44 protein-coding genes and 2 pseudogenes (1 of these 46 only partly in view) are annotated in these 57671 nt (G+C 69.0%); 26 read left to right on the plus strand and 20 right to left on the minus strand.

Going from position 1 to position 57671, the window contains the following annotated elements:
- Positions 1 to 240 precede the first annotated feature (240 nt).
- Together ACFY30_RS18530 and ACFY30_RS18535 are read left to right on the plus strand one after the other, a co-directional pair.
- Entirely contained in the window at positions 241 to 978 is a 738-nt protein-coding gene (locus ACFY30_RS18530) for a hypothetical protein (protein ID WP_390846226.1), read from the plus strand.
- 320 nt (positions 979 to 1298) lie between these two features.
- Positions 1299 to 2144, plus strand: a complete 846-nt coding sequence (locus ACFY30_RS18535; protein WP_390846227.1) for an HAD family hydrolase — start codon at positions 1299 to 1301, stop codon at positions 2142 to 2144.
- 176 nt (positions 2145 to 2320) lie between these two features.
- On the opposite strand, the gene ACFY30_RS18540 is transcribed toward ACFY30_RS18535, so the two are convergent.
- The 4 genes from ACFY30_RS18540 to ACFY30_RS18555 form a co-directional block, all read right to left on the minus strand.
- Positions 2321 to 3304, minus strand: coding sequence for an NAD-dependent epimerase/dehydratase family protein (locus tag ACFY30_RS18540; protein WP_390846228.1), 984 nt, complete (start codon positions 3302 to 3304; stop codon positions 2321 to 2323).
- Positions 3305 to 3389: 85 nt separating this feature from the next.
- Positions 3390 to 4829: a class I adenylate-forming enzyme family protein gene (locus ACFY30_RS18545; protein WP_390846229.1), complete on the minus strand. Its 1440-nt coding sequence runs from the start codon at positions 4827 to 4829 to the stop codon at positions 3390 to 3392.
- On the minus strand, positions 4819 to 5355 hold the full coding sequence (locus tag ACFY30_RS18550; protein WP_390846230.1) for an acyl carrier protein: 537 nt from the start codon (positions 5353 to 5355) through the stop codon (positions 4819 to 4821). The genes ACFY30_RS18545 and ACFY30_RS18550 overlap by 11 nt, the downstream gene beginning before the upstream one ends.
- Before the next feature lie 45 nt (positions 5356 to 5400).
- A complete protein-coding gene (locus ACFY30_RS18555) occupies positions 5401 to 5601 on the minus strand; it encodes a phosphopantetheine-binding protein (protein ID WP_390846231.1) in 201 nt (66 codons plus the stop codon).
- A 343-nt stretch (positions 5602 to 5944) separates the two neighbouring features.
- On the opposite strand from ACFY30_RS18555, the gene ACFY30_RS18560 reads away from it, so the two are divergent.
- The 11 genes from ACFY30_RS18560 to ACFY30_RS18610 all read left to right on the plus strand — a co-directional run bounded on the left by ACFY30_RS18560 (position 5945) and on the right by ACFY30_RS18610 (position 18416).
- Entirely contained in the window at positions 5945 to 7477 is a 1533-nt protein-coding gene (locus ACFY30_RS18560; protein WP_390846232.1) for a radical SAM protein, read from the plus strand.
- Positions 7478 to 7507: 30 nt separating this feature from the next.
- Positions 7508 to 8956, plus strand: coding sequence for a hypothetical protein (locus ACFY30_RS18565; RefSeq protein ID WP_390846233.1), 1449 nt, complete (start codon positions 7508 to 7510; stop codon positions 8954 to 8956).
- The gene (locus ACFY30_RS18570) at positions 8953 to 10026 is read left to right on the plus strand and encodes a hypothetical protein (protein ID WP_390846234.1); all 1074 of its coding nucleotides are present in this window, start codon (positions 8953 to 8955) and stop codon (positions 10024 to 10026) included. The genes ACFY30_RS18565 and ACFY30_RS18570 overlap by 4 nt, the downstream gene beginning before the upstream one ends.
- Complete coding sequence (locus ACFY30_RS18575) at positions 9996 to 10913, plus strand: hypothetical protein (protein WP_390846235.1); 918 nt, start codon at positions 9996 to 9998, stop codon at positions 10911 to 10913. Before ACFY30_RS18570 ends, ACFY30_RS18575 begins: the two co-directional genes overlap by 31 nt.
- On the plus strand, positions 10900 to 12357 hold the full coding sequence (locus ACFY30_RS18580; RefSeq protein WP_390846236.1) for a hypothetical protein: 1458 nt from the start codon (positions 10900 to 10902) through the stop codon (positions 12355 to 12357). Before ACFY30_RS18575 ends, ACFY30_RS18580 begins: the two co-directional genes overlap by 14 nt.
- Positions 12354 to 13706, plus strand: a complete 1353-nt coding sequence (locus ACFY30_RS18585; protein WP_390846237.1) for a condensation domain-containing protein — start codon at positions 12354 to 12356, stop codon at positions 13704 to 13706. Before ACFY30_RS18580 ends, ACFY30_RS18585 begins: the two co-directional genes overlap by 4 nt.
- Entirely contained in the window at positions 13639 to 14406 is a 768-nt protein-coding gene (locus ACFY30_RS18590) for a class I SAM-dependent methyltransferase (RefSeq protein WP_390846238.1), read from the plus strand. The genes ACFY30_RS18585 and ACFY30_RS18590 overlap by 68 nt, the downstream gene beginning before the upstream one ends.
- A gap of 15 nt (positions 14407 to 14421) precedes the next feature.
- Positions 14422 to 15774 (plus strand): condensation domain-containing protein, encoded by a 1353-nt coding sequence (locus ACFY30_RS18595; protein WP_390846239.1) that lies wholly within the window; start codon positions 14422 to 14424, stop codon positions 15772 to 15774.
- A 64-nt stretch (positions 15775 to 15838) separates the two neighbouring features.
- Entirely contained in the window at positions 15839 to 16837 is a 999-nt protein-coding gene (locus ACFY30_RS18600) for an ATP-binding cassette domain-containing protein (RefSeq protein ID WP_390846240.1), read from the plus strand.
- A 59-nt stretch (positions 16838 to 16896) separates the two neighbouring features.
- A complete protein-coding gene (locus ACFY30_RS18605) occupies positions 16897 to 17631 on the plus strand; it encodes an ABC transporter permease (protein ID WP_390846241.1) in 735 nt (244 codons plus the stop codon).
- Positions 17628 to 18416 (plus strand): ABC transporter permease, encoded by a 789-nt coding sequence (locus ACFY30_RS18610; RefSeq protein WP_390846242.1) that lies wholly within the window; start codon positions 17628 to 17630, stop codon positions 18414 to 18416. Before ACFY30_RS18605 ends, ACFY30_RS18610 begins: the two co-directional genes overlap by 4 nt.
- Before the next feature lie 27 nt (positions 18417 to 18443).
- On the opposite strand, the gene ACFY30_RS18615 is transcribed toward ACFY30_RS18610, so the two are convergent.
- From ACFY30_RS18615 to ACFY30_RS18625, 3 genes are all read right to left on the minus strand, one after another.
- Positions 18444 to 19550 carry an FAD-dependent oxidoreductase gene (locus ACFY30_RS18615; protein ID WP_390846243.1) on the minus strand — a complete coding sequence of 369 codons (1107 nt, stop codon included), beginning with the start codon at positions 19548 to 19550 and terminating at the stop codon, positions 18444 to 18446.
- A gap of 342 nt (positions 19551 to 19892) precedes the next feature.
- Positions 19893 to 21095 carry a glycogen synthase gene (glgA, locus tag ACFY30_RS18620; protein ID WP_390846244.1) on the minus strand — a complete coding sequence of 401 codons (1203 nt, stop codon included), beginning with the start codon at positions 21093 to 21095 and terminating at the stop codon, positions 19893 to 19895.
- Positions 21092 to 22135, minus strand: coding sequence for a ParB/RepB/Spo0J family partition protein (locus ACFY30_RS18625; RefSeq protein ID WP_390846245.1), 1044 nt, complete (start codon positions 22133 to 22135; stop codon positions 21092 to 21094). The genes glgA and ACFY30_RS18625 overlap by 4 nt, the downstream gene beginning before the upstream one ends.
- Before the next feature lie 1107 nt (positions 22136 to 23242).
- Between ACFY30_RS18625 and ACFY30_RS18630 the strand changes: the two genes are divergently transcribed.
- The 7 genes from ACFY30_RS18630 to ACFY30_RS18660 all read left to right on the plus strand — a co-directional run bounded on the left by ACFY30_RS18630 (position 23243) and on the right by ACFY30_RS18660 (position 33479).
- Positions 23243 to 24664 (plus strand): glycosyltransferase family 2 protein, encoded by a 1422-nt coding sequence (locus ACFY30_RS18630; protein ID WP_390846246.1) that lies wholly within the window; start codon positions 23243 to 23245, stop codon positions 24662 to 24664.
- 90 nt (positions 24665 to 24754) lie between these two features.
- Positions 24755 to 25942: a radical SAM protein gene (locus ACFY30_RS18635; protein ID WP_390846247.1), complete on the plus strand. Its 1188-nt coding sequence runs from the start codon at positions 24755 to 24757 to the stop codon at positions 25940 to 25942.
- A 251-nt stretch (positions 25943 to 26193) separates the two neighbouring features.
- On the plus strand, positions 26194 to 28155 hold the full coding sequence (locus tag ACFY30_RS18640) for a DegT/DnrJ/EryC1/StrS family aminotransferase (RefSeq protein ID WP_390846248.1): 1962 nt from the start codon (positions 26194 to 26196) through the stop codon (positions 28153 to 28155).
- Positions 28152 to 30623: a dTDP-4-amino-4,6-dideoxy-D-glucose ammonia-lyase gene (gene desII, locus ACFY30_RS18645; RefSeq protein WP_390846249.1), complete on the plus strand. Its 2472-nt coding sequence runs from the start codon at positions 28152 to 28154 to the stop codon at positions 30621 to 30623. Before ACFY30_RS18640 ends, desII begins: the two co-directional genes overlap by 4 nt.
- A gap of 62 nt (positions 30624 to 30685) precedes the next feature.
- Positions 30686 to 31516 (plus strand): phytanoyl-CoA dioxygenase family protein, encoded by an 831-nt coding sequence (locus ACFY30_RS18650; RefSeq protein ID WP_390846250.1) that lies wholly within the window; start codon positions 30686 to 30688, stop codon positions 31514 to 31516.
- Positions 31513 to 32580: a thioesterase domain-containing protein gene (locus tag ACFY30_RS18655; protein ID WP_390846251.1), complete on the plus strand. Its 1068-nt coding sequence runs from the start codon at positions 31513 to 31515 to the stop codon at positions 32578 to 32580. Before ACFY30_RS18650 ends, ACFY30_RS18655 begins: the two co-directional genes overlap by 4 nt.
- A gap of 122 nt (positions 32581 to 32702) precedes the next feature.
- Complete coding sequence (locus tag ACFY30_RS18660) at positions 32703 to 33479, plus strand: class I SAM-dependent methyltransferase (protein ID WP_390846252.1); 777 nt, start codon at positions 32703 to 32705, stop codon at positions 33477 to 33479.
- Between the two features lie 140 nt (positions 33480 to 33619).
- Here ACFY30_RS18660 and ACFY30_RS18665 read toward each other — a convergent pair whose 3' ends face one another.
- From ACFY30_RS18665 to ACFY30_RS18675, 3 genes and pseudogenes are all read right to left on the minus strand, one after another.
- Positions 33620 to 34645: a phosphotransferase enzyme family protein gene (locus ACFY30_RS18665; RefSeq protein WP_390846253.1), complete on the minus strand. Its 1026-nt coding sequence runs from the start codon at positions 34643 to 34645 to the stop codon at positions 33620 to 33622.
- Positions 34646 to 34937: 292 nt separating this feature from the next.
- Positions 34938 to 35589: pseudogene (locus tag ACFY30_RS18670) on the minus strand (hypothetical protein); the annotation flags it as partial.
- A 467-nt stretch (positions 35590 to 36056) separates the two neighbouring features.
- Complete coding sequence (locus ACFY30_RS18675) at positions 36057 to 37196, minus strand: PucR family transcriptional regulator (protein WP_390846254.1); 1140 nt, start codon at positions 37194 to 37196, stop codon at positions 36057 to 36059.
- 87 nt (positions 37197 to 37283) lie between these two features.
- On the opposite strand from ACFY30_RS18675, the gene ACFY30_RS18680 reads away from it, so the two are divergent.
- Together ACFY30_RS18680 and ACFY30_RS18685 are read left to right on the plus strand one after the other, a co-directional pair.
- Entirely contained in the window at positions 37284 to 38339 is a 1056-nt protein-coding gene (locus ACFY30_RS18680; RefSeq protein ID WP_390846255.1) for a ferredoxin reductase, read from the plus strand.
- 7 nt (positions 38340 to 38346) lie between these two features.
- Positions 38347 to 39465 (plus strand): fatty acid desaturase family protein, encoded by a 1119-nt coding sequence (locus ACFY30_RS18685; protein WP_390846256.1) that lies wholly within the window; start codon positions 38347 to 38349, stop codon positions 39463 to 39465.
- A 404-nt stretch (positions 39466 to 39869) separates the two neighbouring features.
- Here the strand turns inward: ACFY30_RS18685 and ACFY30_RS18690 are convergent, their stop codons facing one another.
- The 4 genes and pseudogenes from ACFY30_RS18690 to ACFY30_RS18705 all read right to left on the minus strand — a co-directional run bounded on the left by ACFY30_RS18690 (position 39870) and on the right by ACFY30_RS18705 (position 42572).
- Positions 39870 to 40004 carry a hypothetical protein gene (locus tag ACFY30_RS18690; RefSeq protein ID WP_390846257.1) on the minus strand — a complete coding sequence of 45 codons (135 nt, stop codon included), beginning with the start codon at positions 40002 to 40004 and terminating at the stop codon, positions 39870 to 39872.
- Between the two features lie 283 nt (positions 40005 to 40287).
- On the minus strand, positions 40288 to 41214 hold the full coding sequence (locus tag ACFY30_RS18695; RefSeq protein WP_390846503.1) for a diacylglycerol/lipid kinase family protein: 927 nt from the start codon (positions 41212 to 41214) through the stop codon (positions 40288 to 40290).
- A gap of 132 nt (positions 41215 to 41346) precedes the next feature.
- Positions 41347 to 41892, minus strand: a pseudogene (locus tag ACFY30_RS18700) (transposase); the annotation flags it as partial.
- Positions 41893 to 41909: 17 nt separating this feature from the next.
- Positions 41910 to 42572, minus strand: coding sequence for a TetR/AcrR family transcriptional regulator (locus ACFY30_RS18705; protein WP_390846258.1), 663 nt, complete (start codon positions 42570 to 42572; stop codon positions 41910 to 41912).
- Positions 42573 to 42704: 132 nt separating this feature from the next.
- Here ACFY30_RS18705 and ACFY30_RS18710 point away from each other — a divergent pair, with 132 nt between their 5' ends.
- Together ACFY30_RS18710 and ACFY30_RS18715 are read left to right on the plus strand one after the other, a co-directional pair.
- A complete protein-coding gene (locus tag ACFY30_RS18710; RefSeq protein ID WP_390846259.1) occupies positions 42705 to 45926 on the plus strand; it encodes a cytochrome P450 in 3222 nt (1073 codons plus the stop codon).
- Positions 45927 to 46069: 143 nt separating this feature from the next.
- The gene (locus tag ACFY30_RS18715) at positions 46070 to 47116 is read left to right on the plus strand and encodes a zinc-binding dehydrogenase (RefSeq protein ID WP_390846260.1); all 1047 of its coding nucleotides are present in this window, start codon (positions 46070 to 46072) and stop codon (positions 47114 to 47116) included.
- Between the two features lie 455 nt (positions 47117 to 47571).
- Here ACFY30_RS18715 and ACFY30_RS18720 read toward each other — a convergent pair whose 3' ends face one another.
- The 6 genes from ACFY30_RS18720 to ACFY30_RS18745 all read right to left on the minus strand — a co-directional run bounded on the left by ACFY30_RS18720 (position 47572) and on the right by ACFY30_RS18745 (position 56150).
- Positions 47572 to 49245 (minus strand): bifunctional 3-(3-hydroxy-phenyl)propionate/3-hydroxycinnamic acid hydroxylase, encoded by a 1674-nt coding sequence (locus tag ACFY30_RS18720; RefSeq protein WP_390846261.1) that lies wholly within the window; start codon positions 49243 to 49245, stop codon positions 47572 to 47574.
- Positions 49242 to 50393, minus strand: coding sequence for a VOC family protein (locus ACFY30_RS18725; protein WP_390846262.1), 1152 nt, complete (start codon positions 50391 to 50393; stop codon positions 49242 to 49244). Before ACFY30_RS18725 ends, ACFY30_RS18720 begins: the two co-directional genes overlap by 4 nt.
- A gap of 148 nt (positions 50394 to 50541) precedes the next feature.
- Positions 50542 to 52308: an FAD-dependent monooxygenase gene (locus tag ACFY30_RS18730; protein WP_390846263.1), complete on the minus strand. Its 1767-nt coding sequence runs from the start codon at positions 52306 to 52308 to the stop codon at positions 50542 to 50544.
- Between the two features lie 504 nt (positions 52309 to 52812).
- Positions 52813 to 53166 carry a DoxX family protein gene (locus ACFY30_RS18735; protein WP_390846264.1) on the minus strand — a complete coding sequence of 118 codons (354 nt, stop codon included), beginning with the start codon at positions 53164 to 53166 and terminating at the stop codon, positions 52813 to 52815.
- Positions 53163 to 55100: an acyl-CoA synthetase gene (locus tag ACFY30_RS18740; RefSeq protein WP_390846265.1), complete on the minus strand. Its 1938-nt coding sequence runs from the start codon at positions 55098 to 55100 to the stop codon at positions 53163 to 53165. Before ACFY30_RS18740 ends, ACFY30_RS18735 begins: the two co-directional genes overlap by 4 nt.
- 96 nt (positions 55101 to 55196) lie before the next feature.
- On the minus strand, positions 55197 to 56150 hold the full coding sequence (locus tag ACFY30_RS18745) for a fumarylacetoacetate hydrolase family protein (protein ID WP_390846266.1): 954 nt from the start codon (positions 56148 to 56150) through the stop codon (positions 55197 to 55199).
- 154 nt (positions 56151 to 56304) lie between these two features.
- Between ACFY30_RS18745 and ACFY30_RS18750 the strand changes: the two genes are divergently transcribed.
- Positions 56305 to 56976 carry a TetR/AcrR family transcriptional regulator gene (locus ACFY30_RS18750; RefSeq protein ID WP_390846267.1) on the plus strand — a complete coding sequence of 224 codons (672 nt, stop codon included), beginning with the start codon at positions 56305 to 56307 and terminating at the stop codon, positions 56974 to 56976.
- Between the two features lie 510 nt (positions 56977 to 57486).
- Positions 57487 to 57671, plus strand: the beginning of a protein-coding gene (locus tag ACFY30_RS18755; RefSeq protein ID WP_390846268.1) for an SAM-dependent methyltransferase. It continues 643 nt past the right edge of the window; only the first 185 of its 828 coding nucleotides appear in the window; its start codon is at positions 57487 to 57489; its stop codon lies off the right edge, out of view.

Consider the following 57671-nt stretch of genomic DNA (forward strand, 5'->3'; position numbering starts at 1 on the left):
GGCCATTCCGTCAATGTGCCGGCCCGGCCCGGAACACAGGCCGACGCTCCGTGAATTGTTCTTCTTGCCGTGCAGCAAGTCGACACGCGCCGCCCGGTAGCGGCCGGGTGATACAGTGCACGGGTGCGTTGATCTTCAGGGCGGCGGCCATGTGCAGCCGCAGACGGTGCAAGGCGCCTCCTGCCTCAGGGGGCCGCCTCAGCAGGCATACCCGTCGTCACCTCATCGGAGATCCACACCATGACTGCTCAGCAGCTCCTCACCTACGACGCGTTCGTCAAGATCGCCGCAGCTGATCCGGCCGTTGTCGGCCTGGTCCTCAAAGGGTCCCAGGCCCACGACGGCATGGTCACCCGGTACTCGGACCACGACCTGTATGTGGTCCTCGCCGATGACGCCACCACCGATCTGACCCGGTTCGCGGGCCACCGCAGCGCCGACCTCGACCTCGTCATCGTCACGCTCAGGGAGTTCCGTGCGGCCGGGGTGCCCGACTGGGAACGCTACGCCCTCGCCCGTGCCAAGGTCGTGCTCGACCGGCTCGACGGGGGCATCGCCCGCGTCCTCGCAGACTGTGCCCGGCTGGACGCCGACGAGGCGTTCCGTGCATCGGGCGAATGGCTCGACGCCTACGCCAACTCCCTTCTGCGCTCCCTCAAGAACGACCGGGACGGCCGGGCTCTCGCCGCACGCCTCGACGCGGCCGACAGCATGCGGTTCCTGCTCGAGCTGCTCTTCGCACTCGACCGTCGCCCCCGGCCCTACAACAAGTACCTGGAGTGGGAACTTGCCCGGCACCCGCTGCCGGGCTGGGACACCGACGCACTGCTGCACGACGTGGACCGCATCTCGGCCACGGGTGACGTCTCCCCGCAACGGCGTCTGTTCACCGTCGTCGAGGCGGCGGCCCGGGCCGCCGGACTCGGCGAGGTGCTGGACGCGTGGGGTGACGACCTGGCCGTGATGCGACCGCAGTGAGGCATTCCTGCGGCGGCTCACGGCAGTTGCCGGCCAGTACGCTCTGAAGCTCTCTGTCGATCCTGGCGACCGCACAGGAGCCCAGAGCGTCGGCCACACCGGTTCACCGCGACGACGCCCGGTCTTTCGGAGTTGCTATCGATGACATGGCTTCACCTCACGCAGATACCCACCCCTCTCCCCTGCGAGGGCGGTACGGGGCTGAGACCGGGGCGCCACGCACGGTCGATGCGAACAGCCGCTCACAAGGGGCCTGTTCGCCCGGAGCACCCCTCCGGCCGGACAGGAATCCGGACCCCTGTCGGCGAGTGGGCCGTCTGATGCCGATCGCGGGAACCACCGTGGTGGCGACGGATCTGGACGGCACACTCCTGCGCAGCGATCTCACGATCTCCGCACACACACGGAGCATGCTGCGGCATCTGGACGAAACAGGAATACGGCACGTCATCGTCACGGGCCGTACCGCGTCGAACTGCGTTCCCTTCTTCCGGTCCCTGCGCTACCGGGGCCTCGCCGTGTGCGGTCAGGGCGCCCAGGTCTACGACGTGGACCGGGACATCCTGCTCTCACAAGCCGTGCTGGACCGAACGGCGGCGCAGGCGTTCGTGGCCCGGCTGGCCGGGCGGGTCGGACGCCTGCGCCTGGCTGTGGTCACCTCCGGGCTGGGGAGCGAATTCCTCGTCACACCGGGTTTCAGCCGGGGGGACGAACGCGTGTTGCTCCCCTTCCGCCTCGTCGAGGACGACGATCTGTGGAACCTCACCATCGACAAGGTGCTGCTGCGCCATGACGTTCTGACGGACAGCGAACTGGTCGCAGAGGCGGGTGTGTGCTGCGGGCCCGGGCTGAAGGTGACCCACGCCGGCCCCGGGATCGTCGAACTCCTGCCCTCGGGCTTCGACAAGGCCACCGGGCTGTCCCAGGTCTGTGCGGCCCTCGGCGCCGCCCCCCGGGAGGTCGTGGCGTTCGGCGACATGCCCAACGACATACCCATGCTCACCTGGGCCGGCCACGCCGTCGCCATGGCCAATGGGCACGCCGACCTCAAGGCCGTGGCCGATGAGATCGCACCGCCCAACGACCAGGACGGGGTGGCCACGGTACTCGGCCGGCTCCTGCGGGAGAGGGTGCCGGAACCCACCGAGGCGCGGGACATCGGCTGAGCTCCGAACAACCCGGCCGGTGCCGCTCCGCAAGGACGGAGCGGCACCGGCCGGTCGTACGGGCTGGGGGTTCGGCCGATCAACTGCTGCGGTGCCGCACTTGAACAGTCGAAAGCGCGTCCTTTTCCGATTGGCTCGCGCACAGCGGTGACGCCGGGCAACCGGCTCTCGTGGGCTCAGATGGCGACGCGGGCGCGAGAGGGCTGCCGTGACCTGGAGGCGAACCAGTTGACCGTGCGGGTGATCCCTTCGTCGATGTCCACCGAAGGCCGCCAGCCCAGTGCGGAGCGGGCGAGGGAGATGTCCGGCCTGCGCAGGTCCGGGTCGTCGACCGGCCGTTCCACGAACACGATGGGTGCGCTCGACGCGCACTCGGTCCGTATTCGTTCGGCCAGGTCGAGGATCGTCAGCTCGGTGGGGTTGCCTATGTTGATCGGCCCGGGATGTGAGCCGGTCGCCGCCGCCAGGATCCCGGCCACCGTGTCGTCGATGTAGCACATCGATCTCGTCTGCTGGCCCTCCCCGGCGACGGTGATCGGCTCCCCGGCCAGGGCCTGGGTGACGAAGGTCGGCAACGCCCTGCCGTCCTCGTCCCTCATCCGCGGGCCGTAGGTGTTGAACAGGCGGACGATGACCGTGTCGGTGCCGAGCGTGGTGCGGTACGCCGTGCTCAGGGCCTCCGCATAGCGCTTGGCTTCGTCGTAGACACTGCGGGGCCCGATCGGGTTGACGTTCCCCCAGTAGTCCTCGCTCTGCGGATGGACGAGCGGACTGCCGTAGACCTCGGAGGTGGAGGCCAGCAGGAAGCGGGCCCCCGTGCGGTGCGCGAGGTCCAGCGCGTTCAGCGTGCCGTGGGATCCGACGGTGAGCGTCTCGATCGGGTACCGCGCGTAGTCACGCGGCGACGCCGGCGAGGCCAGGTGAAGGACCAGATCGACGGGCCCCTTCACGTCACAGCCCTCGGAGACGTCCTGCCGGATCAGCGTGAACTGCGGATCGTCCAGTAGAGTGCCGAGATTCTCGGGCCTTCCGGTCAGCATGTTGTCGATGCAGACCACGGCGGTGCCCAGGGCGCGGAGGCGGTGGCACAGGTGCGAGCCGATGAACCCGGCTCCGCCGGTGACAACCACTCGCTCGATCACACGATTGTGGCCCTGCATGCGTCGGTCTCCTTCTGGTTCTCGAGTCTGGGGATGGCCGCACGCCGCGGCTGCGGCCGGGATCGGCCACAGGCCCACGACGGCGCTACTGGTACCGATAACGCTCGATCTTTCCGGCGTGAGAGCGTTCGAACTCCGGGACCGTCTCCACGGAGGCCGGAACCTTGTGCGCCTCAAGGCGCTGTGCGCAGAAGGCGCGCAGGTCGGCGCCGCTGGGGGGCTGCGCCGGATCCGCCGGCACGACCAAGGCGGACACGACCTGACCGAGCAGGTCGTGCGCGCGGCCGACCACGAGCGCCTCACGGACGTCGGGGTGGTCGAGGAGCACCCCCTCGACCTCGCGGGCGCTCACGTTGGCACCACCGACGTTGATGACGTCATCCACCCGGTCCGTGAGGTAGAGGTATCCGTCGTCGTCCAGATAGCCCAGGTCCCCGACGCTGTAGAACCCTCCGCCGTGCGCCCTCAGATGGGCTGCCTGTGCCGCCCCCAACCGGCGGGTGGCCGCGGTCCTCATGAAGACCTCCCCCACCGTCCCGCGCGGCAGTTCCGCCCCGTCGGGCCCGACGATCCGGACCTGGGTCATGTGAGGTCGGCCGACGGTTCCGGGCCTGGCAAGCCACTGCGTCCCCGAGGAGATGACCGCGCCGATCATCTGAGTCGACCCGTAGAGCTCGAACAGCCGGTCACCACCGAGGAGGTCGATCCATGCCTTCTTCACGGGCCGCGGGCAGGGAGCAGCGGTGTGCATCAGTCCCGTCAGATGCTCGGCCAGGCGGCTCACCGTCGCCTTGTCGGCGAGCAGCAGCGCCATCTGATGCGGCGTCGCCTGAAGCCACGTCGGCGAGAAGCGTGCGACGGCGTCCTCGACCGCCTCGCGGGTGAACCGTTCCACCACCACGATGTGGTTGTCGGCGTAGAGGCCGGTCATCGCCGAGGTGTACGGGGCAGCGTGGTGCAACGGCCCCATGACGAGCTGGGTGGAGCGCGGCTGCCAGCCCAGGGAGCGCAGCAGACGGCTCTGACTGGCCAGCTGCTGCGACGGCCGCCCCGCCACGGGGATGAACCGGGGCAGGCCCGTACTTCCTCCTGACGGCATGCACCATGCCTGTTCGGGTTCGGGGCCGGGCCGCACCGGCCCGCGGTCCGCCGCTTCGTGCTGCGGGGCGGGACGGCACACATGGGTCGCCGAGCGAGGTTCCGGCTGGCTGGAGAACAGCGTGTCGAGCTCCCGCTCGCTGCTGCCCGGCGGCGCGATGAGAGGGGTCAGGCCGGCACTCCAGGCGGCCAGCACCCACGCGAAGAAGTCGACACCGTTGGGCAGCGCGATCAGCACCTTCCCGGTGGGATGGTCCATCGAGCGCAGCGCATGGCCCGCAGTGTGCACACGCCGAAGGAGTTCGGCGTTGGTCAGGCGGGTCCAGTGACCGTCGGCAGAACGGGCCGACAGGGCCGGCGCGTCGGGCTCGGCCTCGGCCCTCGCGCCGAGCCGTTGGACGACACCGGCCGGCTGCTCACGCGTCACCGCTGCCCGCCTTTCCCTCGAGACGTGCGCTCAGCTCCCGCACGGTGCCGCACTCGAAGAGCTCGTCCACGCCGACCTCGGTCCCCACCCGCTTCTCCGTCTCGGTGAGGATCTCGACGGCGGCCACCGAGTCGCCGCCGAGCTCGATGAAGTCGTCGTCGATGCCGATGCCCTTGATGTCGAGCGCTTGTTCCCACACCTCGATCAGGAGCCGCTCGACCTCCGTTTCGGGAGGGCAAGGCCTGTACAGCGGCCGTCCGGTGAGCAGCTTCTCCACCCGTCCGAGGGCGAGCGATCCGCTCCTGTCCCGTTCCAGCGCGGGAACCACGGCATAGGCATCAGGGACGGTGGCGGTGCCCACCTCGCCGAGGAGCCGGCGAACGTCGAGCGGCGTGAGCCGGTTCGAGGCGACGACCAGCACCAGTTCGCCGTCGCGCTGGGCCCGGACGGCCGCGTAGTCGCCGACGTCGCCGTCCGCGGACAGCGTTTTCTCGAGCGCCGGATGGAGCCGTACTTCGGTGTACATATCGTATTCCTCCGATAACGTCGGCATACGCTCGAACCGGGCTTATCAAGCCTGGATTGCGCGGTACAACGACGCGAGATCGCGAGCGATGAAGATCTGCTCGGCCTCGATCGTCACGCCCCAACGCTCATGGGCCAGTGCGGCGAGCGCCGTCGCCGTGAGCGAATCGCCGCCCAGGGCGAAGAAGTTCGAGTCATGCGTCGGCGTGGCGTTGGGGGGCAGGACCTCTGCACACAGGTCCAGCAATTCCTCTACGGTAAATGATTCGGGCAAAGTGCACTCCTGGGCAATAAGCGATCCATTTGTCCGAGTTGAGGATGGCATCGCGGTCGGGCGTCGAAGTACGGCCGGTCCTCCACCAAGGTTCCGGGTGCTGAGTCTGCGTGAACCCCAAAGGCCATTACAAGATCTGACCGTCCAAGTGCGCAGGTCGAACACAGTGGCTGAAGCAGCCGCACAGGGTCAGACTGGGAGAGGCCTGCTCGCTGTTAAGCCGCGGTCGATTCGGGTGCCCAGTGATCCCTCCGGCCGTTGTGGGCTGTTTGTTCGGCGAGCCGCGTCGCTCACGACGAAAGAGAATTCACCATTGATGAACGAGCTCGACGATTCGCAGAACTTGCTGTCCAAGAAACGCGGAAAGGAAGACGTGCAGATCGAGGCGCCGCGGGCCGCATTCAGCAGACAGGACGCCCTCGCCGGCCTGCGCGATCTCGATCCCGACTACCCCGAGCCGGACGAGTGCAAGATCCTGTCCGCCCCCGAGAACGACCATCTGCTCGAATACGTCACGTCCGACGCCTTCACCCATGTCTTCCCCGGCGATCGGAACCTGGACGGCCCCGAGGAGTTCTTCGCCGACCTCGACGCGGAACTGCGGGCCGCGGGATCCCTGCACCTGTGGCCCTACCTGCCGCTGTGTGCCTACCGCTGCCACTACTGCCAGTTCCCTCTCCTCATCGTGAACCCGGGGACCGAGCGGGCCGCCGGCAGCGCCCGCCGCTGGGTGGACGCGAACATCGCCGAGGCCCGGCTCTGGCTCGAGGCGGTGCCGGCCCTGCGCGAGGTGCCGGTGCGCGAGTTCTGCCTGTTCGGCGGCACCCCCACCGTCTTCCCGCTCAGTGAGATCGAGCGGCTGATGGACTTCTACGCCGACCACTTCGTTTTCGATCCTGCCGTCACTTCGCTACGGGCGGAGGGGAGCCCGGACACGCTCGACGAGGAGATGATCATCGGGCTGCGGCGCCTCGGATTCGACAAACTGACCTACGGCATCCAGACTTTCGACGACGAGCTCCTGGCCCTCGCGAACCGCCGGCACACCGGCCAACAGGCCGAAGACGCGATCCGCTTCGCCCGTAAGCACGGATTCGCACGGGTCGACGCCGACCTCGTGTGGGGCCTGCCCGGCCAGGACGTGGGTGCCTACCTCTCCGACGTGCGCCGCATGATCGACCTGGACTTCTCCACGGTCGTGATGACCAAGCTCCACCTGCGCTCCTTCTCCAGTGTGGACACCGCGATCGGACATGTCTCCGCGGCGGTGTGGGAGAGCGTCGACGTACGCGAGCGGATCGCGGCCTCGGGGCGCAGCTGGCCGACGCTCGGCCGCCAGTACCAGATGCGGGCCGGTGCGGTGCAGGCGCTGGACGCCGCCGGGTACGCCGAACATCCGACGACGTACTTCCCCCGCAAGGAGGTCGGCGCCCCGATCTGGCGCTCGCTCAACCTCGACCAGGACAAGCAGGTGCCCAACCTGGGCATCGGGCTTGGTGGTTACACCTGGAGCAGCCACTCCGAGGGCAACATCACATCCGATCCCCGCGAGTATCTGGATGCCGTCTCCGCCGGCCGGCTTCCGCTGACCGCCATCACCGCTCTGAGCGAACAGGGCCGGGAGACCAGGTCGGTACGCATGGCCATGTCCACGTGCCAGCCGCTGCGCGAGGAGATCCATCAGGAGCGCTTCCCGGGTTCCTCGTTGTTCTCCGAGCGGTGGCTGCCGATCTTCGAGCGGCTGCGCGACCGCGGGCTGGCCGAGATCGACCGGGCAGCAGGCGAGATCCGTCTGACCACTCCTGGCCAGAGCCTCGTGGAAGCGATCATCAACACCGAGATCAAGTAGGCCGTGGATGTCGTCGGAGAAAGGGGTGCAATGCGGCTTGCTGTTGTGTGCTGTGACGGCGTTCCGGTGAGCGGTCTGCTGACCGTGTTGCGCAATGTCGTCGAGCGCGGCATCGCTCTGGGCGCGATCGAGCCGGAGGTCCACGCGGACCTCGGCTACTCGTGGCGGCCGGACAAACCACGTTTCTTCCCCACAGGGCCGGCGACAGCGGGCTACCCCTCCTGGATGCGCGTCCGCGACCAGGCGCCACCGGCACGTCTGCCGGCGGCGGAGCTGGCGAGCCGGTTCCTGTCCATCAGGGACCGGGTCGCCGAGGCCCATCAGCTCGGTGCCGACGAGCGTGAGGTGCTGCGCGGCGACATCGACGAGATCGCGCAGACGTATCGGCCGTACTTCAGCGCGTGGCTCGAGGAGCACCGCATCGACTGGCTCATCGCCGTCAACATGACGCTGAGCGACGCGCCTGGTGTCACCCTGGCACTGCACCAGGCCGCGGAGGCGCGCTGGGGTTCCGGGCGGCCGGGGGGCATCGTCTTCTGGGACCACGACCTGTTCGACAGCTGCTCGGTCCACGAGAACGCCCGCCGTGTGTACCCGCTGAGGCCCAACGAGTTCACTCCCGTCCCGGGACGTCGTGCGGACGAACGCTGGGTGGTCATCACCGAGAAGCTGGCGAGCGAGGCCGCCACCTATACCGCCGGGGTGAAGCCCGATGTGCTCCCCAACCTGCTGCCGCGCATCCCTCTCGGGGCCCTGGAGCCCCGGCACTTGACCTTCATGGCCGAGAACGGCCTGGACAGGAACAGGTCCATCCTGCTGGTGCCGGCCCGCATCTTCCGTCCCAAGGGAATAGAGATCGCCCTGACCCTGCTGGCCGAGATGCGCGAACAGAGTCTCGCCGACCGGGAACCGCCGCCCTGTCTGCTGGTCTTCGGCCAGCTGGACGAGGACCCCGCGTACGCGGCCGAACTCCGCGAGCACGCGCGCCGGTGCGGGGTCGCGGACGACGTGCTGTTCCTGGACGGCGTCCCCGTGACGACGTTCCGGGACGCGCGGGGGCGCTGGCGGCTCGACGAGGTGGACCTGCTCCGCCTGGCGGCGGCCGGCGGCGGCGCCGTGCTGTTCACACCGAGCCGGCCCGATGTGGAATCGGTGGGCCTCGGGCCGGCCCTGGCGGCGCAGGCAGGCATCCCCTGCGCCTACACCGCCTACGACGCGTTCAACGCCGTGTACGGGGACCGGTTCCGCGGCGTACGCGTCGCGACCGATCCGGAAGGGATCGCCGCGGCGGCCACGGTGCTGCGCGCCGCGATGTGTGCGCGGCGTCGAAGCACCGGCATGCACGCCGAGGACATCGCCAATCGGGCCGTCGTGGAAGAGCGGTTTCCCCCTGACGCGTGGGACGGCTTCCTTCTGGAACTCGCCGACGCCCTTGCCCCGCCCGGCCCGCTCACGATCGAAGCTGGAGAACGAGCATGACGACCAACCGCGGGGCTCACCCCGGCCTCCCGGTCCCGATACCCGAGTTCCGGGTCCTGCCGGAAGACCGCGAGGCTCTGCTGCGGCATCTCGCCGCGCTCCGGGAAGACCACGGACGGGCCGACGACCGTACCTACCTCGCGTCCCTGCGCGACCTGAGTCATGTGCTGCCGTCCGAACTGCGCGCGAAGCTGGAGCAGTTGCACACCGGTGACTCCCGCGGCGCGCTGGTGGTCCGCGGGATGTCCTTCGACGAGGCGCCGCCGACCCCGGCGCACTGGAGCGAGCGGGACCTCGACGCCACGACCTTGCAGGACTTCTGGCTGACGTTGCTCGCGGGGCAACTCGGTGAGCTGTTCTGCTGGTCGTCGCTCCAGGACGGCCGCCTCCTCAACGACATCCTGCCGGTCCGCGGCCACGAGCAGGCGCAGACCGGAGCGGGGAGCGTCGCACCACTGGAGTTCCACGTCGAGGACGCGTTCCATGACGACCGGTGCGACGTCCTCGCCCTGCTCGCGATCCGCAACCCCGATCGGGTCCCGACCACGCTGGCCGGTATCGACGAGATCGACACCGACGGTCTGGACCTCGAGGTCCTGGGCGAGCCACGGTTCCTCATCAAGGCCGACCCCGAGCATCTGAAAGGGCTCGGCACGAAGAATGAGATCAGCTGCCTCAGACCGGTGGTGACCAGAGAGGGAACGTTTCTTCGTCTACGCGTGGACCCCGCCTACACCACCACGCTGCCCGGCGACGGACGCGCCGCCCGGGCCTTCTCCGAGGTGTGCGCCCGTCTGGAGGCGAAGATCCGACCGGTCGCTCTGGACGCCGGGGACGTCCTATTCTTCGACAACCAACGCTTCGTCCACGGCCGCGCCCCCTTTCGGCCCCGGTACGACGGCACCGACCGGTGGCTGCGCAAGGCCGTGGTCATGCGCGATCCCGCACGCACCCGTGCGCGCCACGTCGGCTCCGACGGGGTCCGGTTCGCCGTCCCGGCACTGGACGGGCGGACGAACGGCCCCTCGAAGGGAGAACGATGCCTGCAGACATCGACGAGCGAGCGCTGAGCGACTGGTGCCTCGAGCACATGGGCTCCCCCGTCGCGGAACCCATGTTCAGCACGGGGAACCTGTCTGCGGTCCACGGCCTGCGTCTGGCGGACGGCCGCGAAGTGGTGGTGAAGGTCCGCGACGGCGACGCGCGGCTGGAGTCGTGCACCTGGGTGCACGGCCGGATGTGGGAGGCGGGCTTCCCGTGCCCGCAGCCGTTGGCCGGTCCCTCGCCGCTGGGCGGGAAGGTCGCCAGCGCCGAGACCTGCGTACCGGGGGACGAGCCACCCGCACCCGCCGACGCTCCGAAGCTGTTCGCACATCTGCTGAGCGACTTCGTGACCCGCGCGGAGGGGTTCGACCCACAGCCACTGCTGCGGCCCGCCCCTGCCTGGGTCCACTGGTACCACGAGGAAAACGGCGTCTGGCCGGTCCCGGACGACCGGGACGTCGACCTCAACGCCGAGCGGTGCTCGGTCACGGCGTGGGTCGACGAACTCGGTGCGGCCGTGCGCCGACGGCTCGAGGAGGTCCGCGACGCCGCCTGCGTGATCGGGCACGGGGACTGGGACGGCCGCAACGTGAAGTTCCGCGACGGCCGGCCGCTCGCGGTCCACGACTGGGACAGCGTGGTCTACGAGCCCGAAGTGGTGATCATCGGTCAGGCCGCCGCCATGTTCCATGGCGGGCCCACCGGTGCGGGAGCCTCGGTCGAACAGACGGAGGCCTTCATGGAGGAGTACCAGATCGCACGCGGACGCACGCTGAGCGACAACGAACTGCAGCTGTGCTGGGCCGCCGGCCTGTGGGTCCGCGCCTTCAACGCCAAGAAGTTCCACCTGGACAACTTCGATGCGCTGGAGCGCGACGAAGCCGAGACAAGGATGGCGTATGCCGGCATCTGACGTGACGAAGGCCGACGCGGCGACGGAGCACCAGGGCAGGCGCGGGGCCAGGGTCGCCCTCGTCTGCGGCGACGGACTGCCCGTCAGCGGTCTGCTGACGATCTTCCGGAACATCGTCGACCTCGTCCGCGCCGAGTGCGGCGGGATCGAGTTACCGATCACCGCGGACCTCGGGTACTCCTGGCGGCCGGACAAGGCCGTGTTCTACCCGGCCGGCGCGCCCGGGCTCGGCTACCCGCAGTGGCTGGAGGTCACCGACGCGACGCCCGTCCCGGACCGGCCGGGACTGGCCGAGGAGTGGCTCGGCCTGCGCTCGGACATCGAGAGGGCGGACGAACTCACCGCCGAGCAGCGGACCGCCGTCACCGAGCGGATCGAGGAGCTGGCCGCGCCGTACGAGGAGTACTTCCTGTCGTGGCTCGAGAAGGAGCGGATCGACTGGATGGTCGGGGTCAACATGACGCTCTCCGACGCCACCCCGGTGACGCTGGCGCTGCACCGTGCCGCGGCCGCCTACTGGTCGGACGGCCGTCCCGGGGGGTTGATCCTGTGGGACCACGACCTGTTCGGAAGTTACTCGGTGCACGAGGGCGAGACCCGGGTGTACCCGCACGCACCCAACGTCTTCACACCGGTACCGGTGGCGCCGCAGCGGTGGGTCGTGCCGACGCAGCAGCTCCAGGACGAAGGGCGCTCCTACCCCACCGGGCTGGAGCCGACGCTGATCCCGTACGTCCTGCCGCGTCGTCCCCAGGGGCCTTTGCAGACACGCCACGAGGAGTTCCTCGCCCAGCAGGAGATCGAGCCGACCCGCCCCGTGGTCCTGGTGCCGGTGCGCGTGTTCCGGGTCAAGGGCGTGGAGGTCGCGGTGCGGCTCTTCGCGGATCTGGTGCGCGAGTGCGAGCGGCGTGGTGACCCACGCCCGGTGCTCGCCGTCTTCGGCAGCCTCCAGGAGGACCCGGACTACAGCCGGGAGGTACTCACGACGGTGGAGGACGAGGGCATCGGCGACGCCGTCCGCTTCCTCGGCGGCGTCCCGCTGAGCAGCAACCAGGACGAGGCCGGCACATGGCGGCTGGACGAGGTCGACCTGCTGCACGTCGCCAAGGCCACCGCGGGCGGCGTCTTCTACACCCCCAATCGCCCGGATGTCGAGAGTGTGGGCCTGGGCCCGGCCCTTGCGGCGGCGGCCCGCCTGCCCTTCGCCGCCACCGTCTACAACGCGCTCGACGGGGTCTACGGCCCGGGCTGGCGCTATGTGCGGATCGAGGACAAGACCGACCTCGCCAAGGCGGCACGGCAGTTCGCCGACCTGCTCGCCGCGCACCGCGCGGCCGATCCCGGCCTGGAGGAGGATCTGCAGCACAACGTGGCCCAGGCGCATCGTGTGTTCCCCGACGAGCCCTGCCTGCGGTTCGTTCGCGGTCTCGGATCGGCGCTGTGACAGGGCGGTCGACGCCGGCGAAGGGAAGGCCGACCGTCTGGCCGCTCTCCGTCACCCAGCGGGGCCGGATCCTCCGGGACCGCAGCCGCGGTGCGACGCCCTACAACATGCACGTCGCCTGGGACGTGGAAGGACGCGTCGACGCGAGCCGCCTGGAGCGGCGGCTCGCGTCGCTGGCCTCCCGCCATCCCATGCTGCGTGCCCGGATCGTCGCGTCCGCCTTCACCCAGGTCGTGGAGGACTGCGTGCGGGTGCCCCTGCGCGTGGAGACCGGGCTGACCGACGCCGCGGCGGACGCGCGACTGCGGGCACACGAGACCTCGGCGTTCGACCGCTCCCGGGCGCCGCTGTGGGAATGCCTGCTGCTCGAACTGCGATCCGGCCGCCAGCGACTCGCCCTGACCCTGGACCACATGATCTGCGACGGCCACTCCCTGGACCAGCTCATCGGTGAACTGGCCTCCGAGGAGGAGCCCGACGGGCCTCGCGGAGCGAGCTACGGCGACTTCGTGGCGAGAGAGCAGGCCAGGTACGGCCCGGGGACGGACGACATGATGGCCTACTGGCGTGAGCATCTCGCCGGGACCGCACCGGACCGCGGTGTGCCCCTCCCCTTCTGCTCCCGTCAGGACGCCCCGCTGTCCGGCAGGATCGAGCAGCGCAGAGCGGCCCTTTCCCGTGAGGAAGCCGAACGGGTGCGGCAACTCCGGTCACAGCAGGGCGTGACGGCGTTCCTGTACTTCCTGGCGGCGGTGATGGCAGGCCTGTCCAGGCTGTCCGGCCGACCGGACATCACCGTTCGGCTTCCTGTGCACGGCCGGTCCGCCGAATTCGCCTCGACCGTCGGCTGGATCGCCAACCTCGTCCGGTTCCGGCTGCCGAACGCGGCGAACCCCGACTTCCACCAGGTCGTCGAGGATGTCCGGCACACCTGGGTCAAGCAGCTGGCCCACCAGTCCGCCCCCTACGACGTGGTCCGGGACCGGCTCGCCCCGTCGCCGCCCGGCCCGACGCGCCCCGCCGTGGTGACCGTGGCCCTGCTCACCGCGCCGGCTGTGCTCGAAGCACTGGGGGCCCGCCTTCTGCCCCGTCCCCCGACGGGAGCCATCGGCCTCGGCGACGAGGCCGGGCTGTACCTCTCCTTCACCGAGACGGCCGACGGTGCCGTGCTCGGCTGCCGCTACGACCCCGCGCGCTACGCCACCGATGAAGTCGACCTGGTGCTGGGCACCGTCCGACTGCTCCTGACCGGATCGGATCCGCCAAGATGGGAAGCGAGGCATGCGTACACCGGTTTTCCGGAATCCCGACAAGACGGACTGGGGACTGCCCCCCTTCACCGACGCTGACATCTGGCGCGACCTGTGGGACGCCGTCCGGGCCGTGTTCCACCACCTTGTCGTTCAGTCCGCGGAGACGCGCCGACTCCACAAGGACCTGCGCAGGAGCCCGGGCCCGATCCGGGTCTCCGTCGGGTCCGGCCGCACGGTTCCGGACGCCGGCTGGGTGGGTCTGGACTTTCGTAAGGGACCGCGTGTCTACCGCTGCGACCTGCGCAAGCCGCTTCCTTTCGGCGAGGGCACGGTGGACGTCGTGCTCGCCGAGCACATCGTCGAGCACTTCTGGTTCGACGACATCCCCGCCGTCTTCGACGAGTTCTTCAGGATTCTCCGGCCGGGAGGCATCGTGCGGATCGTCTGCCCGGACGCGCTGATCGTCTGCGACCTCCTCCAGGGGAAGGAGAACGAGCGCACAGAGCTGCAGAAACGGATGGACGCCCGGATGCACCGCTGGCGGCCGACAGAGGCGACACCTCTGCGGGTGGCCAACCGTATGGCCTATGAGTTCGGCAACCACAAGTCCCTGCTGACCGAGCAGGCGCTGGTCGACTTCGCGGCCGACGCCGGTTTCGTCGACATCGAGACGATGACCATCGACAAGAGCGTCTACTTCGCGACCCCTCCCGGTACCCACCTCGCGCGCTATCCGGACGGCGTCCTGGAGGCCGTCGTCATCGAAGCAGTACGCCCGCCGTCCGCACCGAATTGACCGGAAGACTGGATCATGACGATGCATCACAGCATTCGATTCTCCGGGCAGCGCACCGGCGACGCTCCGCTCACCTGGGGACAGCGATGGCTCTGGGAGGAGGTCGAGAAGTTCGCCCCGCGTCACGAGCACCTCAACCTGAGCGAGATAGTCGACGTGCCGGATGATGTGAGTCTGCCCGAGGTCCTGACCACCCTGCAGAAACTCCTCGAGCAGCGGGAATCCCTTCGCACCACGTACTCCGTCGACCCGTCGGGGGAACCACGGCAGCATGTGCCGTCCGGTGGCACCCTCGATGTGGTGGAGCGGACCGCACGGGCGGAAGAGGCCCGTTCGACCGCGCACGCCCTTGCCGCGGGACTGCGGAGTGTGCCCTTCTCGCTGGACGACTTCCCGATCCGGGCCGGCGTCGTGACCAGCGAACTCCGCCCGCGCCACCTGGTCATCGTGATCTTTCACCTGGCGACGGACGGCTGGGACCTGCGGAATCTCCTGGCCGAGATCAGACAGTCATGGGCGGCGCCCGGCGAGGAGCGGACCGTCGCGGCGAGAATCCATCCCCTGGACCAGTCCGAACGCGAACGGAGCCCTGAGGGGCAGGCCGTCTCCGAGCGTTCGATCAAGTACTGGAAAAAGCAATTGACCAATGCTCCGGCTGATATTTTCTCCGGACGTTCACCGGTTCCCGAGTCGCCGCGGTTCCAGGAAATATACGCCGAATCCGAAGCCCTGGCCGTCGCGATCCGAGACCTGTCGCTTCATCTGAAGGTCAGCCCGACCGTCATATTCCTGACCCTTTCCTCCATATGTCTGGGAAAATTGTCGGGAGAGCCGAGATCCTTTTTTCTCCTGGGATGTCACAACCGTTTCAGCCCGAGCGACAGAACGGCCACCGGACCACTTTACCAGGACGCTCCTCTGACGGTCGAGCTGACGGGGGCGGATTTTCGGGAAGCAGTACGCCGGACCTGGCGGGCGTCCGTGTCGGCCTATTCCGCTGCGAAATGGAATCCGCCCCTGCTCGGGGCAGCTGTCGAAGACATCGTGCGGGAGCGAGGGCAGGGTGTCGACCTCTCTTGCAATGCCATTGTGATTCTGGAACCCCACGCAGGACTGCCCCCGTCCCCCAGCCCGGCCGGTGCCGAGTTCATCGAAGCTCTTCGTTCCCGGACGCGGAAACTCAAGATGCCCGGCACTGCACAGGACCGAACCGGGCGGAGGTTCTTCCTGAGGGCTCAGAACACTTCACACGCCGTTCTCACGTCGCTGCGCACCGATACGACTGTGCTGTCCAGTGAAGAATCCGCCCGGTTCCTCGAGGACGTGGAGGAACTGGCTGTGCGGGAGTTTCTCACGATCCCGCGTTGAATCCTCTCGTCCCCGAGCAAGCACCAGGGATGCGACATGGACGTCTACATTCGGGAGTCATCAGTTGATCCGCGCAGAGGCACTGACCAAAGAGTTTCGTAAGTATGAGCGGCGCCCCGGGCTTCGCGGAAGCCTGGGAACCCTGTTCAGTAGAAAATATGAGACACATCGGGCCGTCGACAGTATCTCATTCACCGTGGAGGCCGGCGCCAAGATGGCATACCTCGGCGCTAATGGGGCGGGAAAATCCACGACCATCAAGATGTTGGCCGGCATAACCACCCCCACCTCTGGGCGTTGCCTGGTGAACGGAATCGAACCGTACCGCAACCGGCGAGCCAACGCGCAATCGATCGGAGTCGTTTTCGGGCAGCGGACCCAACTGTGGTGGGATCTCTCGGTTCCCGACTCCTTCCGCATCCTGCAACGCATATATGACATCCCCCACGAGGTCTACCGTCGAAATCTGCGATTGTTTCAGGAATATCTCGACATCGACGCACTGGCCAGCACGCAGGTAAGGAAGCTGAGCCTCGGCCAGAGGATGCGGGCCGAGATTGCCGCCAGCCTTCTCCACGACCCCAAAGTCGTTTTCTGGGACGAGCCGACCATCGGCCTTGATGTCATTCTCAAGGATGCGGTGCGGGAACTGATCAATCATTTCAACCGAGAGCTTGGCACCACCGTGCTGCTGACCAGCCATGACATCGGCGACATCACGTCCATATGCGACCAGGTTCTTGTGGTCGACCGAGGAAGAGTCATACATCAGGGAACTCTGCAAGAGCTGATTTCGACCGCAGCGTACCGATCCATTTCTTTCGAATGCGGCTCAGAAGACGTTTCGGCGGCCATCGCCGCCATAGAAGAGGCACTTCCCAAGGCGAGAGCGACCGCGGTCGGCGGCCATCGGATACGGGTCGACTACCCGATCGATCACCTCACCTCGAAAGAGGTGCTCAGCCGCCTCCTGGAGCGCTTCGACATCACCGACTTCTACGCACCCGAGCCCGAGCTCGGAAGCGTGGTGCGGGAGATCTACGGGGCTGGGCAGACCACATGAGGCGCTATCTGTGTTTCTCCTCGGCCAGCCTGCAGACGGTACTCGAATACCGGTCTCTCATGCTGGCGAACCTTGCCACGTCCCTGGTGTCCACCGCACTCGTCGTCTTCCTCTGGCGCGCGGTGATCGCTCAGACTCCAGGCGACGAGATCGCCGGCTTCGGTCAGCAGGGAATCACCACGTATCTGCTTGCCGCACAACTGCTGAGCGTGGTCAACATGAACCAGGCTGATTCAGAGATCAGCAGTGACGTGCTCCGCGGAAGTATCTCGATCTCTCTTGTGCGACCGGTCAGCTATCCCATCGTCAGATTCATGGTCAGCTTGCCGGTGATCCTCGTCAACGCACTGCTAATCGGCGTTCCACTCATCCTTGTATTCGGTCTGCTCTTCGAGATCGAGGTCCCGTCACTCCTGGGAGTCTGCCTGTTCCTGCTGGCGACGATACCCTCGGTGATCATCGGATTCGAAATCAGCTTTCTCACCGGAGTGGCGTCGCTGGTCACCACCAACATATGGGGTGTGCGGGTCGTCGTCACCGCCCTCGTGGGAATATTCTCCGGGAGCCTTGTCCCCATCGACCTGATGCCCCCCATATTGGCAAGAATTTCAAGGGTGTTGCCCTTCGAGAGCATGATCAACACGCCGGTCCAACTGCTGCTCGGACGTTACGAAGGATTGTCCGACGCCGCTCTTGTCATCTTCGGCCAGTGTGCTTGGTCGGCTGCCCTTTTCGTCATATGCACAGTGCTGTGGCGTGGGGCCATGCGGAAGATCGAGGTGCTCGGCGGATGAGACAGATCAAATTGACCTTGTTCCTGTGCGGCGTCAGCCTCCACCGGCTCACGGAATACCGCGTCGACTTCCTACTCGGCGCCTTTGGGTTCATTATTCGGGTCGGCGCACAGATCATCCTGGTCCACGTCGTTTTTGCCCTGGTCCCGAGCGTCTACGGCTGGGGTTATTACCATGCTCTGTTTCTTCTCGGGTTCGCACTTCTTCCGCGGGGGCTGGATCGGCTTTTCACCGACAACCTCTGGATGCTCAGCGGACAGTACGTCCGGACCGGCGAGTTCTATCGCTATCTGATCCGCCCGGTGCGTCCGTTGTTTCTGCTGGTTTCCGATCGGTTCTTCTGGCCGGATGCGTTGGGCGACCTGATCACCGGCGTGACTCTCCTGGCCTATGCGACCGGCCATCTCACACTGGGTGTGCCGCCGGTCGTGGCTGTCGCGCTCACTCCGATCCTGGTGCTCCTCGGCGCCGTGGTGTACTTCTCCGTCAAGCTGGCGTTCGCTTCCCTGGCTTTCTGGACCACCACGAGTTACCCGGTGATGCACGCGGCCAACGAGCTGTCGGAGTTCGCCGGCTTCCCGCTCGATCTGTATCGTCCGACTGTCCGCTGGGTCCTGACCTGGGTTCTTCCGTTCGCGGTCACCTCCTATTTTCCCGTCACGTTCCTGCTGTTCGGTGATCGTGCGCATCTGCTCTGGATACCGACAACGTCCCTGGGTGCGCTGGCCGTCGCGTGCCTGATCTGGCGGGCAGGACTCAGAAGGTACGAGATGACCGGATCCTGACTGCTCCCTGCGCCGGCCCCGCCCCGGTCACAGGGAGACCCACAGGTCCTTCCCCACCACGGCGCGCAGCTCGCGCCTGACCGCTTCGGCGGCGAGGAAAATGGTGTTCACCTTCCCGGCGAACACGGATATCCGACGGCCCGAGCGGCGGACCGACACCACGCGCGCGTCGCTCACGGAACGCATCTTGGCCTTCACCGAGAAGAAGGCATTGACATACCGGAAGCTCTCCCAGAACGGAGGCCAGTACCGGACGACTTCCGTCTCCATGGCCCGGCGTGTGCGGTCGAGGGTGTCGGCGCTCTGCCGAGCGATACACTGCCGGGCCTCCTCATGGGACCGGCATCTGTCCAGGGGAGTATGGGTGACCGACGTGAGCGTGTGCAGGCCGTTCCGGAAGGGATAGATCGAGAAGAACGGACCGTCCACCAGCGTCAGCCCGAAGTCGCGGCGCTCCGACTCGTAGACGAGGGTCACGCACGGCTCGAAGTACAGGTCCGACCACACCCCCTGTCCGCCTGCTGTCCAAGCTCCCCAGGTGCAGTCGATCACGGCATCGAACAGCTCGCCGTTCACCAGGACCCCACCGTCGGTCTCCTCGAACGATTCGACGGGGGTGTCGAGGCGCAGCTGCGAGCGCAGCGATTCGCCGAAATGGGCCTTGGCCCCGTCCGTCAGGAGCAGTTCCTCGGGAACACGGAAAGCGGTGGTCGACGGTTCCAGCCCGTAAGCCGCGGAGTCGACCTTCTGGAACGGCAGCCGCGACGCCTGCATCACCTGCTGGTAGGTCTCCCCGTCGAGCAGGGAGTCGTCACGGGGAACCGCGTAGACGTTGTCGGTCACGGGCCGGCTCAGTGTCGGGTAGACCTGCTTGAACCTCCGGTATCCCTGGCTCGCCTGACGGCGGGTCACGGCCGAGCGGGCATAGTGGAAGCCCAGGTGCAGGCGGTTCTGCGTGTGCCCGGAAGCGCCACCGAAGATCTCGGGCAGCGATTCGAAGAGATGCACGTCGTGGCCGCCCGCCCGCAGCTCCTCGGAGATGTGGCAGCCGTACCAGCCCGCGCCGACGACGGCCACTCTGGCGACAGGGCCATGGCCGCCCGCCGGGGCGTCGAGCGCCTCAAGCCCCGGCATCTGGCACCGTGATCCCGTGGTTCACGCCGGCATACAGCACAGGTGTCATGTCACCGCTGCGTCCGACGAGCGAGTCGACCGGCAGCCCGAGGCCGGGCTGGACCGCCTCCGCGGAGTTGCGTCTTGTGCACCTGCCCGGGGGCCGCGCCGATGCGAGACCCCCGGCCCGGACGGTCCGCCCGCCCGCACCGGAGCTCCGTACGCGCTCATCCCGTGTCCACCGCTCGGGGCCGCGCAGACTGATCACGACGGCAGCCAATGGCATAAAGACCCCCTGTATCCTCGCCCATGCATGCTGCGCTCGATCGCGCCTGCTGCCCGGTCGGACCGTGCGTCAGGCCGTCACACGACGGCCCGGTAAACCTCGGCGACCTGGCGTGCCGCACGATCCCAGGAGAAGTGGGAGAGCACACGCTCCCGGCCCGCCCGGCCCATCCGTTCCGCACTCGCGGTGTCCGTGAGCAGCTCGTTCACCCGGACGGCCAGCTCCTTGGCCAGCGCGGAGGACGCCTCCGTCCCGGCCTCGTCCGTGATCGTGGGCTGCAGCGGCACCAGATGACCGGTCTCGCCCTCCACGACGGCCTCGGGGCTGCCCCCGGTCGCGGTGGCGACCACCGCGGTTCCGCACGCCATGGCCTCGAGAATGACGATGCCCAGCGGCTCGTACAGCGAGGGGCTGACGAAGACCTGTGCGTGGCTGAGGAGTTGGATGAGAGCCCGCCGCGAGAAGGCCCCGCTGACCCAGCGGACGTCCACCGCACCGTCCCGCGTCGCCTTCACCGCCTCGGCGAACTCCGCCCGGTGGGCGGCGGTGTCGGCGGACTGGGCGACCACCACCAGCTGGGTTCCCGGCACGAAGGAGGGAGCCGCCCGCAAGAGGTGCAGCAGGCCCTTCTGCGGGCTGATACGCCCCACGCAGACCACGGTGGGGCGGTCGACGTCGATCCCCTCCGCCTCCAAGGCGTCGGTACCGGGGTCGGGCGCGTACTGCCCGGCGTCGATGCCGTTGTGGACCACGACGATACGCGCGGGGTCCACCTCCGGGTACACCTCGGTGACGTCCCGGCCCACGGCCTGGGACACGGCGATGACTCTGTCGGCACGGGCGAACGCCTCCCGCTCCATGAAGCAGGAGATCTCGTAGCCGCCGTCCAACTGCTGGGCCTTCCAGGGCCGCAGCGGCTCCAGGCTGTGCGCGGTGACCACATGCGGAATGCCGTGCAGCCGCTGGGCCAGCCGGCCGGCGAAGTTGGTGTACCAGGTGTGGCTGTGGACCACGGCGGCGCCCGCGACCGCGTGCGACATCGACGCGTTGACGGCGAGTGCCTGGAGGGAGGGATTGGCTGTTTCGAGAGTGCCCGGCACATCGTGTGCCAGCACCGAGGAGCGGCCGGCCGCCGGGCCGAAGCAGTGCACACGCAGGTCGACCAGGTCCCGCAGACGGTCTGCCAGCGCCCCCACATGCACACCCGCTCCCCCGTACACATGCGGCGGGTACTCGCGGGTCAGCAGGTCCACACGCATAGGTGCCCTCTGTTCGCTCATATCGCTTGTCGTGGCGTGAGGCAGCGGCCGTCGCTCAACTCGACCGCGATGCCCTGCCCTATCTCGGCAAAGCCCAGCAGGAGTTCCGCCACCCGCTCACGGCAGTGCGCCGGCGTGCTGTCCAGGATCCGGTGCCGCTCCCTGGCGGCCACCGCAGACGAGTCGAACAGTCTCAGCACGATTCGGCCCGCTTCGCTGAAGCGCAGTGACGGGTCCTTGCACAGTGCTTCGAAGACGCGTGCCGGATCGGACGGGGGCCGTGGCCGGTTCGGCACCACATCTCCGGACGGCCGTCCGTTCGGCGGGGCCTGACGCATGGCCTCCTTCCGCAACTTGTGGGGTACCGGATCGTGTCCCTGCCGCAGACGGTTCCGGACATCGGCCACCGTCGCCGGCGAGATACCCGCCGCCTTGGCGATCTGACGCAATGACGCATCAGGGTTGGCCTTGATGAGTTCACCCGCCAGTTCGCGCCCCTCCACACGGTTCACCGGCCGTGCCCGGCCGTCGATGCCCACCCGGACCTCGGACGCGCCTGTCGCACCCGCGTGGTGACGGCGGATGTCGGCCACCTTCCTGGTCGACAGTCCGGACACCAGGGCGATCGCGCGGTCCGACCACTCGGGATGGAAGCTGAGGATGCGGCCGGCGGCGGCCAGCCGGTCCGCCCTGGACAGCGGCAAACCATGCCTCGTGTTCGCCGCGACGGACAGCACGAAGGCGTCCTCCCGGTCACCGTCGAAGAACCTGACGGCGATGTCGGTCTGGCCACGCATCTGTGCGGCTCTGAGGCGGTGCACCCCGTCGATCACCCGCATCGTGCTTCGGTGAACCTTGATCGGCGGCAACTCCTGCTCGCTCTCCGCGAGACATTTCACATGGTCGCTGTCCTCCCCGGCGACACGCGGGGAATCAGCGGTGACAAGTGTCGCGATCGGCACTTTCACCACCGGGGCCTGTGCCAATGATCGTTGGCACTCCGCGACGTAGACCAAGACGTCGCCTGCAGAATCCTCGACATCTCCCAGCGAGCTCAACATATCTCCCTGTCGGATATAGTTAAGATCACGTCCACAATCACTTCAATACAGACATCCACTCCCGGCGCATAAGGGGTGGGCTCGTTGAGGCGTTGGCCGATGCCCCGTTGATGCGTCCTAGCCGCGCCAACGCCACGTCGCCGACTTCCGCACAAGGCAGATGAGATTCACTTCCGCTCGGCGTCGTGATGTTGCTACACGCCGCGCCGGACTGTCAACGATCAAAGGGCGACCGTTGATCATCCCTTCTCCAAGGGCGCCCACAATCGTGAAATGACGGCGGATTTTTGAGTGTGTGTGCCGACGGGTGAGGTGCCGGTTCCGATGTCTTCCCGGTGTGCGCCCTGATGTCGGGTCAAGTTCCGTACAGCGCACGGGGTGTCGGCCGTGACAATCGCAGCCGTTGACGTCGGCACGACGGCGCGCGTGGCGCCTCTCGCTCGGGCGGGCGGAGCGCAGCTGCCGGACGGCTCGAAGGGCGGCGGAGTGGTCCGTTGCCCACCACTCGGCCCGGCACGTCGGGGATGGTCCGGTGGGTGTTTTCTCGCTGCGCACAGGCGGCGACGAAGGGCGGCCGGCCAGGGCCAGGACGCCGTTCCCGGGATCGGGTATCGCCGAAGAAACGCTGGGGAGACGCCATGCCCGAGGTGTTCAAGCAGGTACTGCCAGTGATCGAGTTGGCCACCTTTCGCTTGCCAACGTCACCGTGATCCAGGAGTATCTAGGCCACTTGATCGACCACTGTCAGGCGCCCAGGCCCCCTCGCGACCTCGGCCGGGTGCCGTGCAACAGCTTCGAGCTGTCCGGGCGCGATGGCGGCGGTGTGAGTCGCCACCGCGTTGGACGTTCGTCCCTGCTAGCGGTGTGTGGCCGGCCCCGAACAGGGCCGTGAGAACAAGGACGGCCCCACAAGGAAGCCGTCGTCGGCAACCGGAAGACCCCGGGCTGAGGAACCCGGGCAACGTGGTGCCTCCTGTCAGGGGGACCGCGGTGCCCTCGAATCCGGGGAACCCCGGTCGGCGTCGCCTCCTTTCCCCGCATCCACAGCTTCCACTCCGGTAATCAATCAATGACATACATTGCCCGCTGGAATTCGGAGAGGTCTCGTTGAACGCGCCGGATGTCTCAGTCGTCATTCCTGCATACGATCGTCCGGAGGAGCTCCGCAGGACGCTCATCAGCCTTACGCGCCAGACTCTTCCGGTGCAGCGGTTCGAAGTGATTGTGATCGACGACGGCTCACCGTCCGATGTCTTCGAAAAGTCATGGGAGGTGATCGAGGGGATGGAGAACCTGACCCTCATCAGGAACTCCCCGGGCCGTGGGGTTTCGGTTGCGCGCAACGTCGGGGCCCGGCAGGCCAAGGGGGAACTGCTGGTGTTCCTCGATGTCGACTGCATGGCTCATCCGGCGCTCCTGGAGGAGCATCTGAAGGCGCAGCGGGAACGCCCTTCGGCCGTGTGCGGATTCACCCACGGGCGGGAACTCACCCCGTCCGCGTGGTCGCTCCTGCTCGGTGACGAGTGGGACATGGAAGAACCCGAGGAGGCCTTCCGGAGGGCCCGCGCCGAGCCGAGATTGCACGACCCGCTCACCGAACTCCTGCACCAGCCCTCGGACAACGACTGGGCGTTCTTCTGGACTCACAATGTGAGTGTCCCGCGTGCTTCCTTCGAGGAGGTGGGCGGCTTCTGCGAGGACTTCGAGCTCAAGGGCGTCGAGGACATGGAGATCGGCCTCAGGCTCCAGCTGGCCGGCGTGCCGACCGTCTTCGTTCCCCAGGCCCGTGCTCTGCACCAGCCACATGAACGGGACCGGAACGCGGACATGTTCCGGGACCGACGCAACGACCTCCGGCTCCTCGTCCGTCACCCGCGCCTCGAGGTCGAGGCCGTGTGCAGTTTCGACATCGTGAATGCCCAGGCGCTCCACACCGAGCTGGTGGCCTTCTCCCGGCGGCTGCCGCCGTCGGCCGTCGACTGCGCGCATCTGGACGAACTGCCCGGCGTGCGGGCCGAGGTCGAGAAGGCGGAACGGGTCCTCCTCCTGGGGTCCTCCCAGGGCTGGCCGGCCGGGCTGCGTCCGCCGAGCGCGGAGATCAATCCCCTGCCCGGCGCCCAGGACCGGACCACGGCTCAGCTTCTGGGCACCCGGCTGCCTTTCGTGGAGCCCGCCTTCGACCTCGTACTGATCACGGACTACTGGCGAGCGCTTCCCGAGCGGACCCTGTGCCGGGTGCTGTCCGAGGCGTTGCGCTGTGGTGGTCGACTGCTCCTGCTGAGCGGAGTGAGCACGTCCCCCCTGCCGGCGCCGGACCCGGCGCTGGCACAGGCGCTGGAGCGCAACGACCGCCCGTTCTGGGAGTTCACCGTCGGGCTGTCGCGCGAGTTCCACCAGTTCCAGTTCACCCCGATCGAGCGCGGGGCGGTCGCGGGGGCGGACGGCAGGGTCGTCAGAGCGCTGACGGCGCAGGCTCGACCCTGGTCCCGCTCCTCGCTCACCGATGTGTTCACCAGTCCTTCGGTCTGACCCGAGTGCGGGCGCACCCCCCGTTCACGGGACGGCCGCCTCCTGAGAAAGGTTGATCGCCCCATGGATGTCCCCACGTCACACAGTGGATTGACCGGCGACAGGCGCGACCGCAACCGGCAGTTGAACACGGAGGAGTTCGAGCGCGGTGCGACGGTACTGAAGAGCCGTCCGCGCGTCCTGTTCGTCGAGCTCACGGAGAATTGCAACCTGTCCTGCCCGATGTGCCGGTCCAACTCCAAGTTCGACAAGGCGAAGAACATGTCTCGCGAACTGTTCGAGCGTGTCGCGTCAGAATTGTTCGACACCGCGGAGATCGTGGATCTCCGGGGCTGGGGAGAGAGCACGATCCTCCGTGACTTCCCGGACTATGTGGACAGGACACTGGCATACGGTTGCCGGCTCCGGATCGTGACCAACCTGACGGTCCCCAACGAGGAACTCTGGCGCAAACTCATGCGGCACAAGGCACTGATCGCGGTCTCGCTCGACGCCGCCGAGCAGAGCACACTCTCCGTGCTTCGGCGGGGCGCCAAACTCGATGTCATTCTGCGGAATCTGGAAATCCTGGCCGACGAGGGAAGGGCGTGCGGCACCGGCACGGACAACGTGCACCTCAACGTGGTGGTGCAGCCTGCGGCACTCGGCGAGCTGCGGGAGATCGTCCGGCTCGCCGGCCGTCTGGGGTTCCGTGTGCACCTCAACCCGCTCAGCGCCGGGCACGACGACCCCGACAACCTCCGCTTCCACCGGCAGGAACTCGCAGCAGCGCTGCGTGAGACCGCCGAGCTCGCCGAGGCGGAGAACGTGGACGTGCGTCTGGCCGCCGCGCTGGACGAGCTGTGGGCCCTGCCCCAGCACGCCGCCCATACCTGCACGCATCCCTGGATGTACTGCTACGTGAATTACCGGGGCATGGTCGGGTTCTGCGACCACCTCATAGGGGATCCCGGCGACAGATACCTTCTGGGAGATCTGAGGACGCACTCGTTCGAGGAGATCTGGAACGGTGACGCGTACCGGCAGTTGAGGGCCGAGCACGTCCGCTGGGAACAAGGCATCTCCGCGCGTTTCGAGGAGTGCAACTGGTGTTACCGGAACCGGTACACCGATTTCGAGCAGGAGACCTATCCGCCGTACGAGAGCCACACAGTCCCGCTCACCCCCGGCTCCTGCCCCGCCATGAGTCTCACCCGCACACAAACTTCTGCGCCGGTTCCTCGGCGGTTGCTTCCCGTCGTCGAGACCGGAACACGGTCGTCGACATGTGGCGGCTAGGGTCTGTCGTTTGGATCATCCCGGCGTCACGGGGCCTGGCACACACATCCGCGGCGTTGTCGTCGGTTTCCCCCACTCTCGGCTTCGCTCGAGCGGGAGGGGCCCTCTTCGCTCCGCGTTGTCGCCCTCCTCCGCCTTGCGTCTGCACGCACCAGGCCCGCTCGGGTTGGTCCCACGGCGCCGCAGGCCATGCCGGGCTGATCCAAACGACAGACCCTAGTCGCAGATGACCTCTGAAAGGATCTCCACCGATGCACCAAGGAAATTGGCCTGCCTGGCCGGAGATTGACGAATGGTCGGTGCAGGCGGTGTCCGCCGCGATGCTGAGCGGTCGGCTGTCCGTCAGCGGAGCGAAGAGCACCTGGGCGTCGCGCAACCAGCTCGCCGCGGACCGGCTCGGCACCATGACCGGCCGGCGGCACGCGGTCCTGACGACCAACGGCTCCAGCGCGATCGTCGTGGCGCTGCACGCTCTCGGCATCGGCCCGGGGCACACCGTGCTGCTGCCCGCCACCACCTGGGTGGGATGCGCCACGTCCATCCTCAGGGTCGGCGCCACCCCGGTCTTCCACGACGCGTCGCCGGACTCCCCCTGCGGACCTGTGGGGGAGGTGGCCGACGCTCCCTCGGCGATTCTGGCGATCCACCTGTACGCCCAGCACTGCGACATCGATGCCTTACGCGCACGATATCCGGGCGTACCGATCATCGAGGACGCGTCACACAGCCAGCTCGCGCTGATGTCCGACGGGCGCCGTATCGGCTGTCTGGGCGATGTCACCATCATGAGCTTCCAGGCGACGAAGATACTCACCTGCGGTGAGGGAGGGGCCCTCCTCACCGACGACGGCGAGATGGCCGCACGTCTTCAGTCCGCAGTCATGGACTCCCGGCGATTCACCGACGAGCCGGCAGCCACCGCCGCGCACGACCTGGTCGCCGCCGGGAACCTGCACGGCGCCAATCACGCCCTGTCCGAGACCGCCGCGGGTCTGCTGTTGGATCAGCTGAGCAAGTTCCCGGCCCAGGCCCGGCGCCGGGCCGAAGGCGCCAGGTCCTTCGTCGAGCAACTGGCGGGGTCGGGATGGCTGCCCCGGTACGATCCGGGTGCCCTCGCCTCCGGTGCCTTCTACGGCATGGCGCTGCGTATTCCCGAGGGCGCGGGCACCCCCGAGGACGTGGTCGCCGCTGTCCAGAAGAAGACCGGCCTGATCCTGGACCGTGTGTATCCACCGATTCCGGAGAGTCCGCTGTACCGGCCGGACACGGTCAAGCAGTATCGCGCGGCCTCCGGGACTCCGGCGCGGCCGGTCCCCGTGTCGGGCTCCTGGCACACGCGGCACGTGGTGGTGCCTCACCAGACCTTCCTCGCCTCCGCCGAAGCGATCCGGTCGCTTGCCGAGGTGCTGGTCGCGCTGGAGAGCACCAGCGAGGCCGCCTTCACAGTGACGGCCACCGCACCCACCGTCGACGTCGTCGTCATCACCACGGGTGATCGGCCGACGATCAAGGAAGCGCTCGCCAGCGTCGCCGCGCAGAACACCAGGGCGACCGTGAAGGTGACCGTGTGGGTCGACAGTCCCGAGACCGGGCTTCCGGACCTCGGCATGACCGCTCCCGACCAAGTCGTCCGTATCGCCACCGACGCACTGCCCGCACGCTCGGTCGAGCGCATCGGCAAGCTGCGGGAGCTCGCCATACGCGCCTGTGACGCTGACTACGTCGCCTTCCTCGACGACGACAACATATGGGAGACCGACCACCTTTCGAGTCTGCTCGCCGTGGCTGAACGCGGTTACCCCGCCGTGCACTCGTGGCGGGCGCTCATCAGCGCCGAGGGCGTCCCTGCCACCGTGGACCGCTTCCCCTGGCTCCCGCCGGGCGCCGCCGCCGTCGAGCGGCTCCAGGTGCTCTCCCGGCTGGGAGTCATGGACCCCGGCAGCCCGGTGGTCCGGGACAGCTCCGACTTCGTGCACGAGGACACCCGGGGAATGGTCGACATGGGTGAGTGGCTCTTCGATCGCCGGCTGCTGCGGACGCTGCGCCTTCACCGGCCACGCACCCCCCGGGAGACCGAGCAGCGCGTGGGTGAGGACGACATCCTGCTCGAACAGTTGCGGGCCTTGCACGTCCCCATCGCCTGCACGCGCAGGCCCACCTTGCGGTACCGGCTCGGCGGCCTGTCCAATCCCGAGTTCGGACAGGCCGTATGACGGGCACGGACAAACCGGCGACGGGGACCTCGACCTCGGGCGTCCATGTGGCCGTGGTGGGTGGCGGCAGATGGGGCAGGATCCTCACCCGTACCCTCGCAGCCCACCCGCTCGTCGAGCGGATCACTGTGGTCACGCGGCGGAACCGGGACAGGTGCGGACGCGGACTGGCCGAGCCGGGGGCCCCGGCCCGGATCACCGTTGCCGCCGACCTGTCCGAGGTACGGGGCGTGACGGCAGCCGTGGTGGCCACACGTGCCTCGGAACACTTCGGCACAGCGGCCGCTCTGCTGCGCAGCAAGGTGCCCGTCCTGGTGGAGAAGCCGTTCGTCGAGACAGCGCAACAGGAGCGCGAGCTCATCGAGTTGGCCGCAGAGCACGGCGTCGCCCTGGGCATCGACCACGAGTTCCTGCTGGCCGCCTGGGTGGAGGAACTCCGCGACCTGGTGGCGGGCAGGCCCGCGCCCACACAGGTGGGTTTCGTCTGGCACGAGCCGCGCGAAGTGCTCCGACACGGGGAACGACGCCGCACGGACCTGACCGTCTCCGCCTGCCGTGACCTGTTTCCACACGTACTGAGCGTGCTGACCACGGTGTTCGGCCCCGGTGGACTGCGCCTGGACAGCGCGACGTCGCGCTTCTCGGACGACGGGTTCGACGCCGCCTTCACCTGGGGCGGAATCGCCGTGCGCTGCCAGATCGTGCGCAACGCGGCCGCACAGGTTCGGGAACTCACCATCGGCTACCGCGACAGTCCGGCATGGGTCGTCGACTGGCGTACCGAGCCGGCGGTGCTGACCGGGCCGCAGGAGCGGACGGTGCTGGGAGCCGGCCGCCCCCGCACGCTCGAACTCGCCGTCGACTCCTTCCTGCGCCACCGGTCCGGCACGGCCGAGGAACGCGAAGACTTCGACGGGCGGTCGACGTGGCCTCTCGCTGCCACGGCTGCGGGGCCGGTGCTCGAAGGGGTGCGCACGGTGGAGGACGCTCTGGCCGGTCAGGCCCGGAGAGCCGTTCTGGACGCGTGCTGCCGGCCCGAGGGCGACGGGGAGGCCGCGGCCGCCGCCCTGATGACGCATGTCGCCGAACCCCTGGAGCGGGCGGGGCTGTCTCCGTCCGCGAACGACTGGCACGCGGTGAGGGACTACGCCGGGAAGCTGGTGACCCTGGCCCGCCGGTACGGCACCGAGCCCTTCACGCCCCTGGAGGACGCCCGAGCCGAGTTACGCATGGACCGCGGGTCCTTCGCCCGACTCGTGGACATCCTCCGCACCACACCGGCCGTCCGGGAGTCGGTGGTGCGGGGTCCCGCCGCCAAGTACTGGGCCAACACGGTCCTGCCGCTGGAACGAGCCGGAGCTTTCGACGCCGTTCTGGAGAACAGGCCGTCCTTCCCTTCCCGCATCGGTCTGTATCCGGGTCCGACCTGTATGTTCCGCTGCAGCTTCTGCGTCAGGGTGACCGGCGCCCGCTACCAGACGACAAGCCTTGCGGAAGGCAACGCCGCGCTCGCCTCCGTCATCGAGGAGGCTCCCACGGCGGACCCGTTCACCTTCTATGTGTCGGGTGGTCTGGAGCCCCTGACCAATCCGGGTCTGGGAAGCCTCATCAGCCGTGCGGCGGAGCGCGGCTTCTCCGTGCCGCTCTACACCAACTCCTACGCCCTCACCGAGCACACCCTCAGGCGTCAGCCGGGGCTGTGGCGGGCGTTCTCGATCCGGACCTCGCTGTACGGAACGGATGAGGAGGAATTCCGTACGACCACGACGCGAGCAGGCGCCTTCGAACGCGTCACCAAGAACATCCAGGATTTCCTGCGCCTGCGCGCGGAACGCCACGAGCCGGTACGGGTCGGGCTGAACTACGTGGTCCTTCCCGGCCGGGCCTCCCGAGTGGTCAAGGTGATCGAGTACATCGCGCGTCTGAACGCGGCTTCCCCCGTGCGGCCGGTGGACTTCCTCACGCTTCGTGAGGACTACAGCGGTCGTCCCGAAGGAGTGCTCTCGGAAAGCGACCGGTCGGAGCTGCTGGACGCGCTGTGCCTGGCGGAGGAACGGGCTCGTGAGCTGACGCCGACACTGGACATCGACCTGGGCTACGCACTGCACAGCATCAGGGCGGGTGCGCCGGGGCAGCTGCCCATGCCCTCGCACACCACGATACGGCCACGGGGATATCCGCAGGTGTCCGTCGTCACGGACCTGCTCGGTGACGTGTACCTGTACCGCGAGGCAGGCTTCCCCGACCTCCCGGGAGCACGCCGCTACGTCATCGGCCGGGTGCAGGCCGGGAGGACGAGCCTGTCGGACATCATGGAGACTCATGCCGCCAAGGACGAGGGTACCGATCCGCGCGACGGGGACCAGGCGTTCCTGGACGCCTTCGACCAAGTGGTCACCGCGCGGATGCGCCAGCTCGAGTCCGACATCGCGGCGGGATGGCCGGCACACCGGGGCCTGCTGCGCTGAACCTTCGCACTTCTGGCGGATGCCCCTGTTCACTGCCCCCTGAGCGTGAGGAGAGACCGCGCGTGTCTGCTGACCCACCCGACTTCGGCCACCATGTCGAGGCCTTCCGCTCGCACGGTTACGCGCATCTACGGGGTGCGCTCGGCTCCGACGAACTGGCAGCCCTGAAGGAGGAGGTGATCGACGGGTTGCGCCGCAACTACCCCTGGCCGCCGAAGCCGCCGGCCAAGGCGAGTGGCTACGACGGCTACTACCTTCCCCTCATGGGCGCGACAAGCCCCGTCAGCCGGTCGCTGCTGAACGACCCTCGCCTGCTCCACCTGGCCGAGCGGCTCCTGGAGCGGCGCGTCCTGCCCAAGCCGGCAAAGGGAATCCTGTACCAGGACGCCAGCGCCTGGCACCGGGACTCCGCCGACCCGAACCTCGACGCCGTCAAGATGGTGATCTACTTCGAACCGCTCGAAGCCGACTCAGGCGCGTTACGCGTGATCCCTGGGTCGCACCGGCCCGACGCTTCCGAGGCCTTGGCCCGACGTCGTGCGGAGCAACCCGTCGGCATGCCCCTGGACGAGGAACGGGAGGACCGGGAATGGCCTGGTCTCGTCCTGTCGACCGAACCGGGCGACATCCTCGTCTTCGACGTACATCTCTGGCACGCGAGTCTCCACGGGCGCGGCCGTCTCCAATGGAGCGTGTCGTACGTGGCCGAACCTCTCACCGCGGCGGAACAGGACAGTGCCCGTTCCTACATAGCGTCCTTCCTGACGGCCGGTCACGCCTATGACACCGTGGCGTTCCCCTACTACGATCCCGCCTGGCTGCGGCCCGACCGTCCCGGTTTCGCGGACGACATGGACCGGCTGGGACTCTTCGGCCACGGTGGCGCGTCATGACCGCGCCCGACGGCGGCTACTACGCGAAGCGTCCTCGCGGCGATGCCGAGGCACTGGTGGCCGCGGCGTTCTCCGAGGCCCTGGGGGTGGACAGCGTCCAGGGGAGTGACGACTTCTTCGTGCTCGGCGGCGGTCCCCAGGAGGTCTCATGGGTCGCCGCATCCCTGTCGAGGTCGTTCTCGGTCACCGTCACGGCCGAGACGGTCCGGCGGCACAGCACACCCAACACACTGGGCTCCCATCTCCGGACACTCCAGACCCGCTCGGGGGGTCATCTCGACTGTCTGCTGGTGACCCAGGGCAACGACCACGAGGAAGGTAATCTCTTCTACTTCCACTCCGCTTCCGGTAACGCCCTGGCCATCGGCCGGATGCGCGGCGCTCTGCCCTGTCGCCCGGTGGGGGTGCGGGCGGCCGGCCTGTTGGGGGAACGCGAGATCCCTCGGACGGTCGAGGGGCTGGCGGATGTCTACTTCCCGCAGGTCAGGACACTACAGCCGGAGGGCCCCTATCATCTGTCCGGATTCTCGGCCGGTGGCCTGATCGCGCTTGAGGTCGCCCATCGGCTTCGGGCTGCGGGACAGGACGTGGCGCTGCTCGCCATGTTCGACACCGACCCTCCGGGTGTCACCTTCCCGGACCGGCTGGCGGACCCGCTGGAGGATGCCCAGGCGCTCAAGCGCGGACGTCTCGGTGAGCTGCTCCGCCGTGTCGGCAGATCGGACGTGCCCTCGGACGACCCGGCGGACCCCCGGGTCGTCGAGGCGCTGCGGCAGGGCAATGCGCTCGCCCCCGACATGGGGGCCGAGGCACTCGACCGGCAGCTGGAAGTCTTCGTACGAGTGGCCCGAGCCATCGAGCGGTACAGCCCGCCGCCCTACACGGGCATGGCGCATCTGTTCACTGCCGAGGCCGATACCGCGAGCGTGGAGAAGTGGCATGCGTATGCGCCGAAGCTTCAGCACATCCACGTCGGAGGCGAGCACTACGAGTACCAGATGTTCTCCAACGACATCGTCGTGAACACCCTCAAGAGCATCCTCCAGCCGTCATCGCCGAGGTGAGATCGTCGGCGACCTCACGTTTCGGACGACAAGGCGAGGATTCAGCAGGTCCGATCGCCGGGTGAGAACCGCCCGGCGTGCGAGTGCCATCGCACCTCTCAATCCCCAGAAAGAGGCGGAAAATGACATCGCTGCACGACTTCTACGACCCGGATCTCTACGACAGGAAGGTGGGCCTTTCCCCGCGCGTCGAAGAGCTCTACACGGCGGCGCTCGCGCCGGTATCGCTGCCGGCGACCGTGATGGAACTGGGCTGCGGAACCGGTGACGTGCTGCGTCCCCTTGTGCGCAAGGGATTCCGGGTCATCGGCGTGGACCGCTCGGCTGCCATGCTGCAGCGCTGCCGGCAGCACCTGGAATCCGAGGGTCTTCAGCCGCAGGCGGATCTGGTGGAGATGACCTTGCCCGCCCTGCCGGACACCACCGCGGTCGATGCGATCATCGCCCCCAACGACTGCATATCCCACTTGCTGACCAACGACCTGGTCCTGGAACTCTTCCGCAACGCCCGGCGGGTGCTGTCCGAGAAGAACGGCGTGCTGATGCTCGACGTCTCACGGTTCAACGTCGCCTACCTGGGCAAGCTGGCGGGTCCGGACGGTGACCTGACGCGGACTCACGGAATCTACGAGCTGACGGACGACCAGTATCTTCGGGTCGGTGAGCAGAGTCGTTACCGTCCGGACGACGGTGTCCTCACCTGTTCGTTCCGCTACGAACTCCTCTCGGGTTCCGGAGAAGTCGAGTCCGTCTGGTACAGGACCCTGCGCATGTACCCCAGGCGCGCCCAGGAGATCACCATGCTGTTGGAGCTGGCGGGGTTCTCCGTCGTCCGTGTCCAGACGACGGGTCTGCCGGCCGGGATGGACAGTGTGTTCGTCGAGGCGGCGCTGCGCTGATCCCGATGCGCCCGCGGCTCATCGTCTCGCGCCTGCGGAGGGACAGCACGCGCCTCTGACGGCGTGACGCCCGGGACGGGCCAGGCCCCGGAGCAGTTGATCGAGATGTCTGACGTCTCCACCACACTGCTCGGGGGCCTTCAGGCGCTCGCCGCCTCGAGTACTCGATCGAGCACGGCTTGCGTGGGCAGCGAACGGAGGGTGGCCAGGAACTCGGTGTGCATGTAGCCGTCCCCGCCGGACGGCAGGGGGCCGAGCATCGCATCGGCCAGTCCCCGCAGGTGGTTGAGGCTCATCGCGAGCTGCATGGCGAACGACGTCGGCCTCATCCCTGCCGGGCCGTGCACCTGGCGGTACGCGTCGACCGTACGGGCCACGCCGTCCCCGTCGACCCTGCCCTCGTGCACATGCCAGCGAACCAGCGCCGAGGCGAGTTCACGGTCGGCCGTGGAGGGGCCGACGTCATCCCAGTCGAGCAGAACATGGGTGCCATCGGGGCGCCGCAGCACATTGTCCGGTTTGAGATCCAGATGGCAGGTGATGAGGCCGGTGCTGTCCGGTTCCACCACCTGTGCGGTCAGCTCGAGGACGAGCCCGAGCCGCTCCCGCAGTTCGGCGCACCACGGAGCATCGGCGCGCCGGGCCTTGTCCACGATCCCCTCCCAGATCTGCGGGTCAGGTGCGGACCGGTACCAGGAGAGGTACGGACTGGGCATCGGCGGTATCCGCAGTCCGTGCATGCGCCCGAGCGCCTGACCGAGCCAGTCGGCGGTGTCCGGATCCGATGCCGAAACAGGTCCGCCTTCGATCCAGGAGAACAACCGCACCCAGATCTCACCGGACTCGCTCTCCAGGCCTGTCATGTATTCCCCGTCGACACCGGGAATGCATTCAGGAGCAGCTATTCCGACGCCATGGACCGAGTTCCGGAAGGAGATTTCCGCAAGGACGTCGTGCTCGGCTTTCCCCCAGAGCAGTTCCTTGACCGCATAAGCCTCTCCGATCCCGGTGTCCAGCCGCCACAGACGACCCATCGCCCCTCGGGCGACCGGGCGCACCGTCGCGCCCTCACTCGGCAGGCCGAAGCGTTCGCATATCCCAGGAAGTATCTGTTCCAGTCGTTTCGCCGCTGGCACCCATTCAGAACCGGGCGATGAACTGGGCATGTAACAGAACTCCTTTGCCGCCTTGCACCTGTGAAAATGGCACGCGCCGAACGGAACCAACGCGGAGTGGATTCCCGAAGGCCCAGTGTACTCACGCGGTTCTGGTTCAACAGGCCCAGCGGGCAGGCAAGTACGCGACGGATTTTTCGACTCGGGTGCAATATCCCCGCGAAGAGCGCCCTTTGAGACACGTTGCAGACTCATCGGCGCAATCCAGCCAAACATTCTTCGCCGCCAGCCGGGAGCGGGCGGTTGACGAGCGTCACGGGTGCCCCGGCGCCGACAGGGGACGTCAACCCAGCGTGGAACCGCCGCCACGCATGGCCCGCTCCGGGCCCGGCCTGTCGTGCGCGGTGCCGGCGGACTCGGCGGGTGCGAGTGCGGCGAGGAGCCGCAGTTTCTCGTCGCTGTCGCTGTCCTTGTCGGGGTAGTAGACGACGAGGATGACGTCATCGATGGGGAGTTTGTCCCAGTGGAGGCGTAGTTCACCGACGACGGGGTGGTGGACCGTGGTCGGGGAGTTTGTCCCGGTGGAGGCGTGGTTCACCGACGACGGGGTGGTGGACCGTGGTCGTGCCTCCGTCGAGACCGCGGACGTCGTGGCGGGCCCACAGGGTGCGGAACTGCGGGCTGGCCAGTGCGAGTTCTCCGGCGAGCTCGACGAACCGGGGGTTGTCGGTGTCGTCGCCGATGCTGGTGCGAAGAGCGGCGACGACATCCGCGGTGGCTTGTGTCCAGTCCTGGTGGAAGGCCTGTTCCTCGGGATCGAGCAGGAGAGAGCGCAGCCGGTTCTGGCCGGGCCGCAGCCGGGGGGAGAACGCGACGGCCATGGGGTTGGAGGCCAGGACGTCGAACGCGCGCCCTTCGACGAACGCGGGTGTCTGAAGGTGGGCGAGCAGCTCGTGCACCCGCGCCGGTGCCTGCTCAGGCCGCTTGCGCCGTGGACGACACCGTCCGCGAGAGCCTCGGCGTATCCGGTGACGACGGTGCGGGGCGTGGCGACAACCCGGCGGTGACCATACGCACGGAAGGAAGCACCACCATGTTCAGCATGGCTTCGGGGACGCTCACGCCCTCGGCTGCAATCAAACACATGAACGATGAATCGTCGTGGCTCCAGCTGCTTCGCTTCGCCAGGCGCGTGAATGGTCCAGCAGGCGACGGCGGCTCTCGCTCAGATCGACGGCTGGATCGCGATGGAAGAACGGCGCGAGGCGGAACGGCGACGGGGTGAGGGATGGGTCGCCTCCTCCTGAATGGCTGATCCAGCGCGGGCTCAACCGCATGAACGTCGACGCCGTGCACACCGGCGAGTGCTGGGCGGCGGCCAAGAGCGGCCGGTGCCGAACCGAGAACGAGGCACGATTCGTGGACCGCTCGCGGACGCGGTCCTAGCCGGTCGAAGTACGCCTCAGCTGACCCGAAGACCGACCGCCAGAGTCAGTTCAAGGACCCGGTGCGGCGATGCGAGATCCGGAAACAGCTCCCGCAGCTGCGACATCCGGTACCGGACGGTCTGGGGATGGACGAACAACGCCGCCGCCACCTCGTCCCGCCTGCCCTGGTGCAGCAGCCACGCCCGCAACGTCTCCTCCATCCGCCGCGCGGTCGCGACGGGCAGGGTCCGCAATGGCGCGAGGGCTCGGGCCCGCAGGTCTGCGAACGCGTCCACGTCGGCGCTCAGCACCAGCTCGGGCAGGTGGTCCTCGGTGTCGCGAATGTCAGAGGAGAGGGAGCGCGCGCGTACGGCTCGTGCGTACGAGGCGGACGCACGAGTCCATGGCCGGGCCGGGCCGACCACGGCGGTGCGGTCGGTCAGCTGCCGCAGGAGATGTGACCGGTCGGCATCGGGGACGAGCAGCACACCGGTGGCGTCCGGCAGATCGTCGAGGACGAGGGCGCTCGGGTCGAGCGCACGGTAGGCAGGCCGGGCCTGGGCGGCGGGGAGCAGGACCGCGGTCAGCGAAACCGGAGGCTGCCACCCGGCCCGTTGAGCAGAGACAAGCAGCACGTCCGGGCTCGCGCCGGCGAGGAGGTCGCGGGCCAGGTGTTCCAGGTGGCGCTCGTGGTCCCGGCCCCGGGCGGCCAGTTCGTCGGCGTGGCCCGCGGCGCTCGCGGCGGAGAGCTCGTCGATGTAGGCGAAGGTCAGCTCGGCGAACTTGGCGACCTCGGCGGCGGGCAGACCTGCGGGGACGGCACCCGCTGCCAGGCATCGCCAGGCCACGCGGGCGCCGACACGGTAGGCGCTGAGCAAGGCGTCCATCGAACGGCCGTCGCGTACTTCGCCGCGGCCCAGCTCGTAGGCCGCGTCACTGGCGTCGCCGCCCGTGGCGTTCCCGCTGGCGAGGTCCAGGTAGTGCCCCAGGGCGGTGCGGACGGCTCGGCGGATGGTGGCGCCCATGTGGCCCGACAGGGCGTTGGCGTAGGGAGGAACCTCGTCGATGATCGCCTGGACGACCTCGTCGGCGGTGCTCCTCAGCGTGGCCCGAAGTGCGGTGACCGTCGTCTCGTCGAGGGCCAGTTCGCTGGCCCTCTGGATTGCATGGCTCACGTTTTTGTTCCCTGCGAACAATTCAGTCGACCAAATTTACGTCCTGCGGTCAGGACTTTACGCCCTGAGGCGCAGCAAGCTGGAGTAATGACGAGTACAGCCCTGCACAGCAGGGCGTGGAAACTGCTGGAAATGGTCACGACACCGCTGCTGCCGTCGGACTACCTCGACCTGGTCAGCCCGCTGCGTGCGGGCGCCGACCTGCGGGGGCGCATCGAGGCCGTCCACCCCGAGACGGGTGACGCCGCGACTGTCGTGATCAGGCCGGGACGGGGCTGGCGCGGGCACACAGCCGGTCAGTACGTACGGATCGGGGTCGACGTCGACGGGGTACGCCTGTGGCGTGCCTACTCCATCACCTCGCCGACAAACCGCCGAGACGGCCGCGTCACGATCACCGTGAAGGCGATCCCGGACGGCAAGGTCAGCAACCACCTGGTCCGCAGGGCGAAACCGGGCACGCTGATCCAGCTCGACCAGGCGACCGGTGACTTCGTGCTGCCGCAGGCCAAGCCCGCCAAGGTGCTCTACCTGACGGCCGGCAGCGGCATCACGCCCGTCATGGGCATGCTGCGCGACACCGAATTCGACGACGTCGTCATGGTCCACTGCGCGCCACAGCCGCACGACGTGATCTTCCGCAACGAGCTGCACGACCTGGTCGCGGACAAGAAGCTGCAGCTCACCGAGGTGCACACCGACACAGACGGCATGCTCGACATCACCCGTCTCGACGAACTCGTGCCCGACTGGGCCGAGCGCGAGACCTGGGCCTGCGGGCCCGCGGGCCTGCTCGACGCCGCCGAAGAGCACTGGACCGAGCACGGCGTCCAAGAGCGCCTGCACACCGAACGCTTCCGCCCCAGCGTCGTCGTCGCCGGCGACGGCGGCGAGGTCACGTTCAGCGCCACCGGCAAGACCGTCGACGCGGACGGCGCAACGCCGTTGCTGGACGTCGGCGAAGAGGCCGGCGTGCTCATGCCCTCCGGGTGCCGGATGGGCATCTGCTTCGGCTGCGTCACGCCGCTCAAGGCGGGCGCCGTCCGCGACCTGCGCACCGGCGAGATCACCGAGGCCGAACCGGGCGTCCTCATCCAGACCTGTGTGTCCGCTGCCGCGGGCCCCTGCGACATCGAACGGTAGGAACAGCTTGACCGCCATCGACCCCACCGCCCACCTGACCGCGGAGCAGATCGAGGAGCTCGGCCGCGAGCTGGACGCGATCCGCGACGAGGTGATCGCCAGCCGCGGCGAGAAAGACGCCGCCTACATCCGCAAGGTCATCTCGGCGCAGCGCAAGCTCGAGCTGGTCAGCAGGGGCGTGCTGCTGTTCTCGTTCTTCCCGCCGGCGTGGCTGATCGGCACCGCCGGGCTGTCCGTGGCCAAGATCATGGACAACATGGAGATCGGTCACAACATCCTGCACGGCCAGTGGGACTGGATGCGGGACCCGAAGATCCACTCCACCACCTGGGAATGGGATCACGTCTCGCCGTCCGACCAGTGGAAGCACTCGCACAACGAGCTGCACCACAAGTACACCAACGTGATCGGCAAGGACAACGACCTCGGTTACGGCATCATGCGCGTCGACGAGGACCAGAGGTGGCACCCGTTCCACCTCGGCCAGCCGCTGTGGAACTTCATCAACGCCTGCTTCTTCGAGTACGGCATCGCAGCCTACGACCTGGAGCTCGGCAAGAACCTGCACAAGCGCCGCCGCAAGAACCCGGAGTTCCGCGCGCGGGCCAGGGCCGTGGGCCGCAAGATCCGCAAGCAGGTGCTCAAGGACTACGTGATCCACCCGCTCCTGTCGGGCCCGTCGTTTTTCAGCACACTCGCCGCCACGTTCACCGCGAACCTGGTCCGCAACATCTGGTCCCACTCGGTGATCATGTGCGGGCACTTCCCCGAGGGCGTACAGGTCTTCGAGCGCCGGTCGATCAAGGGCGAAACCCGCGGCCAGTGGTACCTGCGCCAGATGATGGGCTCGGCGAACATCAGCGGCAGCAAGGCCATGCACTTCATGACCGGCAACCTGTCGCACCAGATCGAGCACCACCTGTTCCCGGACCTGCCGAGCAACCGGTACGCCGAGGTCGCGGTGAAGGTGCGCGCGCTGTTCGACAAGTACGAGCTGGAGTACGTCACCGGGCCGCTGCCCAAGCAGGTGTTCTCCGCGTGGCACAAGGTCTTCCGGCTCTCGCTGCCGAACAAGAAGCCCAAGGTCGAAACGCCGGCCCCCGAGCAGGAGCTTGTCGCGGCCTGATCCCGGTAGGCCGCGACGACGCAGCGGGCCACCTGCAATACACCCGCCGCAGCACCACGCTGTCCCAGGCGCCCAGCCGCTCCCCGGCCGACCCGCCGGCCCCGCCAGGGGGCACGCACCCGTGGGAGGGCTGGACGTTCAGTGCCGAGTGGGGATCGCACCGGACCCTCGATGTGCACCTCGTGCAACCCGACATCGTGATGGACGTCGCTGTCGACGTCGCCCGGGACGGTGCCGGGCGGTGGCGGCATCCGGCCCGGCCGCATCGGGTGCGCACGGACGTCGACGTGGCGCAGGTACCGCTGTCATCGCGATGACCGTCTCGCTGACCGTCATCGCGTGCGAAGCCCCCGAGCGGCCCGCGCTCTTGGGCATGCCGCCCATCTCCTCGTCGTGGTGTGCCGCTACGTCAGGTGCGGTGCGGACAGCCGCTGGATCTGATCCGCCGTGGCGGCCTTGAGCATCCCGAGCACGCACAGCACATCGGCGCGCAGCCCGGTCGACGATCCCGCCTCGTTCGTCTTGCGCTTGCCCGCCATCAGCCCCGCCCTCCCGTGCGTCGCGACCGGCCACCGGCCAGGCGCATCAGCGGCCCACCGTGTCTCGGTGTGACCGTCGAGGCAGCGGCGCCCTACGGGTGTCCGATCGCCGGGGTGGTCGGCATCGTGCCAGGTCAGGGCGTCGGCGGGAGTCCTGAAGGGCGAGTGGTACGTTGTGCGACCTGCGCCACTCGATGGCCTGGGTTGGCAGTCGTTTCCTTGAAGCGGCAAGTACGCGCGGCCATCGTCAGGATCGTGACGTCGGTGCCGACGGCGATTGTCGTCAGTGATGACGCGGTGCTCTCGGGAACCCGGGCACCGGTTCCGGTGGGATCCCTGGTCGGTCTCTTGGCAGCAGCACTTGCAGCCCACCTGGCCGGGCCTCGCAGGTGATGGGAAGAGGCAGTGTTGCGGACTCACCGTCGATCCCTGCGTGCAGTTGCCGAGCCTGGCCGTGCAGAAGGATGCAGTCCGCCGTCCAGGTGATGGCTGCGTCGTCTTCCGGGCCTGTGCCCGGCTGCTGCTGTAGCAGCCGGCTGCGGATGTTTCGGCGGAGGTCTGCCGGCGTGTCCGTCGGGCGCTTGAGCACGATGCCGCCGAGCACTCCGGAGGTGAGCGTGAAGCGGCGCCCCAGGTAGCGCGGGGTGGCGATGTGGTACGGATTGTTGGAGACCAGCACCACTTGCGGGGATCGGACGGTTCCCCGCGGGGTGTCCACGTCGGCCTCGACCCCATGCGCTCCTTTGAGGTAGTCGGGGGCGAGCGAAGCGAGGGTTCGCGCCTTGTCCTCCCGGTACCCGGGCTCCAGCAGGGCGTCGGCGTAGAAGCCGAATGAGACGTTGTTGAGGAAGACGCGCGGGCCCACCACGCCGAGATCCACACGGGTGAGCACGCCATCGTTCAAGGCGCTCAGCGAGGAGACCGGGTTGCTGATGTCGAGGCCCAGATCCCGGGCGAAGTGGTTGCGCGTGCCCGCCGGGACCACCAGCAACGGCCGATCCGTGGCGGAGGCCACCGCGGCCACGGCCGACACCGTTCCGTCGCCGCCGGCCGCCCCCAGTATCTCAGCCCCCTCCTGGACCGCGTGCCGGGCGAGTGATGCCGCATCCTGCTCCGTACTGGTCGGCCAGACCTGTGCGCCCATGCTCGCGGCACGGTTGGCCAGGTCGAAACGAGCAGTCTTGCCGCCGCCCGAGCGTGGATTGGCCATGACCACCACCCGGGTACGTGCCTCAGCTCCAGCCATCACCGCACCCCGCTTCCGTCGCGCCCGTCGGTCGCTGACCGACCGATCGGGCCCGTTGGACCAGGCTGGCATACCCCTCCGTCCGTCCGCGCGACCGACAGCGACCATGCCGGCGTGGAGCTGGGTGAGCAGGCCGCGTGTCCGGTCGGAGGTGCAGACTCGGTCGCGGGGTCCTGGTCGAAGCCGACCGTCACGGTCGGCTCGGCGGTGATCTCGTCGGTCAGTTCCAGCGAGCACAGGGTGTGCGGCAGGGTGCGGGCGGCGTCCGCGATCACTGCGGCGTCTTCGCGTCGGTCTTCGCCTCGCCCGGGTGGGAGATCGCGATCCGCCGCATCGCGACTCCGGGCAGGCAGGCGACCTTGTAGCGGGCGTGCCGGGCGACGGGCAGCGGGAGGGCTCCGATCGAGGCGGGTTGGTCCGCGATCACAGCACGGTGCCGAACCTCGCGGCGGGCTCGTCCGAGAGGGCCCGCAGTTTCGGCTCGCTGTCGGGCAGCTGCTGGTCGAAGGCCTTCTCCCCCGGCCTGTGTGAGCCCGTGGCGGTGAGGGTGCTCTTGCCGACGTCCAGGCCGGGGAAGACGCCCACGTCGTCGAGGTCTGCCGCGTCGAAGGGTCGAGCCCCGTTTCGACGACGGGGCCTGATGCCGGTCGTGCCGCCTGTCACTCTTCCCCTTCCCCGCGGGTTCGCGCGGGGTGGTTTTCCACGCCGGCGATCGCGGCGTCCAGCGCGCAGGTGAACATCGCGTCGATCACGTCACTCGAGGGCGCGGGTGCCTCGCCGGCGTCGGGGCCGGCCGTCGCAGGCGGGAAGGTGCTCCACCGCTGCAGCGCTCCGGTCAGTTCGCCGACCAAGAGACCGGTGAACACGGCGCGCAGGGTGGCGGCGACGCGTGGGACTTCCAAGGCAGGCAGTTCAGCGGCGGCCAGTGTGTCGGTGAGTCCACGCCAGAACGGGTCGTCCGGCTGGATGAAGTCGGCGCGTCCGAAGGAGTACCCCATCAGCTTGGGGTGACGATGCGCCAAGGCGCGGAAGTCCAGCGCCAGTTGACGTAGCCGCTCCTGCCAGGAGGCGTCCTGCCGCTCCGGCGTGCGGAACTGCGAGCCCACGCGCTCGGTCACGCCGCGCAGCACGGCGTCCTTGTTCGGCACGTGGTGGTACAGCGACATCGGGTTGGCGTCCAGCTCTGCGGCGAGTCTGCGCATGGTCAGCGCCTCGACCCCGTCGGCGTCGATGAGTTCCAGCGCCTTGGCGCAGATGCCGTCCTCGGTGAGCGGTACGTCCCTCTTCCTCGTCCCCCGGGGAGCCTTCTTTTGAGTTTCCATACGCCGTATGGTACCACTGAAAGCAGTTCCATACGCCGTATGGAAACGAGGATCCGTTGCCCGTCAGCGGCTTCCCAGGCATGCACAGCCCCTTGCCCCTCCTCCTTCCTTCTCCGCACAAAGGAGCAAGCCATGGCCACGCAACCCGTGACTGATCTGCGTCCCATCCGGTCCCCGCGCGGGATCCCCCTCCTCGGCCACACGCCACAGATCCCCGACACCAACCCCGTCGCGTACTTCGGCGAGCTGTCCAAGCAGTTCCCGGAAGGCATCTACGGCATGGACATCGCCGGCATCGAGCAGGTCTTCGTCTACGACCCGGACCTGGTGGCCGAGGTCTGCGACGAAACACGGTTCTTCAAGCAGATCGAGAAGACGCCGCTGCAGCACGTCCGGGACTTCGCGGGGGCGGGCCTGTTCACGGCCCACCAGCACGAAGAGGAATGGGGCATGGCGCACCGCGTCCTCATGCCGGCCTTCAGCCAGCGCGCCATGAGGAACTACTTCGGGCAGATGCTGGAGATCGCCCAGAACCTGGCGGGCAAGTGGGAGCGCAGGGAGGGGCAGCCGGTCAACATCACCGACGACTACACCCGGCTCACCCTGGACACGATCGCCCTGTCGGGGTTCGGCTACCGGTTCCGGTCCTTCGACGAAGAGAAGCTTCACCCCTTCCTCAACGCGCTGCTGGGGGCGCTGGTGGAGTCGCTGCGGCGCTCGCAGGAGCTGCCGATGATGACCAGGTTCCGCAAGGCAGACGACAAGAGGTACCGCGAGAACATCCAGCAGATGCAGGAACTGGTCGAGCACGTGATCAAGGAGCGCCGCCGGGGTGAGGGCGGCGGTGAGGAAGACCTTCTGGGGCTGATGCTGGAGGCCACCGACCCGGAGACCGGCAGGCTGCTGGCCGACGACAACGTCCGCGACCAGGTGCTGACGTTCCTGATCGCCGGCCACGAGACCACCAGCGGCCTGCTCTCCTTCGCCACCTACTCGCTGATGCGCAACCCGCACGTGCTGGCCCAGGCGTACGCCGAGGTGGACCGCCTGCTGCCCGGCGACACCGTGCCGGACTACGACACGATCATGAAGCTGGACGTCATCCCGCGCGTCCTTGAGGAGACCCTGCGCCTGTGGGCTCCCATCCCGTTGATCGCCAAGGCGCCGCTGGAGGACACCGTCATCGGCGGCCGCTACGAACTGAAGAAGGGGACGCGGGCCAACATCCTGATGGGTCCGCTGCACGGCCACCCCGGTGCCTGGGAGCGGCCGCAGGAGTTCGACATCGACCGGTGGCTGCCGGAGAACCGCGTGCAGCAGCACCCGCACGCCTACAAGCCGTTCGGCAACGGCGTACGTGCCTGCATCGGCCGCCAGTTCGCGCTCACCGAGGCCCGCCTGGCCCTGGCCCTGGTGTTGCAGAAGTTCAAGTTCTCCGATCCGAACGACTACACGATGGACGTCCGGGAAGCGCTGACCCGCAAGCCCGGCGACTTCGAACTCGTCGTACGCACCCGCCAGGACCACGAGCGGACCGTGTTCGGTGCCGCCGACATCCGCAGCGACGACGAGCAGCGGCGGGCCGCGGTCAGCGGCGTCGGTGTGAACCTCACCGTCGCGTACGGCTCCAGCCTCGGCTCCTGCGAGGACCTGGCACGCACGATCGCCGACCGCGGCGAGCGCTCAGGGTTCGGCACCACGCTGACGAGCCTGGACGAACTGGGTGACAACCTCCCCGCCGACGGGCTGCTGGTCGTCGTCGCCGCCAGCTACAACGGCAAGGCGCCCGACAACGCCCAGCGCTTCGACGACCTGGTCGCCGCCGGACTGCCCGAGGGCTCGCTGTCCAGGGTACGGTTCGCGCTGCTCGGGGCCGGCAACACCCAGTGGGTTGCGACCTACCAGGCGTTCCCCAAGCGGATCGAGGCCGCACTGCTGGCCGCCGGTGCCACGCCGCTCGTCGAGCGCGGCATCGCGGACGCCGCCGGTGATTTCAACGGCATGGCCAGTCGCTGGATGGACGGCCTGTGGGCCACCCTGGCCGGGGAATACGCCGCCGACACCTCCGAGGCCGGCGGCCCGCGCTATGAAGTGCAGCTGCTGACCGAGGCGGACGTACGGCCTGCGATCGTCTCCGAGCAGGCTTACCCGCTGACGGTGGTGGCCAACGAGGAACTCGTGTCCGACGCGACCGGGTTGTGGGACTTCGGCATCGAGCCGCCGCGCCCCTGCGCGAAGTCCCTCGTCATCGAGCTGCCCGAGGGTGTCACCTACGACACCGGCAACCACCTCGCCGTCTTCGCCAAGAACGAGCCCGCGCTGGTCGACCGCGCCCTCGCCCGACTCGGCGTCGACCGTGACCAGGTGCTCCGGCTGGAGCAGCCCGCAGGCGGCCGGACTCACCTGCCGGTGGGCACACCCGTCACCGCCGGTCTGCTGCTCACCGAGTTCCTGGAACTGCAGGACCTGGCCACCCGCTCCCAGATACAGACTTTGGCCGAGCACACCGAATGCCCCTGGACCAGGCCGCGGCTGGAGGCGTACACGGCCGACACCGAGGAAGCCGGAGAGCGGTACCGGAAGGAGATCCTCGACAAACGCGTCTCGGTGCTCACCCTCCTGGAGCGCTTCCCCGCCGTCGAACTCCCGCTCGCGGTCTTCCTGGAGATGACGGGCCCGATCCGCCCCCGCTTCTACTCCGTCTCCTCCTCCCCGCTGGCCAGGCCGCGCCAGGTGCGCCTGACCGTCGGCCTGCTGGAAGGACCGGCCCTGTCCGGCGACGGCCAGTACCGCGGCACCTGCTCCTCCTACATGGCGCGGCTGGAGCCCGGAGACGTCGTCTACGGCTACGTCCGCGTGCCCTCCCCGACCTTCGCCCCGCCCGCCGACCCCACCACGCCGCTGATCCTCATCGGCCCCGGCACCGGCATCGCACCGCTGCGCGGCTTCCTGGAGGAACGCGCCCGGCAGTACGAGAACGGCGTCGAGGTGGGCCTGTCCCAGGTCTTCGTCGGCTGCCGCCACCCGCAGCACGACTACTTCTACCGGGACGAGATGGAGATGTGGGAGCTGTCCGGCATCGCCCGGGTCCACACCGCCTTCTCCGCGGTGACCGGCCACCCGGCCCGGTTCGTGCAGAACGCCATCGCGGGCGCCGCCGACACGGTGTGGCAGGCGCTGCAGGACGGCGCGTACGTCTATGTCTGCGGTGACGGCCGCCGTATGGCGCCCGCCGTGCGCGAGGCGCTCGCCGCAGTCCACCGCGCGCACACCGGCGGCGACGACCAGGCCGCCCAGCGGTGGCTCGCCCGGTTGGAAGCCGACGAGCGCTACCAGCAGGACGTGTTCGCCTGATCCCCAGACGCCGGGAGGCGTGCGGTCCCCTCCCTGGCCGTAGGCCTCCCGGTCCCACCCACCGGCACAGAACCACCCGGCACCACCGGCCCGGACCACCGGTCCGTGCCGCCCGCGGAAAGCCTCACAGAAAGCAGATCCCCATGGACACCATGCTCGCCGGACGCTTCCACCTGGACAGCAAGAAGTTCGCCGTGGAGGAGGTCCCCGTCCCCGTGCCCGGCCCGGGCGAGGTCCTCATCGAAGTGAAGGCCGCCGGCGTCTGCCTTTCGGACGTCCACCTGATCGACGGCTCCCTCGTCCCGCTGTTCGCCACCTCCGACACGGTCACCGTCGGCCACGAGGTCTCCGGCGTGATCCACGCCCTCGGCCCCGGCCTCAGGCGCGGCCTGGCCGTCGGCACCCGCGTCACCCTCGAGGCCGGCAAGACCTGCGGTCGGTGCCCCGGCTGCGTACGCCACCGCCCCTGCACCCAGATGCTCACCGCCGGCATCGACTACGACGGAGGCTGGGCCCAGTACACCCTCGCCCGCGAGGACACCCTCATCCCCATCCCCGACAGCCTCCCCTTCGACCAGGCCGCGATCATCCCCGACGCGGTCTCCACCCCCTACGCCGCCGTCGTCGCCACCGCGGGCGTCCGCCCCGCCCAGTCCGTCGGCGTCTGGGGCGTCGGCGGAGTCGGCGCCCACAACGTGCGCCTCGCCCGCCTGGTCGGCGCCGCACCGATCATCGCCGTCGACCCGCTGCCCAGCGCCCGGGAGCGCGCCCTGGCCTTCGGCGCGGACCTGGCACTGGACCCGGCCGCCCCGGACTTCGCCGACCGGGTCCGCGCGGCCACCGGCGGACGGGGCCTGGACTTCGCCTTCGACTGCGCCGGCGTGCCCGCCGTCCGCGAGCAGGCCGCCTCCGTACTCGGCCTGGGCGGCTCCCTGATCCTGGTGGGCATCACGCCGCACCCGCTGACCATCAGCGAGGGCCTGACCTTCAACTACCTGAGCAAGCAGGTTCGCGGTCACTACGGCGGCTTCCCGGAGTCCGTCACCGAGCTGGTCCGGCTGACCGCGGCCGGCCGTCTCGACCTGGCCCCCTCCATCACCGACCACATCCCGCTCGCCGAGGCGGCCGACGCGGTCAACCGGCTGGAGAACAAGATCGGCGACCCGATCCGCCTCGTCCTCGTCCCCTGACAGCTGCTGAGGAAACACCCAGAAGCCACCTCGGGCAGGGGTGAGTGGGCGCCGGTGCTTGAGGGAGCACCGGCGCCCACGGCGATTCGGCCCCGCCTCCCGTGCCGCTCGCACCCGTCCCACGGCTGATCCGTGGCGCAGGCAGCCACCGTGAGCCGGTCGGAGCCCCCCTGACAGCGTGGAACACCTCAAACATCCCGAGAGCCATGGCCAAGATGTCCACGGCCGGCGCGAGCGCACGGGGCGACGTGAACGGCGAGACGATCAGCACGGTTCCCGCCATCGTGCCGATGATTCCGGAGACGGCATCCGCCCCCGCGCCGTCGTGGCGGGGGCGCAGGAGGCGGCGGTGGCTGTCGCCATGGCGCCGCGCAGACGCCCATGACCAGTAGGTAGACGGTCTCTCGGGCGACGGGGGCTCTTCCGCGATGCGGACTCGGCCGCCGTCACCGTGGTTACGTGACCACGGTGGGGGTGCCCTCGGCTGCACGACCGCTGCTGCACAGCAGGGGTGCCCAGGCGGCGGAGGTGGCCGCGAGGTCGTCTCCGCAGGTGGCGTCGGGGCGGCGGGGCCGGGCCGCGGTGGCGAGGACGACGCGGTCGGGGCGGAGCAGGACGGCACCCGCGGTGCCCATCCAGCGGACCAGGGCGCTTGTGCCCGGATCGGCTTCGGCGCGGTGCTCGGCGCCGCCTGTGCCGGGCGGTTGTCGCCGGGCGTCGTGCAGGTGGATGACGCGGGCGCCCAGCGCTCGTACCAGCGCGTGCAGGGCCGGGCTGAGCGGTGCGGTGGCCAGGACCGCGAAGCCCTCGCCGAGCCGGTCGTCCAGCAGGCGTGGGGTGCCTTCGGCGTCGGGGAGAAGCGGTTGGGGGCAGAGCGTTCCGGGGCGCGGGTGGCCCGGGCGGCGGGAGCAGGTCAGGGGGGCCGGTCTCAGCGGTGGGCTGACGGCGGACAGTACGAGACGGGAGGCGCCCGGCAGTCGGGAGAGGACAGGAAGAACGGCGTTGCGGATCAGTGTCGTGGCCGTTCCTCCGCCGGTCATGACCGCTCCGACGGCCACGGCGGTGCGGATCAACTGCCGTGCGTGGCGGTGGCGTTCGGCCTGGTAGGTGTCGAGCAGGGTTTCGCCTGCGCGGCCGGTGAGGACGCGGGCGAGCTTCCAGGCGAGGTTGTGGGCGTCACGCATGCCCGCGCCCATCCCCTGCCCGATGAAGGGTGGGGTGAGGTGGGCGGCGTCACCGAGGAGGAAGACGCGGCCCTGGCGCCAGCGGTCGGCGACCTGGGCGCGGAAGGTGTAGGAGGCGGTGCGCAGGACGTGCAGTTCGTCCTCGGGGATGCCCGGCGTCCAAGGGGCGATCAGCGCGAGCAGACGCTCGCGGTCGGTCAGCTCCTCCGGCCGCTCGCCGGTGCGCAGGCGGAACTCCCAGCGGTAGCGGTCCTCGCCTACGCGCATGTAGGTGGCCGCCCGTCGCGGGTCGCAGATCTGGTGGACGCCGTCCCAGGCGGGCAGTGGCAGGCGGCAGCGGATGTCGACGACCAGCCACTGCTGGGGAGCGGCGAGGTCCTGCATCCGGGAGCCGATGGCGGCGCGGACCAGGCTGCCCGCGCCGTCGCATCCCAGGACGGCGTCGGCCAGAAGCGTGCGGGTGACGCCGGTGTCCACGTCCCGGACGGTAACCGGCACCGGAGCGCCGCAGCTGTCCGGGGACGGGGTCAGGGCGGTGACCTCCATGCCTCCACGCAGCGTGACCAGCGGGTGTTCCGTGAGGTTGTCCCGCATCAGTTGCTCAAGTGCGGGCTGGTCGAACATGTTGGCTTCGGGGAAGCCGTACCGGCCGCACGGGTTGTCACGGCGGAACTCGGCCAGCACCCGGTGGGAGCCGTCCAGCAGCCGCATGCCGCGGGCGGGGCGGGTGATCGCGCCGAATGCCTCATGGATGCCCACGGCCTGGAGGATGCGGTGCACCTCGTCGTCCAGGTGCACGGCGCGCGGCAGCGGATACGGGGCGCGGTGGCGTTCCAGGACCAGGGCGGGCACGCCGTGGCGGGCGAGGAGGGTCGCGGCGGTCAGCCCGGTGGGTCCGGCACCGATCACCACGACGGGTACGTGCTCAGGGGCGGTGGCGGTCACTTGTTCAGGGCTTTCATCAGGCCCAGCAGACGGGCGCGGTCGATTTCGTTGTCCTCGCGCAGTGCGGAGATCGCCTGGAGGAGCGCCCCCGGAGAGGGGGTGGTGCCGAGGAAGTCCCGGGTGGCGGGCGGGCCCCACTGGGCGAGGCCGGAGGCGGACATCGCGGCCCAGCCGGGTTCGAGTGTGTTGTCGAAGACGTCGCCGTCGGCGAAGTGCTCCAGCATGAAGCGGTCGGGGTCGCGCCAGTAGTCGAAGATCTGGCTGCCCTGGATGTGCCGGCCGATGCCCCACGAGTGGTGGTAGCCGCGCTCGCGCAGGTACGCGCCGCCGGCGGCGAGCGTGTCCAGGTCGGCGACCTGGTAGGCGGAGTGGACGTATCCCGTGTCGGGACCCAGGTGCATGGCCAGGGTGTGGTGGTCGGCGGGTTCGCTGCCGCGGTCGCAGCGGATGAAGGCCATGGTGGGGCCGCGGTCGCGCTGGCCGTCCAGGTAGAGGAAGTCGCTGACGATCAGGCCGAGGTGCTGCAGGTACCAGTCCAGGGCGCGCCGGAAGACCCGGGTGGAGAGCACGACGTGGCCCAGGCGCTGTACCTGGGAGGGTTTGCGGGGCGGGCGCTGGGTGGCGTTGACGCGGGCGGCTGCGGCGGTGGTGCCGGTGTTCAGGACCAGGGGCTGGTGCAGCGGTCGCGCGGGGTGCTCGGTGACGCCGTGCACGACGCGGACCGGGATGCCGGAGGGGTCGAGCAGGTCCACGGCGCGGCCTTGGCCGTACTCGGTCAGGGTGCGGACCTTGTGGCCGGTGGCGCGGGCCAGCCGGTCGAGGTCGGCGGCGTCGGCGGCCTGGAACGCGGGGCCGACGAACCGGGAAGCGGAGCCGCGGCGGATCACCAAGCAGTGCGGACCGGCCATGGCGCCTCGCAGATGGAGGGTGTCGTCGGTACGCGCGGCGGTGATGAAGCCGAAGTCGTGGGCGAACGTCTCTGCTCGGTCCAGGTCGGGCTTGGTGAACTCCAGCCAGGCCAGGTCGACCACCTTGATGACGGGCTGAGCGGCGCGGCCGGGGTGCTCTCCGCGCAGGGCGCCCTGCTCGCTGTGCAGACCTTGATGGGCGTCGGCAGAAGGGAGGGGGGTAGGTGTCGGGTCGTTCACGGGGGGATTCCTTCCTGTGGCCTCCACGACCTGTCGCGTTGGAGGGGCGGGCCGCGGTGCCCTGGAGGCGAGGGTGAGGTTTGGGGCCCGGCCCGCCGACCGCGGCGGTGATCGGCAGGCCGGGTGGAACAGCAGGTGTGAGCGGTTCCTACCGTGCGAGCAGGGTGTCCAGTGCGGCGGTGAGTTCGGCGACCGGGTCGGTGGCCGCGCCGTGGGCGCGCCAGCCGATGAAGCGGTCCGGGCGCACGAGGACGGCGCCTTGCGGTGTGTGGCCGCGGGCGGCGGTCCAGGTGGAGCGCAGGTCGCGGTAGTCGCCCTCGAGGTGGCCGATCCGGATGGCGTCCAGCGGCAGGCCGCTCTCGGCGGCGATCTTCTCGGCGGCTTCGCACCAGGCCTGGCCGTCCTCTCCGGCGATCAGCAGCAAGCGGCCGGGGCGCACCAGGCGGGCCAGGGCCACGCGACGGCCGTCGAGATCCTCCAGCCAGGCGTGGGGCAGCGGGTGTCCGGGGCGGGCGGCGGGCTGGTAGATGCGGACGGGGTCGGGGTTCTCGGGTGCGGGAGTGCCGTCGGGGACGACAGCCGCGGAGTCGTACGTGTAACCGAACTCGACGCCCAGTTCGTTGAACTCCATGGACTGGGCGGCCACGGCAGCGAGGAAGGTGCGGCGGAAGTCGGCGTCGGCGGGGTCCTCGCTCCACAGGCGGCGGGCCTGCCGCCAGTTCTCCTCTTCGCCGGCCTCGGGCCCGCCGCCGAAAAGGGCGTTGACGGCGATGTGGTTCATGGCGTTCTCCAGCGAGCGCTGGACGTTGGTGGCGTCCGCCGGACGGCGTTCGGCCCCGTAGGTGTCGAGCAGGGCGTCGCCGGCATGGCCGTTCAGGACCGCGGCGAGCTTCCAGGTGAGGTTCTGGACGTCGTGCATGGCGGACGTCAGGCCGAGGCCGCCGGTGGGCGGGTGGCGGTGGGCTGCGTCGCCGGCGATCAGGACGCGGCCGACGCGGTAGTGGTCGGCGACCACGCCTTCCAGGGTCCAGCGGGAGATCATGTGAACCGTCAGGTCCTCCTCGCTCAGGCCCAGCCCTGTTCGCAGGTCGGCCAGGACGGACTCGTCGTCCAGCGCGCGGCCGTCATCGGGCCCGTAGTTGAGGTGGAAGACCCACTCCTCGGACTCGGGCCCCCAGTGGTCGGGGCCCATGGGCACGAGAACGCCGGGGATGCCGAGGCCGGGCAGCCACAGCCAGCGGATCAGCACCTCCGGGTCGAGCGCCCAGCGGGACAGGTCGGCGGAGAGGTGGAAGGAGACCACGCGGGCGAGGTCGCGCACGCCCTCCTGGACGATGCCCAGTGCGGGTCCGACGGTACGGCCGCCGTCGCAGCCCAGCAGGTAGCGGGCCCGCACCCGGTAGGTCTCACCTGTGTCGCGGTCGGCGACGGTGGCGGTGACGCCCTCGTCGTCCTGGGTGAGTCCGGTCAGCTCGTGGTGGAAGCGGACCCTGCCGGGCGCGAGTTCCTCGGCGCGAGCGCGCAGGACCGGCTCCAGGCGGATCTGAGGCAGGTTGGCCTGCCGCTCGGGGCTGGCCGCGAGCCACTCGGGTGCGTGGCCGCCGGCTCCCCAGGCCTCCATCGTGGCGACGCGTCGGCCGAAGTCCTCGTGGTCGCCGGCCAGGCCGACGTACCAGGCGGTGTGGGACATCTGTTCGGCCGGGGTGGAGGCGGCGTAGATGGTGTCGGCCACGTCGGCGTCGCGCATGACCTCCATGGCGCGCTGGTTGAGGACGTGGGCCTTGGGCAGGACGGAGGTACTGGGCCAGGCGGTGACCAGCAGGGACTCGATGCCCATACGGCTGAGCAGCAGGGAGGCGGTGAGCCCCGCCCCGCCTCCGCCGACGATGAGGACGGGCACGTCGATGTCGTTCATGGATACTCCATGGGGTGTCACGGCTCGGGGCCATGGGGTGGGGACGGCTCAGGGAGCGGCGGGGAACAGTGCCGAGGGCGTTTCCCCGGTCGTTGAATCGAGGCGGGGCGCCGGTCCCGTTCGCGGTTGAGCGAGCGGCGGCGAGTACGGGCGCGAAAGGCTGGTCGGTTCCGAAGGGCGCCCGGTCGTCACGGCGGGCGGACCTCGGCAGTCCGGACAGCACGAAGAGGCTGCTGGAAACAGGCAGTGCCGAGGCGGAGGCCGCTCCGGGACTCGGCGGCCGAGGCGGTGCAGATGCGGTGGGCGCCGCACGAAGAGAAGGCGGCCCGCGGTGGCGGTCGTGAGTGTGGACGCCGGGCTAGATCGGCCATCACGTGGCGGTGCGGGGCGGCAGATGCTGGCGGATGTCGATGCGGCTCATCGTGATGCTCCCCGGATGCCGGGCGGCGGCTGGACGGTCACGGCGACACACCGAACGCCGAACGCCGACAACAGGGTGTGTGGTCACCAGCCCCCGGCCAGCAGGACGAGATGGGCGCAGGCCAGGGCACCCACGACGACGGCCGGCAGGCAGCGGGCCGCCGGATCGCCGCTGCGCACGTGGACGACGACGGCTCCAGCCATGAGCAGGATCAGGCCGAGCGATGCGGCGGCGCCGAGCGGGGTGATCCACAGACCGAGCAGCAGACCGGCCGCTGCCGCCACCTCCAGAGCACCCAGCAGGCGGTAATGGGTGGTGGTCATGCCGACGTGGGCCGCGGCCTGGCGCATCGCGGGGACTGCCGCGAGCTTGGCCGACCCGAGCAGGAGGAAGATCGCGGCGAGGAGGGCGGCGAGGACGATGGCAGTGGTACTCATGGGGTTTCTCTCTCAGGGGGCTGGCTGGGGGCGTACCGCCAGTGCAGGACGTACCGGTCCAGGGCTGCGGTGACCCTGCGCCGTACCGCTTCGTCGGCGATCACGGGCACCGTGACGCGGACACCACCGTCGTGCGGACGGCACAGGATGCGTTCCGGGTCGCAGCCCGCGCCCTGGGCGGCCAGTTCGGCGTGGACCGCGCGGCGGGTGGCGTCCAGGCGCAGGCCGAGCTTGTAGGGCTTGCCGACGGCGGTGAGCGGGACGGCGTCGATCACCAGCACCTCGCGCGGGGCGGCGGCCCGTTCGGGGACCCGTTCGGTGGCCCAGGTGAGCAGTTCGGCGGGGCCGGCTTCGGCACCGGGGGCCAGGGTGACGTAGGCGACGGGCACCTCGCCGGCGTGCGGGTCGGGACGGCCGACCGCCGCGGCGGCGGTGACCTCGGGATGGGCGAGGAGAGTGTCCTCGATCGCGGCGGGGTCGATGTTGTGACCGCCCCGGATGATCAGGTCCTTGGCACGGCCGGCGAGATGGATGAAGCCGTCGGCGTCGATGCGGGCCAGGTCGCCCGTGTCCAGCCAGCCGTCGCGGATCTTCCCGGCGGTCTCCAGCCGGGGTCCCTGGGCGGTGTGCCCGGCCACGTAGCCGGCGAAGAGGACCGGGCCCCGGATGGCGAGCACTCCGGTGGCGCCGGGCGGCAGGTCGTGCCACTCGCCGGTGTCCGGGTCGATCCGCACGGTCTTGACCTGCTGGTAGGGCAGGCGACGCCCCACACTGCCGGGGCGGGTGTGACCGGGCAGCCCGAGGGCTGAGGCGCAGGTCGCCTCGGTCAGCCCGTAGCCCTCGCACAGCGGGATGCCGGTGTGCTCCTCGAAGGACTCCCGTACGGCGGGCGGCAGCGGCGAGGCGCCGACCGCGGCGAACCGCATGCTGGAGATGTCCGCGTCGACTGGGACATGGGCGAGGACGGAGTACACGGTGGGCACGCCGGACATGGTGGCGATGCGATGGTGCTCCACCAGCTTCCAGAACACCGGATACAGCTCGGGGTCGCGGTAGCCCAACGGCCCGGCCCACACCACTCCCCGGCCGCGCAGCAGCGGGCCGAGCAGGGTGACGATCAGCGCGTTGACATGGAACAGCGGCAGCGCCGCGAACATCACCGCGTCCTCGTCGAGGGGGATGCTCGCGGCCACCGTCCAGGCGTCGACGACCTCGTTGGTGTGCGTGTGCGCGGCGAGCTTGGGAGTGCCGGTGGTGCCGCCGGTGTGGAAGTAGGCGGCCAGGTCGTCGGCGGCCGGGGGCTCGATGTCCACCAGCCGGTCGGCGGGTTGGGAGGCGGCAAGCTCCGTGAGGTAGCCGACGCGTACGCCTTCGATGGGGTCCAGAGCGGGGGCGGCGCCGTCGGTCAGGGTGGGGGCCAGGGCCAGCAGTGCGTCCAGACGCAGGTCCGTGGCGACCTGCCGGGCCGTGGCCCACACCTGCGCGTCCAGTTGTGGGCCGGCGGCGATGAGCACCCGTGCGCCGCCACGCCGCAGCAGCTGTTCGACGTGCTCGGCCGCCAGGCCCGGGTTGACCGGGGCTGCGATGCCCGCGGCCTGCGCGGCGAGCAGGGCGGCGGGAAGCTCCGCGGTGTTCGGAGAGAGCAGGCCCACGGCGTCGCGGCGGGTGACGCCGAGCGCGCGCAGCAGGTTGGCGGTGCGGTGCACATGGTCGCGCAGCTGCGCGAAGGTGGCGGTGGCGGGGCGCAGGAAGCGCGCGGCGTCGGGCAGCACCGTCAGGGCCGGGCGGTCGGGCCACAGGCGGGCGGCGCGCAGCACGGTGTCGTAGGTGGTGGCGGGCAGGCCGCGCTCACGCAGCGGAACGGCCTCCAGCGCGGACAGGTCCGCGAGGCTGTCGGGGGCGGGCCACAGCAGATCGGTGGGTGTGAGTGTCACCGGTGCGCCTTTGCAGGGTGAGGGATGGGGTCGAGTGGCCGGCCCGGAACGGGGGATGCCGGGCCGGCTGGTCCCGGGCGGGGGTCCCGGGAGCCGTCAGCGGGCGCGCACCACCGTGCGCTGCTCGCCGAGATCGAGTGCGCCGTCGTCGGTGGCGATGCGGGCCGTGACGACGTCGCCGTCCTTGAGGTAGTCGGGGTTCGCCTGCTGGCGGGCGAAGAACTTCTCCCAGCGCTTGTGCGGGGGCAGCAGGGCGGCGAGCGTGGTCAGGAGCCTGCCAGGAGACTTCAGGGCGGTGCCGCCGGGCGTTCCGGTGAGCAGGACGTCACCGGGCTGCAGCGTCTGGAAGCGGGCCAGCAGGGTGAGGGCACGCGCGGGTCGGACGATCATGTCCGTGGTGGTGCGGTCCTGCCTCGTGGTCCCGTTGACCTTGAGCGTGAGCCGCAGGTCCGGCAGGCGGGCCAGATCGTCGGCATCGACCAGGAGCAGCCGGGGCCCAAGCGGAGTGAAGGTCGGGTACGACTTGGACTCGTAGAACTGCGTCTTGGGCAGCTGCAGGTCGCGGGCGCTGACGTCGTCGGCGACGACCAGCGCGAAGACGTACTCGGACAGGGCGGCGTCGGTGACCTCGGTGCCGACCGGCAGGTCCGCGCCCATCACCAGCCCTAGCTCCACCTCGTAGTCCAGGAAGCGCACGTGTTGTGGACGCACGATGTCCTGGTACGGGCCGCTGACGGATCCGGACGCCTTGCGGAAGAACGCGGGCGGGACGGTGTCCGGGTCGAATCCGGAGTCCACCGCGTGGGAACGGTAGTTGACCATCTGCGCCACCACCCGGCAGGGGGTGGTGACGGGTGACAGCAGCTCGGCCTCTCCAGCGGAGAGCCCGGCGTCGGGGTCAGCAGCGGCGCGGGCGGCCGCCTGCTGCACGGCGGCCCGGTCGGCGAACAGGCCGGCGGTGGTGTGCGCGTCGGTGTCGACGCGGTGCAGCCGGCCCGTGCCGCTCTCCACCCACCAGCCGTCTGTCGTGCGGACGACCTGGATACTCATCGGCTCTCCTGAGTCCTGGACAGGCGTCGACCGGGCCGCTCCCGCGAGCGAATCCGGTCAGTGGTGATGAGAGAATCAGCCCAGATGACATCCTCGTCAACAGTCATCAGGAGTGATGTATTCATCAGGAATGATCCATGGGATAAGATGGAGCGTGAGTATCGATCGACAGGGCAAGGCCAGCATCCGGACGCCCAGCCCGGCGCCCAACCGCCTGGACCGGCGCAAAGCGCGTACCAGGGCCGCGCTGATCGCCGCCGCGCAGGGGTTTCTCGCCGAGCAGGGGCGTACCGACGTGAGCATCCAGGAGATCACCGAGGCGGCGGACGTCGGCTTCGGCTCCTTCTACAACCACTTCACCAGCAAGGACGAGCTGTTCGACGCCGCCGTAGCCCTCACTCTGGAGGAACACGGCGTCCTCCTGGAATCCGTCGCGGGAGACCTGGAGGACCCCGCGGAGATCTTCGCCGCCAGCGTCCGCCTGACCGGCCGGCTGCAGCGCACCCACACACAGATCGCCCGGATCCTCGTCCGCACCGGCATGACCTACCTGACCTCCGACAGCGGCCTGGCCCCGCGGGCGATGCGGGACCTGCAGGCCGCCGCCGACATCGGACGGCTGGACATCGACGACCCGCACACCGCCGTGGCCATGGTCGGCGGTGCCCTGCTCGGGGTGCTCCACCTGCTGGAGACCCGCCCGGACCTCGATGCCGAGCGTGTTTCCGATCAACTGGCCACTCGCCTTCTGCGCATGTTCGGTATGACTCGCGCCGAAGCACAGGAGATCGCCAGCCGGCCCCTGCCGTCGCTGCCCGCGACCTGACGCGGCGAGGCCAGGCCCGGCGTCGGGCCTGACATGGACGGCGAGGGAGGTGTGCAGGCAAACGCGCCGACTGAATGGCCGAGCTCGCCGTGAAGGCGGGGCTGGTTGAAGCAGTCGATGTACTCGTCGACCGCGATCTCGATGTCGTTGATGCCGATCCACGGCCCCTTGTAGCGGGTCAGCGGTGCCTTGAACAGGCTGTTGAACGCCTCGGCCAGAGCGTTGCCCTACGAGTCGCCCTTGGAGCCGACCGAGGCCATGGCGGCCTGATGTGAGTGACGTTCGGTGTAGCGCAGAGCTACCTGCGCAGCGGCGTCGACCACGGCGTCCTGATCCCGGACGCGGCGGACCCTGCCCTGCACACGCTGCGGGTGGTGCGCCGCTGAACACGGGTGGCGGGACAGGGACGCTGGCCGATCAGCTCGTCCAGGAAGGCGTCCATGCCCTCGCGCCGTCCCGACCAGCTGAGGACCGCAAAACGAGGGTGCGCAGGCGACGTTGCGGGGAAGAATGGCCGCCATGACGTACGAAGGCTCCTCCATCGACCCGACCAAGCCCAGCATCGCCCGCGTCTACGACTACCTGCTCGGCGGCAAGGACAACTACGCCGTGGACCGCGAGGTCGGCGACGTGTTCAAGCGCGACCTGCCCGGTTCGGTGGCCATCGCCTTCGCCAACCGCGCGGCCCTGACCCG

Origin of the sequence: Streptomyces sp. NPDC000345 (assembly GCF_042898825.1) — a bacterium.
Taxonomy (GTDB): domain Bacteria; phylum Actinomycetota; class Actinomycetes; order Streptomycetales; family Streptomycetaceae; genus Streptomyces.

Coding starts and splice junctions, on each gene's coding strand:
- ACFY30_RS18530 (WP_390846226.1), top strand. CDS start 241: ATGACTGCTCAGCAGCTCCTCACCTACGACGCGTTCGTCAAGATCGCC.
- ACFY30_RS18535 (WP_390846227.1), top strand. CDS start 1,299: ATGCCGATCGCGGGAACCACCGTGGTGGCGACGGATCTGGACGGCACA.
- ACFY30_RS18540 (WP_390846228.1), bottom strand. CDS start 3,304: ATGCAGGGCCACAATCGTGTGATCGAGCGAGTGGTTGTCACCGGCGGA.
- ACFY30_RS18550 (WP_390846230.1), bottom strand. CDS start 5,355: ATGTACACCGAAGTACGGCTCCATCCGGCGCTCGAGAAAACGCTGTCC.
- ACFY30_RS18560 (WP_390846232.1), top strand. CDS start 5,945: ATGAACGAGCTCGACGATTCGCAGAACTTGCTGTCCAAGAAACGCGGA.
- ACFY30_RS18565 (WP_390846233.1), top strand. CDS start 7,508: ATGCGGCTTGCTGTTGTGTGCTGTGACGGCGTTCCGGTGAGCGGTCTG.
- ACFY30_RS18570 (WP_390846234.1), top strand. CDS start 8,953: ATGACGACCAACCGCGGGGCTCACCCCGGCCTCCCGGTCCCGATACCC.
- ACFY30_RS18575 (WP_390846235.1), top strand. CDS start 9,996: ATGCCTGCAGACATCGACGAGCGAGCGCTGAGCGACTGGTGCCTCGAG.
- ACFY30_RS18580 (WP_390846236.1), top strand. CDS start 10,900: ATGCCGGCATCTGACGTGACGAAGGCCGACGCGGCGACGGAGCACCAG.
- ACFY30_RS18590 (WP_390846238.1), top strand. CDS start 13,639: ATGCGTACACCGGTTTTCCGGAATCCCGACAAGACGGACTGGGGACTG.
- ACFY30_RS18595 (WP_390846239.1), top strand. CDS start 14,422: ATGACGATGCATCACAGCATTCGATTCTCCGGGCAGCGCACCGGCGAC.
- ACFY30_RS18605 (WP_390846241.1), top strand. CDS start 16,897: ATGCTGGCGAACCTTGCCACGTCCCTGGTGTCCACCGCACTCGTCGTC.
- ACFY30_RS18610 (WP_390846242.1), top strand. CDS start 17,628: ATGAGACAGATCAAATTGACCTTGTTCCTGTGCGGCGTCAGCCTCCAC.
- ACFY30_RS18615 (WP_390846243.1), bottom strand. CDS start 19,550: ATGCCGGGGCTTGAGGCGCTCGACGCCCCGGCGGGCGGCCATGGCCCT.
- glgA (WP_390846244.1), bottom strand. CDS start 21,095: ATGAGCGAACAGAGGGCACCTATGCGTGTGGACCTGCTGACCCGCGAG.
- ACFY30_RS18625 (WP_390846245.1), bottom strand. CDS start 22,135: ATGTTGAGCTCGCTGGGAGATGTCGAGGATTCTGCAGGCGACGTCTTG.
- ACFY30_RS18640 (WP_390846248.1), top strand. CDS start 26,194: ATGCACCAAGGAAATTGGCCTGCCTGGCCGGAGATTGACGAATGGTCG.
- desII (WP_390846249.1), top strand. CDS start 28,152: ATGACGGGCACGGACAAACCGGCGACGGGGACCTCGACCTCGGGCGTC.
- ACFY30_RS18655 (WP_390846251.1), top strand. CDS start 31,513: ATGACCGCGCCCGACGGCGGCTACTACGCGAAGCGTCCTCGCGGCGAT.
- ACFY30_RS18660 (WP_390846252.1), top strand. CDS start 32,703: ATGACATCGCTGCACGACTTCTACGACCCGGATCTCTACGACAGGAAG.
- ACFY30_RS18665 (WP_390846253.1), bottom strand. CDS start 34,645: ATGCCCAGTTCATCGCCCGGTTCTGAATGGGTGCCAGCGGCGAAACGA.
- ACFY30_RS18680 (WP_390846255.1), top strand. CDS start 37,284: ATGACGAGTACAGCCCTGCACAGCAGGGCGTGGAAACTGCTGGAAATG.
- ACFY30_RS18690 (WP_390846257.1), bottom strand. CDS start 40,004: ATGGCGGGCAAGCGCAAGACGAACGAGGCGGGATCGTCGACCGGGCTG.
- ACFY30_RS18695 (WP_390846503.1), bottom strand. CDS start 41,214: ATGGCCAATCCACGCTCGGGCGGCGGCAAGACTGCTCGTTTCGACCTG.
- ACFY30_RS18705 (WP_390846258.1), bottom strand. CDS start 42,572: ATGGAAACTCAAAAGAAGGCTCCCCGGGGGACGAGGAAGAGGGACGTA.
- ACFY30_RS18710 (WP_390846259.1), top strand. CDS start 42,705: ATGGCCACGCAACCCGTGACTGATCTGCGTCCCATCCGGTCCCCGCGC.
- ACFY30_RS18715 (WP_390846260.1), top strand. CDS start 46,070: ATGGACACCATGCTCGCCGGACGCTTCCACCTGGACAGCAAGAAGTTC.
- ACFY30_RS18730 (WP_390846263.1), bottom strand. CDS start 52,308: ATGAACGACATCGACGTGCCCGTCCTCATCGTCGGCGGAGGCGGGGCG.
- ACFY30_RS18735 (WP_390846264.1), bottom strand. CDS start 53,166: ATGAGTACCACTGCCATCGTCCTCGCCGCCCTCCTCGCCGCGATCTTC.
- ACFY30_RS18745 (WP_390846266.1), bottom strand. CDS start 56,150: ATGAGTATCCAGGTCGTCCGCACGACAGACGGCTGGTGGGTGGAGAGC.